Annotated in this window: 54 protein-coding genes and 1 pseudogene; 17 read left to right on the forward strand and 38 right to left on the reverse strand. The window is 39.1% G+C overall.

Annotation, left to right across the window (positions count from 1 at the left end):
• Positions 1 to 301: 301 nt before the first annotated feature.
• Positions 302 to 691 (reverse strand): hypothetical protein, encoded by a 390-nt coding sequence (locus ABXG98_RS11540; RefSeq protein ID WP_353538829.1) that lies wholly within the window; start codon positions 689 to 691, stop codon positions 302 to 304.
• A gap of 235 nt (positions 692 to 926) precedes the next feature.
• On the opposite strand from ABXG98_RS11540, the gene ABXG98_RS11545 reads away from it, so the two are divergent.
• The 3 genes from ABXG98_RS11545 to ABXG98_RS11555 all read left to right on the forward strand — a co-directional run bounded on the left by ABXG98_RS11545 (position 927) and on the right by ABXG98_RS11555 (position 2,843).
• Entirely contained in the window at positions 927 to 1,403 is a 477-nt protein-coding gene (locus ABXG98_RS11545; RefSeq protein ID WP_353538890.1) for an acyl-CoA thioesterase, read from the forward strand.
• Between the two features lie 12 nt (positions 1,404 to 1,415).
• On the forward strand, positions 1,416 to 2,297 hold the full coding sequence (locus tag ABXG98_RS11550; protein WP_353538830.1) for a S1/P1 nuclease: 882 nt from the start codon (positions 1,416 to 1,418) through the stop codon (positions 2,295 to 2,297).
• Positions 2,298 to 2,396: 99 nt separating this feature from the next.
• Positions 2,397 to 2,843: a phosphate-starvation-inducible PsiE family protein gene (locus ABXG98_RS11555; RefSeq protein WP_353538831.1), complete on the forward strand. Its 447-nt coding sequence runs from the start codon at positions 2,397 to 2,399 to the stop codon at positions 2,841 to 2,843.
• 28 nt (positions 2,844 to 2,871) lie between these two features.
• Here ABXG98_RS11555 and ABXG98_RS11560 read toward each other — a convergent pair whose 3' ends face one another.
• Together ABXG98_RS11560 and ABXG98_RS11565 are read right to left on the reverse strand one after the other, a co-directional pair.
• Positions 2,872 to 4,098 (reverse strand): glycosyltransferase family 4 protein, encoded by a 1,227-nt coding sequence (locus ABXG98_RS11560; RefSeq protein WP_353538832.1) that lies wholly within the window; start codon positions 4,096 to 4,098, stop codon positions 2,872 to 2,874.
• 122 nt (positions 4,099 to 4,220) lie between these two features.
• Positions 4,221 to 4,991 carry an FKBP-type peptidyl-prolyl cis-trans isomerase gene (locus ABXG98_RS11565; RefSeq protein ID WP_353538833.1) on the reverse strand — a complete coding sequence of 257 codons (771 nt, stop codon included), beginning with the start codon at positions 4,989 to 4,991 and terminating at the stop codon, positions 4,221 to 4,223.
• 126 nt (positions 4,992 to 5,117) lie between these two features.
• Here ABXG98_RS11565 and ABXG98_RS11570 point away from each other — a divergent pair, with 126 nt between their 5' ends.
• From ABXG98_RS11570 to ABXG98_RS11580, 3 genes are all read left to right on the forward strand, one after another.
• Positions 5,118 to 6,140, forward strand: a complete 1,023-nt coding sequence (locus ABXG98_RS11570; RefSeq protein ID WP_353538834.1) for a WD40 repeat domain-containing protein — start codon at positions 5,118 to 5,120, stop codon at positions 6,138 to 6,140.
• Between the two features lie 31 nt (positions 6,141 to 6,171).
• Positions 6,172 to 6,414 carry a SlyX family protein gene (locus tag ABXG98_RS11575; RefSeq protein ID WP_353538835.1) on the forward strand — a complete coding sequence of 81 codons (243 nt, stop codon included), beginning with the start codon at positions 6,172 to 6,174 and terminating at the stop codon, positions 6,412 to 6,414.
• A 158-nt stretch (positions 6,415 to 6,572) separates the two neighbouring features.
• The gene (locus ABXG98_RS11580; protein WP_353538836.1) at positions 6,573 to 6,731 is read left to right on the forward strand and encodes a DUF3012 domain-containing protein; all 159 of its coding nucleotides are present in this window, start codon (positions 6,573 to 6,575) and stop codon (positions 6,729 to 6,731) included.
• A 117-nt stretch (positions 6,732 to 6,848) separates the two neighbouring features.
• Here the strand turns inward: ABXG98_RS11580 and ABXG98_RS11585 are convergent, their stop codons facing one another.
• On the reverse strand, positions 6,849 to 7,055 hold the full coding sequence (locus tag ABXG98_RS11585) for a YheV family putative zinc ribbon protein (RefSeq protein WP_353538837.1): 207 nt from the start codon (positions 7,053 to 7,055) through the stop codon (positions 6,849 to 6,851).
• A 144-nt stretch (positions 7,056 to 7,199) separates the two neighbouring features.
• On the opposite strand from ABXG98_RS11585, the gene ABXG98_RS11590 reads away from it, so the two are divergent.
• From ABXG98_RS11590 to ABXG98_RS11610, 5 genes are all read left to right on the forward strand, one after another.
• A complete protein-coding gene (locus tag ABXG98_RS11590; protein ID WP_353538838.1) occupies positions 7,200 to 9,125 on the forward strand; it encodes an ATP-binding cassette domain-containing protein in 1,926 nt (641 codons plus the stop codon).
• Between the two features lie 49 nt (positions 9,126 to 9,174).
• Positions 9,175 to 9,909, forward strand: a complete 735-nt coding sequence (locus ABXG98_RS11595) for a tetratricopeptide repeat protein (RefSeq protein WP_353538839.1) — start codon at positions 9,175 to 9,177, stop codon at positions 9,907 to 9,909.
• A 64-nt stretch (positions 9,910 to 9,973) separates the two neighbouring features.
• Positions 9,974 to 10,102: a hypothetical protein gene (locus tag ABXG98_RS11600; RefSeq protein WP_353538840.1), complete on the forward strand. Its 129-nt coding sequence runs from the start codon at positions 9,974 to 9,976 to the stop codon at positions 10,100 to 10,102.
• A gap of 256 nt (positions 10,103 to 10,358) precedes the next feature.
• Positions 10,359 to 10,592, forward strand: a complete 234-nt coding sequence (locus tag ABXG98_RS11605; protein WP_353538841.1) for a YheU family protein — start codon at positions 10,359 to 10,361, stop codon at positions 10,590 to 10,592.
• A gap of 50 nt (positions 10,593 to 10,642) precedes the next feature.
• Positions 10,643 to 11,353, forward strand: coding sequence for a 2OG-Fe(II) oxygenase (locus ABXG98_RS11610; protein ID WP_353538842.1), 711 nt, complete (start codon positions 10,643 to 10,645; stop codon positions 11,351 to 11,353).
• 5 nt (positions 11,354 to 11,358) lie between these two features.
• On the opposite strand, the gene cysQ is transcribed toward ABXG98_RS11610, so the two are convergent.
• Both cysQ and nudE read right to left on the reverse strand, forming a co-directional pair.
• A complete protein-coding gene (gene cysQ, locus ABXG98_RS11615) occupies positions 11,359 to 12,213 on the reverse strand; it encodes a 3'(2'),5'-bisphosphate nucleotidase CysQ (protein ID WP_353538843.1) in 855 nt (284 codons plus the stop codon).
• A 5-nt stretch (positions 12,214 to 12,218) separates the two neighbouring features.
• Positions 12,219 to 12,791 (reverse strand): ADP compounds hydrolase NudE, encoded by a 573-nt coding sequence (gene nudE, locus ABXG98_RS11620; RefSeq protein ID WP_353538844.1) that lies wholly within the window; start codon positions 12,789 to 12,791, stop codon positions 12,219 to 12,221.
• A 67-nt stretch (positions 12,792 to 12,858) separates the two neighbouring features.
• Between nudE and yrfG the strand changes: the two genes are divergently transcribed.
• Positions 12,859 to 13,539 carry a GMP/IMP nucleotidase gene (gene yrfG, locus ABXG98_RS11625; protein ID WP_353538845.1) on the forward strand — a complete coding sequence of 227 codons (681 nt, stop codon included), beginning with the start codon at positions 12,859 to 12,861 and terminating at the stop codon, positions 13,537 to 13,539.
• 24 nt (positions 13,540 to 13,563) lie between these two features.
• Here yrfG and ABXG98_RS11630 read toward each other — a convergent pair whose 3' ends face one another.
• The 12 genes from ABXG98_RS11630 to gspC all read right to left on the reverse strand — a co-directional run bounded on the left by ABXG98_RS11630 (position 13,564) and on the right by gspC (position 25,565).
• Positions 13,564 to 14,316 (reverse strand): type II secretion system protein N, encoded by a 753-nt coding sequence (locus tag ABXG98_RS11630; protein ID WP_353538846.1) that lies wholly within the window; start codon positions 14,314 to 14,316, stop codon positions 13,564 to 13,566.
• A gap of 45 nt (positions 14,317 to 14,361) precedes the next feature.
• On the reverse strand, positions 14,362 to 14,847 hold the full coding sequence (locus tag ABXG98_RS11635) for a type II secretion system protein M (protein WP_353538847.1): 486 nt from the start codon (positions 14,845 to 14,847) through the stop codon (positions 14,362 to 14,364).
• Positions 14,847 to 16,145: a type II secretion system protein GspL gene (gspL, locus tag ABXG98_RS11640; protein ID WP_353538848.1), complete on the reverse strand. Its 1,299-nt coding sequence runs from the start codon at positions 16,143 to 16,145 to the stop codon at positions 14,847 to 14,849. Before gspL ends, ABXG98_RS11635 begins: the two co-directional genes overlap by 1 nt.
• Positions 16,145 to 17,185 (reverse strand): type II secretion system minor pseudopilin GspK, encoded by a 1,041-nt coding sequence (gene gspK / locus ABXG98_RS11645; protein ID WP_353538849.1) that lies wholly within the window; start codon positions 17,183 to 17,185, stop codon positions 16,145 to 16,147. The genes gspL and gspK overlap by 1 nt, the downstream gene beginning before the upstream one ends.
• On the reverse strand, positions 17,182 to 17,853 hold the full coding sequence (gspJ, locus tag ABXG98_RS11650; protein ID WP_353538850.1) for a type II secretion system minor pseudopilin GspJ: 672 nt from the start codon (positions 17,851 to 17,853) through the stop codon (positions 17,182 to 17,184). Before gspJ ends, gspK begins: the two co-directional genes overlap by 4 nt.
• Complete coding sequence (gene gspI, locus ABXG98_RS11655; RefSeq protein ID WP_353538851.1) at positions 17,853 to 18,263, reverse strand: type II secretion system minor pseudopilin GspI; 411 nt, start codon at positions 18,261 to 18,263, stop codon at positions 17,853 to 17,855. Before gspI ends, gspJ begins: the two co-directional genes overlap by 1 nt.
• On the reverse strand, positions 18,256 to 18,888 hold the full coding sequence (gene gspH, locus ABXG98_RS11660) for a type II secretion system minor pseudopilin GspH (protein WP_353538891.1): 633 nt from the start codon (positions 18,886 to 18,888) through the stop codon (positions 18,256 to 18,258). Before gspH ends, gspI begins: the two co-directional genes overlap by 8 nt.
• Positions 18,889 to 19,037: 149 nt before the next feature.
• Positions 19,038 to 19,478, reverse strand: coding sequence for a type II secretion system major pseudopilin GspG (gene gspG / locus ABXG98_RS11665; RefSeq protein WP_353538852.1), 441 nt, complete (start codon positions 19,476 to 19,478; stop codon positions 19,038 to 19,040).
• A gap of 49 nt (positions 19,479 to 19,527) precedes the next feature.
• Positions 19,528 to 20,763 (reverse strand): type II secretion system inner membrane protein GspF, encoded by a 1,236-nt coding sequence (gene gspF / locus ABXG98_RS11670; RefSeq protein ID WP_353538853.1) that lies wholly within the window; start codon positions 20,761 to 20,763, stop codon positions 19,528 to 19,530.
• A 6-nt stretch (positions 20,764 to 20,769) separates the two neighbouring features.
• Complete coding sequence (gspE, locus tag ABXG98_RS11675; protein WP_353538854.1) at positions 20,770 to 22,350, reverse strand: type II secretion system ATPase GspE; 1,581 nt, start codon at positions 22,348 to 22,350, stop codon at positions 20,770 to 20,772.
• Positions 22,350 to 24,503, reverse strand: a complete 2,154-nt coding sequence (gspD, locus tag ABXG98_RS11680; protein WP_353538855.1) for a type II secretion system secretin GspD — start codon at positions 24,501 to 24,503, stop codon at positions 22,350 to 22,352. The genes gspE and gspD overlap by 1 nt, the downstream gene beginning before the upstream one ends.
• A 114-nt stretch (positions 24,504 to 24,617) precedes the next feature.
• Positions 24,618 to 25,565 (reverse strand): type II secretion system protein GspC, encoded by a 948-nt coding sequence (gspC, locus tag ABXG98_RS11685; protein ID WP_353538856.1) that lies wholly within the window; start codon positions 25,563 to 25,565, stop codon positions 24,618 to 24,620.
• A gap of 336 nt (positions 25,566 to 25,901) precedes the next feature.
• On the opposite strand from gspC, the gene ABXG98_RS11690 reads away from it, so the two are divergent.
• From ABXG98_RS11690 to pckA, 3 genes are all read left to right on the forward strand, one after another.
• Positions 25,902 to 26,318, forward strand: coding sequence for an RNA-binding S4 domain-containing protein (locus ABXG98_RS11690; protein WP_353538857.1), 417 nt, complete (start codon positions 25,902 to 25,904; stop codon positions 26,316 to 26,318).
• A gap of 5 nt (positions 26,319 to 26,323) precedes the next feature.
• Positions 26,324 to 27,226 (forward strand): Hsp33 family molecular chaperone HslO, encoded by a 903-nt coding sequence (hslO, locus tag ABXG98_RS11695; RefSeq protein ID WP_353538858.1) that lies wholly within the window; start codon positions 26,324 to 26,326, stop codon positions 27,224 to 27,226.
• A gap of 296 nt (positions 27,227 to 27,522) precedes the next feature.
• Positions 27,523 to 29,133, forward strand: a complete 1,611-nt coding sequence (pckA, locus tag ABXG98_RS11700; protein ID WP_353538859.1) for a phosphoenolpyruvate carboxykinase (ATP) — start codon at positions 27,523 to 27,525, stop codon at positions 29,131 to 29,133.
• Positions 29,134 to 29,401: 268 nt separating this feature from the next.
• Here pckA and ABXG98_RS11705 read toward each other — a convergent pair whose 3' ends face one another.
• The 11 genes and pseudogenes from ABXG98_RS11705 to ABXG98_RS11755 all read right to left on the reverse strand — a co-directional run bounded on the left by ABXG98_RS11705 (position 29,402) and on the right by ABXG98_RS11755 (position 35,751).
• Positions 29,402 to 29,593, reverse strand: a complete 192-nt coding sequence (locus ABXG98_RS11705) for a type II toxin-antitoxin system RelE family toxin (RefSeq protein ID WP_353538892.1) — start codon at positions 29,591 to 29,593, stop codon at positions 29,402 to 29,404.
• Between the two features lie 81 nt (positions 29,594 to 29,674).
• Positions 29,675 to 29,887 (reverse strand): type II toxin-antitoxin system RelB family antitoxin, encoded by a 213-nt coding sequence (gene relB / locus ABXG98_RS11710; protein ID WP_353538860.1) that lies wholly within the window; start codon positions 29,885 to 29,887, stop codon positions 29,675 to 29,677.
• Positions 29,888 to 30,088: 201 nt separating this feature from the next.
• Positions 30,089 to 30,430, reverse strand: coding sequence for a hypothetical protein (locus ABXG98_RS11715; RefSeq protein ID WP_353538861.1), 342 nt, complete (start codon positions 30,428 to 30,430; stop codon positions 30,089 to 30,091).
• Between the two features lie 2 nt (positions 30,431 to 30,432).
• Positions 30,433 to 30,813 (reverse strand): hypothetical protein, encoded by a 381-nt coding sequence (locus ABXG98_RS11720; protein ID WP_353538862.1) that lies wholly within the window; start codon positions 30,811 to 30,813, stop codon positions 30,433 to 30,435.
• Positions 30,814 to 30,858: 45 nt separating this feature from the next.
• Positions 30,859 to 30,963: pseudogene (locus tag ABXG98_RS11725) on the reverse strand (RHS repeat-associated core domain-containing protein); the annotation flags it as partial.
• A gap of 15 nt (positions 30,964 to 30,978) precedes the next feature.
• The gene (locus ABXG98_RS11730; RefSeq protein WP_353538863.1) at positions 30,979 to 31,332 is read right to left on the reverse strand and encodes a hypothetical protein; all 354 of its coding nucleotides are present in this window, start codon (positions 31,330 to 31,332) and stop codon (positions 30,979 to 30,981) included.
• Positions 31,323 to 32,192, reverse strand: a complete 870-nt coding sequence (locus ABXG98_RS11735) for an RHS repeat domain-containing protein (protein ID WP_502901559.1) — start codon at positions 32,190 to 32,192, stop codon at positions 31,323 to 31,325. The genes ABXG98_RS11730 and ABXG98_RS11735 overlap by 10 nt, the downstream gene beginning before the upstream one ends.
• A 215-nt stretch (positions 32,193 to 32,407) precedes the next feature.
• The gene (locus ABXG98_RS11740) at positions 32,408 to 32,800 is read right to left on the reverse strand and encodes a type II secretion system protein GspG (protein ID WP_353538865.1); all 393 of its coding nucleotides are present in this window, start codon (positions 32,798 to 32,800) and stop codon (positions 32,408 to 32,410) included.
• A gap of 272 nt (positions 32,801 to 33,072) precedes the next feature.
• Complete coding sequence (envZ, locus tag ABXG98_RS11745; protein ID WP_353538866.1) at positions 33,073 to 34,368, reverse strand: two-component system sensor histidine kinase EnvZ; 1,296 nt, start codon at positions 34,366 to 34,368, stop codon at positions 33,073 to 33,075.
• A gap of 22 nt (positions 34,369 to 34,390) precedes the next feature.
• A complete protein-coding gene (gene ompR / locus ABXG98_RS11750) occupies positions 34,391 to 35,113 on the reverse strand; it encodes an osmolarity response regulator transcription factor OmpR (protein WP_353538867.1) in 723 nt (240 codons plus the stop codon).
• A 152-nt stretch (positions 35,114 to 35,265) separates the two neighbouring features.
• Positions 35,266 to 35,751 (reverse strand): hypothetical protein, encoded by a 486-nt coding sequence (locus ABXG98_RS11755; RefSeq protein ID WP_353538868.1) that lies wholly within the window; start codon positions 35,749 to 35,751, stop codon positions 35,266 to 35,268.
• 333 nt (positions 35,752 to 36,084) lie between these two features.
• Between ABXG98_RS11755 and ABXG98_RS11760 the strand changes: the two genes are divergently transcribed.
• Positions 36,085 to 36,900: a mechanosensitive ion channel family protein gene (locus tag ABXG98_RS11760; protein ID WP_353538869.1), complete on the forward strand. Its 816-nt coding sequence runs from the start codon at positions 36,085 to 36,087 to the stop codon at positions 36,898 to 36,900.
• Between the two features lie 107 nt (positions 36,901 to 37,007).
• Here ABXG98_RS11760 and ABXG98_RS11765 read toward each other — a convergent pair whose 3' ends face one another.
• The 7 genes from ABXG98_RS11765 to ABXG98_RS11795 all read right to left on the reverse strand — a co-directional run bounded on the left by ABXG98_RS11765 (position 37,008) and on the right by ABXG98_RS11795 (position 45,618).
• On the reverse strand, positions 37,008 to 38,834 hold the full coding sequence (locus tag ABXG98_RS11765; protein WP_353538870.1) for a DUF885 domain-containing protein: 1,827 nt from the start codon (positions 38,832 to 38,834) through the stop codon (positions 37,008 to 37,010).
• A gap of 156 nt (positions 38,835 to 38,990) precedes the next feature.
• Positions 38,991 to 39,833 (reverse strand): PepSY-associated TM helix domain-containing protein, encoded by an 843-nt coding sequence (locus ABXG98_RS11770; protein ID WP_353538871.1) that lies wholly within the window; start codon positions 39,831 to 39,833, stop codon positions 38,991 to 38,993.
• Between the two features lie 109 nt (positions 39,834 to 39,942).
• Entirely contained in the window at positions 39,943 to 40,473 is a 531-nt protein-coding gene (locus ABXG98_RS11775) for an FMN-binding protein (protein ID WP_353538872.1), read from the reverse strand.
• Positions 40,474 to 40,599: 126 nt separating this feature from the next.
• The gene (locus ABXG98_RS11780) at positions 40,600 to 41,781 is read right to left on the reverse strand and encodes a porin (protein ID WP_353538873.1); all 1,182 of its coding nucleotides are present in this window, start codon (positions 41,779 to 41,781) and stop codon (positions 40,600 to 40,602) included.
• A 320-nt stretch (positions 41,782 to 42,101) separates the two neighbouring features.
• Positions 42,102 to 42,767: a glutathione binding-like protein gene (locus ABXG98_RS11785; protein ID WP_353538874.1), complete on the reverse strand. Its 666-nt coding sequence runs from the start codon at positions 42,765 to 42,767 to the stop codon at positions 42,102 to 42,104.
• Between the two features lie 15 nt (positions 42,768 to 42,782).
• A complete protein-coding gene (locus ABXG98_RS11790) occupies positions 42,783 to 43,391 on the reverse strand; it encodes a glutathione S-transferase family protein (RefSeq protein ID WP_353538875.1) in 609 nt (202 codons plus the stop codon).
• A gap of 73 nt (positions 43,392 to 43,464) precedes the next feature.
• Positions 43,465 to 45,618, reverse strand: coding sequence for an EAL domain-containing protein (locus tag ABXG98_RS11795; RefSeq protein WP_353538876.1), 2,154 nt, complete (start codon positions 45,616 to 45,618; stop codon positions 43,465 to 43,467).
• A gap of 198 nt (positions 45,619 to 45,816) precedes the next feature.
• Here ABXG98_RS11795 and ABXG98_RS11800 point away from each other — a divergent pair, with 198 nt between their 5' ends.
• Entirely contained in the window at positions 45,817 to 46,992 is a 1,176-nt protein-coding gene (locus ABXG98_RS11800; protein ID WP_353538877.1) for a response regulator, read from the forward strand.
• Positions 46,993 to 47,087: 95 nt separating this feature from the next.
• On the opposite strand, the gene ABXG98_RS11805 is transcribed toward ABXG98_RS11800, so the two are convergent.
• Positions 47,088 to 47,468, reverse strand: coding sequence for a MerC domain-containing protein (locus tag ABXG98_RS11805; RefSeq protein ID WP_353538878.1), 381 nt, complete (start codon positions 47,466 to 47,468; stop codon positions 47,088 to 47,090).
• Positions 47,469 to 47,577: 109 nt separating this feature from the next.
• The gene (gene epmA, locus ABXG98_RS11810; RefSeq protein WP_353538879.1) at positions 47,578 to 48,558 is read right to left on the reverse strand and encodes an elongation factor P--(R)-beta-lysine ligase; all 981 of its coding nucleotides are present in this window, start codon (positions 48,556 to 48,558) and stop codon (positions 47,578 to 47,580) included.
• Positions 48,559 to 48,768: the final 210 nt, after the last annotated feature.

Genomic DNA, 48,768 nt, shown 5'->3' on the forward strand with positions numbered 1-48,768 from the left:
GAAAGAAATCGTCGAGTTTATGCTCTATTAAAGTTGTTGCAGCAGCGAAAATGCTTTGTTATAAAATACCAGCACAAGCAAAGAAGCACCGATTAATAATAAAAATACTTCTAAATTCCAATAATAAGAATCTTGATTAACAAGACCATAAAGCGAGCATTTCAAGCCTTTCTCTTTGAGAAAGGCTTTTTTATTGCTATTGATTTATTATTCATTAATGGCAAGTAGTTATTTGTGCTTGATTCTAGGATTAACGAGTTTAAAAGATGAGAAGAACTTAATAAAAATAAGGTTTTGGGGATTATTTTTTGTAAACACCAACACTGGCTAACCACTCATATGCTTGCGCTATATCTTCACAGAACTGTGTTTCAACATTGGTAAGCACTTCATGGCTTGATTCCATTAAACTTCTTTGGATAGATAAACTGCAAATCACCACTTCAAATTTTTGGTTGTTTTGATTACCCCATTCATTTAATTCATCTATTTTTTCCCACATATCTGGGGTAGATAATTCCCAGCAAGACATGTCAACCAAACATCCCCAAGGTTTGTCACTAATTTGTTGTGCATGCTCTTTATACTCTTTACACAGTCTAGTCACAGTTTCTGTATTCCAAGCATCAAAACATTTAACAACCAAAGTTTGATGAATAACTTCTAGGGTAAAAGAGCCGTGTTCGTTCATATTATTTCTTCCACCAAATAAAAAAGCCCGACGGGGTAAACACCAATAAACTAAAACCAGACCACTTGCTGACTTCAATGCTAATTGTAGCCCTGTTTGAAGTCTATCGCCTCAAGTAGAACCAAGGAATAGCATATACCACTGCAAGGTGAGTATATACAATAAAGTAAAAGTATTTGCTAATCATGTATTAACCAGATAAATTTCATTTAACAATAAACCTAGAGAATAAATGATGAATAACCCACAGCGGGATGTAACCCTGAGATTTTTAGCTGAACCACAAGACGTTAATTTTGGCGGTAAAGTTCATGGTGGTGCAGTAATGAAATGGATTGATTTAGCCGCTTATGCGTGCGCTGCAGGCTGGAGCGGGCGTTATTGTGTAACCGCTTATGCTGGAGGTATACGTTTTGTTGCACCCATTCATGTTGGCAGCTTAGTTGAAGTAGAAGCAAAGGTGATCTACACAGGAAAATCATCAATGCATATCGCTTTAGAGGTCAATGCCTGTGACCCTAAATCATTGAATCGCAGATTAACAACGCACTGTATTGTGATCATGGTTGCTGTCGATCAAAACGGTCAATCTGAACGAGTACCGCAGTGGGTGCCACAAACCGATATTGATAAACAGCAACACGCCAGCGCGGTAAAATTAATGGATATGCGCAAACAAATTGGCGAAGAAATGCAAATTTTTGTTGAGTAGTGAGGGCTTAAAATGAAATATCTAATCTTTACGCTACTGTTTTTCGCCCTGATGTTAAGCAAGCCTAGCTATGCCTTAGGTAAATTGGGTCATCAAATTATTTGCCAACTCACCTTTGAACACCTATCTGAGAACCAACAGAACAAAATAACCAAGCTGCTCAATACCATGCCTAAAATGCACCGTGAGTTAGTTAATAGTTATAATTATCAAAAGCCTGACGCCGAAGTAACCTTTGCCAATGCTTGTACTTGGGCTGATGCTGTTAAACGTATTGAAAGTTATAAAAAATATAGTGCTTGGCATTATATGAATGTATCGCGTGAACATAGTACGATTAAGAAAGATGACTGTACACAAAACTGTCTTCCCGAGGCGATTTTGCATCATCAATTTATTCTCGCTAAAAACAAGCATAAAAATAAACTCACTTGGCAACACGCACAAGCGCTGCTTTTTTTAGGGCATTGGCTCGGTGATATTCATCAACCGTTACACATCAGTTTTGCTGACGACCTTGGCGGCAACAAGGTCAAGTTTTCTCATCTTGAAACTAAATGCAGCAACTTACATTGGTACTGGGATCAATGTATATTATATCGAGGCAAGCACAGTAAAACCAAATGGCTATCAACATTAAATGCGCAATGGAATCAACAATCTCAACCACCATGGCGTACCGCGCAAGTGTGGCAATGGGCCGACGAGTCATTCCAGTTAGCAAAACAAGCAAGTTTTAACTACTGTCAGTTAAATAAGCAACAGCGCTGTGAACAACCCAAAAGTAAAATAAAACTTCCGCCTGATTATCTAACACACTATCAACCCGTAATGGAGCAAAGGTTACTGCAAGGTGCGCAACGATTAACTCAATTACTAGCAGCAGTATTATAATATCTGAGCAAGGCTTGGCTATATTGCTATGTCAAAAATATCGAAAGCAAATATTATGCATATCAGTATTGTTAACATATAAAAGTAGGAAACTATCTAATGAGTAAACATATAGATAAAGCGGTTTCACTAGTTCATTCATCAAAAAAGTGGATGTCTTTTATTGTGCTTGTTCTAATGACCATAATTGTTGCAATAGCGATAGTTGAGCTTGGTATCATTCTATATTTAGATATATTCGACCCTACTGACGATGTGCTTTTTCTTGAAATTGATGAGCTGTTTAAAGTATTTGGTTTCTTTTTTATCATTTTAATCGGCTTTGAGCTGGTAGAAACAGTAGAAATGTATTTCAAAGACAACGTGATACATGCTGAAGTGGTGTTGTTAGTGGCCGTAATAGCGGTTTCTCGCAAAGTAATTTTGCTCGATTTAGAAAAATATGATCCCTTAGCCATAGTGGGTTTAGGTATTATTATCGTCGCACTAGGCGCTTGTTACTGGCTGATAAAGCACAGTGCTAAGAAAAACCCTAGGAACAGATAGCATCATCACTTACTAAGGCTTGGTTTTGTTACTTATTCTTAGCTTCAATCCATTGTGACATATATTTGGTGCTTTTGTGATGATGGTGATTAAGCATGCTACCGATGAAGTTATTTTGTCGGTGCGTGGTTAAGTCACCTAATAATGTTGTTAACCTTGCCGAAAATTTTAAAAAATGGCTGCGTTTTTCAAATAACAACTGAGCATTTTGCTGACCTAATTCACTCGCTCGTTGCCATAACTGATGATCTTGATAAAGCGTTACTGCGGCATCGGCAAGTGCTTGAGCGTCTTCAGCAATGGCTCCAGACCACCCTAGCTGAGTTTGCATACCTTCAGCACCTACCGCTGTGGTCACCGAAGGGGTCGCACATAACATCGCTTGTGCTAGCTTGCCTTTAATACCAGCACCAAAACGAAGTGGCGCTAAGCAAACACGTGCATTTTGCATCGCACTCGCCGCATCATCAACCCAACCTTTCACTAAAAATCCATTTTGTTGGTCATGCAACGCTGTCGCTTTAGGTGGAGGATATGCACCATAAATGAACAGTTCGGCTTTAGGTAATTGTTTGCGGATCAATGGCCAAACTTGTTGATTCAACCATAATACTGAATCCCAATTAGGGGGATGACGAAAATTACCTATAGAAATAAATCCTGCCCGTTGCTCATAACTAGGATTGCTTTGCGCTAGCTCATGGGAATCAAAAACAAAAGGAAGATAATGCAATAGCCTTGCATCAACGTTAAAAAGTCGAGTTAATAACTCGATTTCTTTAGGTGAAATCATCAAGGTGAGATCACAGCGAAAAATTGCCGCCACTTCTCGTTTCGCCAAATCAGAGCGAAGTAAATCAGTTTCATCCATAACTTGGTTTTTTTTATAAGCATTATGTCTTGCATGACGTAAACAAAATAAGTCTTCTGTATCTAAAATTCTTAATGCCTGCGGACAATGCTCGCTAACCCGCCAACCAAATTGCTCTTCCATCATAAAACGGTCAAACATCACTACATTAGGCTGTAGTGACTGTATAAAGCTATCAAAGCTTGAGCAATTGAGTTTTATGTCAACACAGGCATCAACTAGCTGATTAAGCTCTGCCATGTGATCTGTACGTTGCGCAGGGCTAGCAAAAGTAATTTGATAACCTTGTTGCTGAAAAAACTGCATCAACTGTAACATTCTACTGCCTGCTGCAGAAGAATTTGGCTCAGGCCATACATAACCAATAATGAGCAATGTTTTCATAAATGACCTCAACGGATAGAGCAAAGATATTAAAAAAGCCACCAGCAATATATTACTGATGGCTTTACTCGTATAAGCTATGTTTTATAGCTTAATTGGAAACACTAACAAACAAGCAAAAATTACTTAGCTGCTTGATCACCTACTTGAGGTGCTGCTTCACTTTTTTGAATTTCTAATAATTCAATTTCAAACTCTAATACTGAGTTACCCGGAATACGTGGTGGGTTACCATTAGGTCCATAAGCTAAATCTGATGGAATAGTAAATTTATACTTAGAGCCAACAGACATCAATTGTACGCCTTCCGTCCAACCTTTAATTACTCGATTTAACGGGAATACAGCTGGCTCACCACGATCATATGAACTATCAAAAGTTTCTCCGTTCAAAAAAGTACCTTTATAATGTACTTTAACGGTATCAGTTGCAGCTGGCTTATCACCTTCGCTTGCGGTAAGTACTGAATATTGAATGCCCGATTCAGTAACCATTACACCTTCTTTTTTAGCATTATCGGCTAAGAATTTTTGACCTTCGGCAAGACTTGCTTCAGATGCTTTAGCCGCCATTTCTTGTTGCTTAGCTTTCATGGTTTTATCTAAGTTAGTCAACAATGCTTGAATTTCTTCTTTTTCAATCAATGATTTGTCATTAATGCTATCAACAAAACCACGTACAATTAACTCTTTATCTAAAGCTAAACCTAGTTTGTCATGCTCAGCTAAATTACGTTGCATGTACATGCCAATTGATGCACCTAATCCGTACGCTTGTTTTTGTATTTCAGCTTCTAATACTGGGGCTTTTACTTCTTCTTTTTTAGCGCCTTCTTGACAACCAGCAACAGCAAATAAAGCAACAGCAATTAAAGTGGGTTTAAAAAATTTCATTTATTTCTCCGTTAAAACATCACAATTGGAGAATCCCCCAATCCATCTATCATTTTTGTTTTTTGTTCAACAATTTAAAAAAACGCCTTATACTAACTAGAAATGCGCAAATAAAAAAGACCTAATATGTTGCTTAATTTTACAAGCCTTAAAAAACAACCATTAACTATGTTAAAAACAGCATTAATCATGGCTCTCTGCGCCTTATTTTTACAGGCTTGCACACCTTCTTCAAGTAAACCCCTACAACGTTATCAACATTCTATTGAAGGCAGCTACGCAGGTGACATTTCTGATGATGGTAAATGGAGCGTCATTTCATCTATTCATCATGGCATTAGTGTTTGGGATCTTGAAAAAAACGCACTTGTGTATCAATGGTCTCAACAGCAAAATAGCAGTGACAATTTAGTGTTAGCGATTGATATTAGCCATACTAATAGCCACGCCATGACGGCCAGTCGTGAAAACTTTGCCCTGTGGAATATGAAAACGGGCCAGTCTGAAGGGTACTGGAAGGTGAGAGAATCTAATATTCGTGATATCGCCATCAGTAATAATGGTGATTACTTACTTATTGGCAAAGGCAATGGTACTGTGGTTCATGTTAGTGTTGATACAGGCAGGCGGTTAGAGTTTTTAGGGCATAAAGAAAAAATTAATACGGTTGATATGATGCCTAACGGCAGAGTTGCAATGTCGGGTGGCAATGATTTTATTGCTTATGTGTGGGATACCGAAACTGGTCAAGTCGTGTATCAATTTAATCATACCAGTAGAGTCTCTAAAGTCGCATTAGATAGTCTAGGCCGGTTTGCTTTTTCCGCTGACAGCATGAAATCAGCCCATGTTTGGGATCTTAAAACTGGTAAACTATTGACAACCTTACAAGGCACCAAACGCCATGAAGTATTTAGCACAGTGCGCTTTTCTCCCGATGGCAAAACTTTAGTCACTGGCGCAGCTAGCAGTAAAGTAAGTGTATGGGATATTGCTAATGGCAAACGTATAGCAAGTTGGCATGTTACACCAAAAGAAGCAAATCGCCCCACCGGAGCGGTTGTATATAGTATCGCTTTTAGCGATAATAACACCCTACTAACCGAAAGTTCATCGGGGTATGCTGAGCGTTGGGCTATTCCATTTTAACGGCTAACGCCTTAACGAGTGAAATTACTGAATGACAAGCAATAAGCAAGACGAAACTTACATTAACCTAATTGAAGAACGCATTAATGCGTTAGAGTCACGTAACCTTTTTCAGGATGATGTAATTGAGCAACTTAGTGAAGAGTTGGCCGTTCACCAGACGCTTATTTCTGAGCTGAAAGAGCAAATACAGTTGGTGGCAAACCGACTCAAAGATGCTGGCAGTGTCTCTGCTAGCAAAGATGAAGTTGAACCACCTCCGCCCCATTATTAGCCATCTCATTAATTGGCGTTTTTACGCCAACCTAGTCTTGTTAAAACCGCTCACTTAACTTTAACATCAGTGGCAATAAAATTAATCATAGTTTCAAGATCATAATTGTGTTTATATTGTTTAGTAAAATTTAATTGGGTTAAATCAGAGGAGTTTTTATGAAAAAATTTATTGGGGTTGTTATTGTTGGCATGTTACTCGCTGGCTGTGCACCTAAAATTGGTAGCGAAGAATGGTGTAATGCAATGAAAGAAAAGCCAAAAGGTGATTGGACCGCGACAGAAGCAAAAGATTTTACCAAACACTGTATTTTCTAAAAATAGCAAAGCGCTATCACTGAAATATCCTGCCAATAGTTAATCTGATAACTATTGGCATTTTAAACCATTAACTTCCTATCAAACCGCTTTCAGACTATCTAATAATTCGCTGGTTTATTCTTGTTTAAACACCCCAATCACTTGTTCATGTTGGCGTACTGCTTGTTCTATTTGTGGTTCACTTTGGGTCATTTGCTCACCACAGCTAACGCAGGTCACTTTTTCTACACCATCTTCTTTGGTTAATGCCATAGTATCTTGTGCTTTGCATTTGGGACAAATAGCCCCTGCTATAAATCTTTTTTTCTGCTGTTGTGCCATTTGACGGTGCTCTACTAAGTGAAATAAGTCTCGATATTCGCTATTTTAACTTGAATAGGCCCCCTAAGAAAAGCGACAATAGCGGGGTATTGTTTTCGCCTACCGCTATATTTGATTTACTTACTTGTTTTTAAGGAATAACCATTGATCATCGCCACTGATTTAAGCTTAGACAGAGGGGCAAAAAACCTGATCACCGCCTCAAGTTTTACTATCCACCCAAATCATAAGGTCGGTTTGGTTGGCAGTAATGGCTGTGGTAAATCATCCCTCTTTGCGGCATTACTTGGTGAATTATCACCAGATTCAGGCGATTTAAACTTACCCAGCAGTTGGTCTATCGCCACCGTTAAACAAGAAACACCGTCACTGGAACAGTCAGCGCTTGATTATGTCATGGATGGTGACAAAGAGTTTCGTCAACTTGAACAGCAATTAACCCAAGCACGACTTGACCATGATGGTAACTTAGAAGCGATTCTCATTAATAAAATTGACACTATTCAGGGTTATAGTCTCCCCGCTCGCGCAGGTGAGTTACTCCATGGTTTAGGCTTTTTACAACATCAATTAACCAACCCAGTGAAAGACTTTTCTGGTGGTTGGCGAATGCGTTTAAACTTAGCGCAAGCCTTGATAAGCCGAGCAGAGTTATTATTACTTGATGAACCCACTAACCATTTAGACCTAGACGCTGTTATTTGGCTACAACGCTGGCTTAAACGCTTTACCGGTACCTTAGTACTTATTTCTCATGACCGTGATTTTCTAGATACGGTGATTGGACAAATTTTACATATTGAACACCAACGCGCCAAATTATATAGCGGCAATTACACCGCCTTCGAACGGCAACGCGCCGAGCACTTAGCCCAACAAGAAGTTCAATATCAAAAGCAACAAAAAGAAGCGGCACACTTAACCGCATTTGTTGACAGGTTTCGCGCAAAAGCGAGTAAAGCTAAACAAGCACAAAGCCGATTAAAACGCTTAGAGAAGTTACCCAATTTAGCGCCGGCGCATGTCGACAGTCAATTTACCTTTAGCTTTGAACCGCCAGAAAGCCTACCTTATCCGTTATTATCGCTCACCGAGAGTCAATGTGGCTATAACAATGACACCATCATATTAAATGAGGTTGGTTTAACCTTAGTACCCGGAAGTCGCATCGGTTTACTAGGACGCAATGGTGCAGGTAAATCAACCCTGATCAAATCTCTGGCCGGAGAAATCGCCTTGCTTAATGGCGAGCGTTATTGCGCCCAAGAATTAACCATTGGTTACTTTTCACAACACCAATTAGAGCAATTACATAGTGGCTCTAGTCCTGTTGATCATATTCTTCGCACTAAGCCACAACTAGGCGAGCCTCAAGCAAGAAGCTTTTTAGGTAAGTTCGGTTTTAGTGGCGATCAAGCATTAGAAGCAGTCAACAATATGTCAGGTGGAGAGAAAGCCCGATTAGTGCTAGCCTTAATTGTTTTAGAAAAACCTCAACTGCTGCTACTAGATGAGCCAACCAACCATTTAGATTTAGAAATGCGCCAAGCCTTAGTTATGGCGTTACAAGATTTTGGTGGCGCCATTATATTGATTGCTCATGATCGGTTTCTATTAGAATCATGTGTTGATGAATTCTATTTGGTAGCAAATGGCTGTGTTAGTGATTTTAGTGGTGATATAGATGATTACCAGCAGTGGCTTAATGATGACAAAAAACAGAGCCAGTCAAACTCTAAAAGTGCAAATAACCCAAGCGATAGCAATCTTGTAGAAAAAGGCCTAGACAAAAAACAATTACGTCAACAGCAAGCTGAACTGCGCAAACAATCAGCACCACTTCGTAAAGAGGCTGATAAGCTAGAGAAAAAGATCCAACAATGGCAAGCACAATTAGCACAAGTTGAAACCTTACTAAGTGATAGTGATATTTATCAAGGTGAACGTAAAGCGGAATTAACCACTCAGTTAAAGCTGCAAGCAACCTTAAAAGACGCTATTGAAGAAAATGAAATGCTCTGGTTAGAGTTAGCCGAACAAATTGAAGACATCATGGCATCAAGCAATTAATTTTTGGTCTACACTGTAATAAGTATCATGATAAAGAAAAGAGAACATTATGCGAACTAAACTAATATCACTCATTTTTTTACTACTGAGTAGCTTTCCTGTGCTTAGTAGCGATCTTGAACTGGGTATTTACCAGCTAAATCGTGGTGAATTTCATGCTGCTATTGAACAGTTTCGTCCTTTAGTAGCTGAAGGTTATGCACCTGCCCAGTATCAAATGGCTGTTGTTTATCAAAAAGGTTATGGTGTTGCTAAAGACGGCATGAAAGCATTAGCACTTTTTGAGTTAGCCGCTAATCAAAACTATTCTGATGCTCAATTTGAACTGGCACTCATTTATAGCGAAGGTAAGCTCGTTAAACAGGATCTAAAAAAAGCCTATGAGCTAACCCATAAGGCGGCAAAAAAAGGCTTAGCGAGTGCACAGTTTAATCTAGCCGTTATGCTTGCTAATGGCACCGGCGTTGCTCAAGATGACTTCAAAGCATCGCGGTGGTATCAAAATGCTGCCGATCAAAATTACGCGTTAGCGCAATATAATCTGGCCTTACTTTACAGTGAAGGAAAAGGCGTAGCAAAAAGCCATGAAATGTCACTAGTTTGGAATACCATCGCCAGTTGGAATGGTTATCCTGATGCCGATAAAAGCCGGTTAATTGATGAGCAAGCCCTCTCTAAAGCTAAAATAGAAGTCGCCTTAGAGAAAGCCAATCGTATTTATAGTAAAATTTTAGAACAAGAAAAAATTAAAGCAGAAATGGCTAAAAAGAATGGCTTGTATTGATCTAAATCATTCTCGTAAATATTCTGACTTCTTATACTGGTTATATTAAAAAAAGGAGTCTGTCATGAACTTATTTTCTATGTTGATTAATGATCCAGTTGTTATGTTTTCTTTTGGTGGATTAGCCATTATGTTAGGGATATGTACTTACTATGTTTATTATTTTATTAAGCATATCAAAGAAGGCGCTTAACCTTAACATTTTAGCCTTTTTAAAGACCAACATACTTAACCTTGCTTAGTGGCTAACTCTTAGCCACTTGCAGCCCCTTACTTCAAAAAAATCACTAAATGTTTCATCGTTTAGGCGTCAAACGATCCCAGAAAACTTGTATTGAACCACCACGATAGATTGACTTTTCAGTCATAAATATATCTACTTGACTTAATACCAACAAAGAAAGCGAGCCCCCTATTTTTAAGGCTCATTTAATCCCAAATAAGAAACTATGATTATTCCAATAGACCAATTAAGCCAAGATACCTTAACCGCCATAATAAAAGAATTTATTTTAAGAGAAGGCACAGACTATGGTGCTGTTGACGTTTCTGAAGCAGAAAAAATCACCCAAATACAACAACAATTACAACTTGGTAGCGCTGTTTTAGTTTATTCTGAGCTACATGAAAGCGTAAATATCTTACCTAAAGACCAATTTACTCAAAACGGTTTGCCAGAGTAAGTGCACACTTAAAACAAATACCCATAACTAAAAAAATAAGGTATACCCCAATGGACAACTTCATTATTGAATTTAAAAATGCGTTCAAGCCAGAATATTGCCAGCAATTAATCAAGAAATTTGAGCACAGTCAAAATAAAAAAATAGGACGCACCGGCTCGGGTGTTGATAAAACCAAAAAAGACAGCCTAGACTTATACCTTGCTAATGAACCTGACTGGCAAACAGAACGTAATACCATCGCTCAAACAGTACTCAAAGCGACAGTTGAATACGCTAAAATGTATCCTTTCATTTTAACAGGGGCAGTTTCTCCTTCTATTCAAGATCCTAGCTCTGGAAAGTTAAAGCCATTGAGTTTTGAAGATACCCGTCAAATGAATGATGCCCAAATAGAGCAACTGGTTTCTTATATTTATACTATTGACGATATTAACATGCAACGTTACACCAAAGGTCAAGGCGGTTATCACCATTGGCATTCAGAACACTTTCCCCACCCTACTGATCCCAGCCAACGTTCATTGCACCGAGTATTGTTATTCTTAGTTTACTTAAATGATATAGAAGAAGGTGGTGAGACTGAGTTTTTTTACCAGCAAGCCAAAATCAAACCCACTCAAGGGAGTATCGTACTCGCACCGTGTACCTTTACTCATACTCACCGAGGAAGCATACCCAAATCATCGGATAAATACGTACTCGCCTCTTGGATAATGTTCAATAACGCTGACAAATTATATGCTCAAGCGACACAGTAGTTAACTCAATTATCGTAAACTTTCCGGTGAGCTTTAATGACTTGTTGCCAAGGAATATCTTGATTGCCTAAACTAAGAAAATCAGGGTTTAATAGGCTCTCTCTTTTATTGTAACTTAAGGGGTTAAATTCACTGTTGATAATGGTGCCTCCTGCTTGTTCTAAAATGCACTGGCTAGCGCCCGTGTCCCACTCACCAGTTACGCCAACTCGCAAATAACAATCTGCGCCCCCTTCGGCAATCAAGCAGTTTTTTAATGAGCAGCTTCCTAACGCTACATAATCGAAATCATAAGCTTTATTTAAATATTGTCCCATTAGATCTAGCTGTTGACGTCGACTTATGGCGACTTTTATAGCACGGTTTTGTTGGTATTGTGCCACTTGAATTTGACGGCTGGATTGACTTGGGATGTACGGTTCGTTGGCATTGGCATGACATTCTTTGAAAGCGCCTAAGTTATTTTGTGCGTAGTAGGTTAAATGGTGATCTGGGGCATGTATAACCCCAATACTTGGCCAACCATTATCAATTAGCGCTATGTTAACCGCGAAATCACCACTGCCTATGATAAACTCTCCCGTGCCATCAATTGGGTCAAGTAGCCAATATTTTTGCCAATGTGCCCGCTTTTCTAAAGGGACAGTACCGACTTCTTCAGAAATAATTGGGATATCAGGCGTTAACGTTTTCAATTGATCCATCAAGATGTCATTCGCAGCTATATCGGCACTCGTTACCGGACTATCATCGGCTTTTAGTTCAGAAGAAAAGTTTTGATTTTGGTAATACTTCATTACCTCAACACCGGCTTTTCTTGCACTTTCAACGGCTATGTTTAATAACTTTTCATCAGACATGCTACTCATTCCTGATTGGCTAACTGGCTTGGGGATAAATGGTCAATCAATAACATCAGCGCCGCGATACTACGCGCTTCTTGGAAGTCAGGCTGTTGCAATAACGCTTGGTATTCTTTAATAGGCCATGGTACTACTTCTAGTGGCTCAGGCTCATCGCCTTCAAGCTTAGATGAATACAAATCACTGGCAATAAATATATCCATTTTGGCGTTAAAAAAGGCGGGTGCCATCATCACTTGAGAAAGGTGATGAAACTGATTAGCCCCGTAAAAAATCTCTTCTTGTAACTCTCTATTGGCTGCTTGTTCAGGTAATTCACCTGAATCTATAAGCCCTTTTGGAAAACCTAATTCATAACTGTGGGTGCCTGCACAATATTCACGCACTAGCAAAAGGGTGTGCTCATCAAGCATTGGTACAATCATGACAGCGCCGTTGCCAGCACCGACCATACGTTCATATTGCCGCTCTACACCATTACTAAAGGTTAATGCGAGTTGCTCAATAGTAAACAATCGGCTGTTAGCCACTTGTTTTTGACCATTAATTTTAGGTAATTGATTTTTCCCTGTCATAAGCTTGCATATTTCATTCTACATAACGTTATAATGACACGATAATCATCATTTATGGAACCTCTAAATGCTCAATTGGTCAGAAATTTCTACCGTGTTACTCGATATGGACGGTACTATTTTAGATTTACACTTCGACACCCATTTTTGGCTGGAACATTTTCCGGTGCGCTATAGTCAACAACATAACATAAGCGTTGCAGAAGCCAGAGCAAAGCTTGTAGGCCACTATCATGAGATTGCAGGCAGTATTGAGTGGTATTGTTTAGATTATTGGAGTGAATTTACTGCTATGCCAATTGCTGAAATCAAGCGTGAAGTGCAACATTTGATTCAGTTACGCGAAGATGCTGACGAGTTTTTAACAGCACTCAAGCAAAGCGGTAGAGCAGTCATTTTAGTGACTAACGCGCACCCTGATGCATTATCATTAAAAATAGAACGCACCCAATTAGACAAGTATTTTGATGAGCTTTATTCAACCCATGAATTTGGCGCAGTAAAAGAATCACAAATATTGTGGCAGAAGTTACAAGCCAAACAAGGATTTGAGTTAGACAAGACATTATTTGTTGATGACAGTTTACCCGTGCTTCGCTCTGCACAAAAATATGGCATTAAACATATATTAGCGGTAGAAAACCCTGATAGTCAAAAGCCAGCAAATTCGTTTACTGACTTCCAGTCAATTTCAGATTATCGACTATTGACCCAGGATATTTTAGCTAACCCGATAAGCAATGAGTAGAAGAAAGCGCCTAAAGCATAACCATTAGAAATATAAACGGTAGCGCCCTTGACTATCTTTTTTCCCTAAAAAAGGTAATACATCGTTAAGGGCTCGAGGAAATTTAGCCCCTGGTTTTAAATAGCCATTACCTGACATTTTGCCATTTGGTCGCATCAAGGCGTTAAATGTCAAACCGAGATCATTATTGGGTAATATATTCAGTGACAAAGCCCCTTTTTCACAAGCAATATCTGCCTGTAAATTTCCTAGTTTAACCTTTTGCTCTAGGGCTTCAACTCCAGCTTTTGTCCATTGTGCTGTACCATTCACCGCACTACACCGAGACCCTTTACTCAAATCAAATTCGGCATTAGCCAAGTTCAGCTCAACGTCGCCTTGCGCTGTTATAGGTAAAGGTAACGGCAGTTTTTGCGCTATGTTATTGGCCTTAACCACAGCGTTCAACTGGCTAATTTTGGCTTTTTGCTGCGACAGGGTCAAGGTAAATTCCCCCTCAGGCCCAGCAACAAATGAATCACCAAAAGTAATTGCCAACTGAGGCTTCAGGGTAAATAACGACCAAAAACTCAACTGAGCATTAAGGCTTTTAATAGCGATGTTATCAACAATAAGCTGCTCGACATCTGTTTGCCAAATCGTACCCGTCACCCCATAAACACCGATATTTTTCGGGAGCTTAACTTGCTTTAACAACACGGTTGTTGGTAAGGTTGCGATTAAAAAAACGATATAACTTAGTATAAAAATGCCACCAATGTAGAACTGTTTTTTCATTTATTATCTCTGCTGAAATGCTTAATTATTTTAAAAATAGCGGGTTTATAGCTTAGTGAACTGCAATCGACGAACACGAACTTCGCCCGGGTTATCACCTTGGGTTAAGTCTATCGCTTGAACTTCTATGCCATCATTGTTGGCTAAACCTTCTAACCACACCAATAACTGGTTAAACGGCGCACTATCAATCCATACTTGTAGACTATCACCTTGTGGCTGTAAACGGGTAATCGTCAATTGTTGTTGTTCTGCAGTACGATTGACAATACTTGATAAACTACCTCGGCTTTTACTGCCACCGGTGCTTGTTTTCAACCCTTGATAACGTGCAGTATTTTCACTCACCCATGTCAGTAATGCTTGACGATTAGCCAAGGTTTTCTCGGTTTTCGCTAAATTGTCATTGAGCGGCACCCATATCAGACTATAGAGAAAAAACACCGACACACAGACACCCGAGATAAGCACTAAACGCTGTTCTCGTATATTCAGACCATGCCACCATGCTTTTATTGATGCTAAGTTCATTATGAGCCTTTCCTGTTAGTTTGCTTGTTACTGATACTAAAAGAGCCGGTAACTTTTTCACCTTGGTTATTTTGTGCCCCTTGTTTTACGGCAAAATTAGCGGAGTTAAGCGCACCTTTAAAGCGTTCAAAATGCTGATAATCGTCGGCAATAGCCTGTAAACGTAACTCTTGTCTATTACCATCAAACTTTAACGATTCAGGTTTTAATGCAGGTACTTTGGCAAAAGCGGGCTGAATTTTTTCCATCATGGTTAAAAAGCCTACGTGTTCGCTAGTGCCGCCAAGCTGTGATATTTTTCGGCTCAACTGCGATTTAATTGTCCCAATCCGTACTCTTTTCGCTTGCGGAAACACCTGCTGATAACGCTTGATAATTTGCGCTTCAACTTGTGCTTGTTGCGAAGATAGTTGCCATAACTTTGCACTTTTATACCCAACATTTAATAGCAAAGCACATGCTGCAAAGCCAGCCACCCACAACCAATTACTGACATTTTTTGAGCGGCGTTCAGTAATTTTAAACTCACCTTGTAGCAAGTTAAACTTAGTGTGCTGCCTTTGTTGTGCAAGTAACGCTAGTGGCAACTCTTCTTGTTCCATAACCACAGTAAAACCTTCAGGCGACGAAGCTTGGTCACAAAAAGGTAATGCTGAATAGGCGTTAATAACAATGTCATCTGCTGACGCTGTTTTACTGTCTTTATCTGACGTTGATAACCCTTGAGTTAACACAAACTGCCAAGCACTGCTATCAAGTGTGCCACCCTGCCACTCACCTTGGCGGACAATTATTTGAGTCTCATGAGTTTGAACATTGTCTGGTTCAAGCGCAATAGCACTCCATTGCCCTGCTACATAAGGCATTGCTAGGGTATCAGGTAACATGGTTTTTGTATCAATGCTCGCTGCCGAGAGCCACGCTTGCCATAATTGCATTTGTGCCCGCTCAATCACAGCAACAAAACAGTTTTTATCGTCAATCTGAGCAATATCAGCATAAGCAAAAAACAACTCATCAACATCTTGTGCTAGTTCATCTTCAAGCATGTAAGGCACAGCAGAGCGCATAGCGCGCTGTGATTTTGTTGGAACCGTTAACCGCTTCAACAGTACATCTGCGCCAGGCACAAACACTTTCACTTCACGTTGTTGGGCTTTTTCTGTTAAGTCATTTAACTGCTCTGCATGGCCTAATTTACCACTAGCAATGATTTCTTGCTCAACTGAGCTAAATATCAACCAAGAGATTTCATCTTGAGCTTGACTACCTAGGCGTATGTATAAAATTTCGGCCATTAATTGCGTCCTACGGTGCGACTGATCACATCAATTTTGTTGTTGTTGGTTACTTTCATTATCGAGTTCATCGCAAAAAAACTGTTATTAAAGTTTGCGCTAGCTTTTAGTGTAAAGTATTCGCTATCAACTACAAACTGATCTTTTTTGTCATTAAAGTTTTTAAGCTGTACTACCTCGGGTAAATTATAAAAGTCTTCAATAGTTGCAAAACCTTTTTCTCCCCTGGCATTTAATATATCTTGTGCAACATCGAGTGTTGAACCTAATAACGCTTGTAATAATTCCGGCTGCTCTTCATCAAGCGTGTTAATGTTTACTTGGTGCATATCCGTCGCTGGAATAACACAGACATATGGCGTTATTGCCTCAATAATTTTCGGGGTAAAATGTTCAACCACTCTTAACTCATTAACACTCGCTAGATAATAATTTGCCGCTAGATAAGGAAATTCTCGCGATGCGTAATCATTGTCTTCTGCACCACCAGCACTGCTGATTGTGCTATCACCATCAAGAAAATCAGTGAGGGCATCAGCCATAGATTCGGCTTCAAATTGACTGACATTATCGAGTTGTAAATTCATCAACAATGCTTCAAAGGCAAGCCGCGCTGGTACTTTTTTGGCGTCCTCTCGGTTACGTCTGTTACCGCCATCACTCCCTTGTTTACTTTTCAGCGGAGCGCGCAATGCATTAAGGTTTAAACAGCTTTGCAAATCTGTTATCTCCCCCGATATTTCACCAAAATCAACAGGGAAGGTGGTTTCACCTTGTGCCCAAACCTGTCCTAAATGAGTGGTTTTAGCATCCTTTTGAAATGCCGAAATCAGTACTCTCTTGGTAAACGCTTCAGCGCCCATTGCATACCAATATGCTTGCTGATTAAAAATAATGTTGGCACTACGTTGCATTTGTATTTGTAATCGTGCAGTCATTTGACTGGCAATAACCGCACATAAGGCAACAATTAACATTACCGTGATTAAGGCAACACCTTTTTGCTTCATGGCTATGTGTTTGGCTTTAAAAAAAATCACCTGCTTGCACCTGCGCCCTTACTTAGTGATTCTCCACTTCCAGCCACTAGAAACTGACGACGAATAACGCCATAATCTTTGGTATTTACTTCAATGGCAATGGCGCTAGGTAGCGTATTACTCGGCCATATCTCTTGCCATTTTTTACCATCATAATATTCAAAGTTTAATTCGGTAACGTCACTGATCAATGGTCGTACTTTTGGCTCTTCGCCCACCACAGAATCAACAAAATTATAATGTAAACGTTGCAAGGTTTCGTCGGTTAAACGATAAGCCACTGCTTGCATATCACTACGCGGAAGCAACAAACCGGGGTTAGTCCAACCGTGGCGCACAAAAGCAATCGCTTGCTCTTGTGATGAAAAACTATCACTGGCACTTTGTATTAAGCGCTCGCTTGGCGCTTCACCATTAAGGCGCATACTTCGACGTGCAATTTGAGTAAGATCTCTTTCAATAAGAATAAAAGCTCGTTGTAGTTCATTTTGTCTTTCGCTCTGTTTTTTTGCGCTGGCATCACCTTTTAAAACAGAATCAAATATAGTGAAACTGGCAAGGCTAATCAGTGAGAAAATAGCAATGGCAATCAGTACCTCTAACAAGGTAAAACCTTTATTGCATGGCTTGCAAAATGCCTGTCTGTTGCTTTCGTTAGCGCTCAACATTATTTTTCCGTCTTAGAAACATAAGTAGTTAAACTGGCCACCGCTAATTCGTCATCTAGATTAAGTCTTACTTCCATTACGATAGCACGCATATCATTATTGGTAGTTTTCATCACTTTTTGTTGCCAAAACCAAGGTCTGCCTGCTAACTCTACTTCGCCTTTGGCATTGTTTTTTGGCGGCCATGTGTCGACTAAACTCGCCGATACCAGCTGGTTAGAGGCTACCCAGTTGGCAAACATTTTTGTCTCAAGATGCCCCATATTACGCGCATTGTTACTAGATGCCCCCAATAATGCCAAACCAGCAATTGAAAACACCGCCATAGCTAGCATGACCTCAATCAAAGTAAAACCACGCAAGTTGGCTACGCTAGTATTGCGTTTTTTAAAGGTTAAACCACTAATCATCGAGTGTGGGTCCTTCAACGGTTAACGGTATGCTGTATATCCCGGTAACACGATACGCAAGTAACGATAATTCTTCGTACCTTAGTGAATTTTCATCAAATTTAAAGGTTAGGCTAAAAGGAGTAATATCACCTCCAGAAAGAATATAGACTTGTGGGATTAGCAGCTTCTCTTGCTCGCTTTGTTTCTCTCTTTCTATGGCATCAAATGAAAGGTACTCTTCGTCTTGCTCTTTAAATGTTGAGGAGTCGAACAGCAGAGGCTCTTCAATGGGCAAATCATCTAAGCGCAGTTTTAACACCATGTTTTCTGGTAATTCTTTTCCTGCTAGCCAATCTTGCTCTGATAATTCACTCCACTTAACACCATCATAACCTAAAAAACGGTAACTGTTTTCATCAACATATAAGCCCAATTCAATGTTGTTGAGCAAGCCATAACTGGCTGCGCTTTCAAATAACTGCGCAAATTGGTAACTTTCTTTTTGCAAGCTGTCTTCAGGACGCTTGCCTGAAAAGTTAAACTGCACACTTGAAATAATTAAACCAATGAGTGCAATCACCACTAACACTTCAAGTAAAGTGAAGCCGTTAATTTTGCTTGTTGATTGGTACTGGCTTTGCATGCTGTTCACTATACTCTCTGATCTTAAGCTAACGTAAGATTCCCCTTTAAGCTGTAGCGTTCAATTGACAGAAAAAGCACGAAGTTGACGTCAGTCAATGCGTACTTTTGCCACCTAAATTGGGTTTTACAGCAACAAGGTGAACTTTACTATTGGTAGTCGCCTAAATTCCAATTACCAATATCATCTTCAGTGCCAACTTCACCATCAGGACCTGAACTAAACACATCCATTTTACCATTTTCACCTGGATTCAATAAAATATAATCATTTCCCCAAGGGTCTTGAGGTAAACGCTTTACATAACCTTCATCAGGAAAACGACGCGGTAACGGCTCAATATCAGTTTGAGTCGTTAAGGCTTCTAAGCCTTGCTCAGTAGTTGGATAGTCGTTATTGTCTAACCGATACATGCTAAGAGAATTTTCTAAAGCGGTAACATCTTGCACCGCTTTTTGTAATTTAGCGGTATCTTGGCTGCCCATTAAGTTAGGCACAACCACACTCAACATCATACCTATGATAACGATAACCACCATCACTTCGAGTAGAGTAAAACCTTGCATACTTTTGTGTGTATTTTTAACCATAATACTTCCTAACAACTAATTAACTTAAATTTGATTTTGTAGAGCGGCATTAGCCGCCTACAAAGGTGTTTAATTTCAATATTGGCTCAAGTATCGCCATAACAATAAATAATACGACTCCCGCCATCACTACCATTAATGCTGGCTCAAATGCCTTTAACGATATATTCACTAAGGCTTCAAATTCCTTGTCTTGGTTGTCTGCCGCTCGGCCTAGCATTTGTTCTAATTGACCACTTTTCTCGCCACTTGCAATCATGTGCAACATCATTGGCGGAAATAGTTTTGTTTGCTCCAAAGACAAACGTAAGCTAGAACCTTCTCGCACTTTATCAGCCGCAAGTCGCACTTGTTGTTTAATGTATAAATTGTCCAGTACTTCACCTGAAATCTTCATACTTTCCAATAAAGGCACCGCACTCGCTGATAAAATACTTAATGTTCTTGCAAAGCGAGCGGTATTAAGACCTTTAGCAACTTTGCCAATACCGGGTAATTCAATAACCCTCTGATGAAAAGCCATCTCAAATTTTGGTTTTTTCAATAATTCAGTAAACAACAACATGATTGCCGCAATGACTAACACAATATGCAAGCCATAGTTTTGCAAAAATTCGCTACTAGCGATAAGTAATTTAGTAGAGCCGGGTAAGTTTGCCCCCATATGCTCAAACTGGCCGACAATTTGTGGTACTACCTTAGTAAGCAAAATAGCGATAACGCCAATCGCTACAACTGTCATAATCACCGGATATACGAGGGCTTGAATCAATTGTGACCGCATTTGTTCACGTTGTTCGGTATAATCTGCTAGCCTGTTTAATACTTTATCTAAGTGGCCTGATTTTTCACCCGCAGCTACCATGGCGCGATATAAACGGTTAAATACTTTAGGGAATTCCGCCATACTTTCGGCCAATCCGTAACCTTCAGTAACCTTGGTGCGCACTCCCATAATCATACTTTTAATACGATTTTTTTCACCTTGCTCAGCGACCGCCATTAAAGATTCTTCCAAGGGCAAACCTGACTCAACCAATGTCGCTAGTTGACGGGTAATCAAAGCTAATTCTGCCGGTGTTACTTTACCCTTATCTTTGCGGTTTCCCGGTTTCCCTGCTTTACCTGAAGCTGATTTTTTGTTGCCAAGGGTGGGCGCGACTTCAATTGGCATTAAACCTTGCTCGCGCAATAACGCCCGTGCTTGTCTTGGCGTATCGCCTTCAATAACGCCTTTTTTTGTTTTGCCTTTACTATCTACGGCTTGGTAATCAAATGCTGCCATGGGTTATTAATCTTCTCGCGTTACACGCAATACTTCTTCTAAGGTTGTGACTCCTGCCATGACCTTGTCAAAGCCATCTCGACGAATGGAGGCGGAGTGTTGGCGAATGTACTTCTCGATAGCTTGTTCACCATGACCATTGTGAATAAGTTCGCGTATTGCATCATCAACGATAAGCAATTCGTGAATACCCGTACGACCACGATAGCCTTTAAAGTTACACTCACTGCAACCTTTAGCGCGATATATTTTTTGTTGGTTGTCAAATAGATCATTGGTGGATAAACCCAGTAATGCGCATTCTTCTTCATCAGGCAAGTGACTTTCACGACAATGAGGACAAAGAGTTCGCACTAATCGTTGGGCAAGCACACCAAGCAAACTTGATGACAGTAAAAATGGCTCAACGCCCATATCTTCCATACGAGTAATAGCGCCCGCAGCGGTATTAGTATGCAAGGTTGATAAAACCAAGTGCCCGGTTAAACTGGCTTGCACGGCGATTTGCGCCGTTTCTAGATCTCGAATCTCACCGACCATAACCACATCTGGATCTTGACGTAAAATCGCGCGTAAACCACGAGCAAAGGTCATATCAACTTTGGTGTTGACTTGTGTTTGACCTATGCCTTCGATGGCAAATTCAATGGGATCTTCAACCGTTAAAATATTACGTTCTTTTTCATCAATCTGGGTTAAGCCAGCATACAAGGTTGTACTTTTACCTGAACCAGTAGGCCCAGTAACTAATATAATACCATGAGGTTTTTCAATGACTTGGCTAAAAGCATGACGATTGCTATCAGTCATCCCTAATTCTTCAAGATCGAGCTGCGCTGCATTTTTATCAAGTAAACGTAACACCACGCGTTCACCATGCCCTGTTGGCATAGTTGAAACCCGAACATCCACCGCACGGCCACCAATACGTAATGAAATTCGGCCATCTTGTGGGATGCGTTTTTCGGCAATATCGAGTTTAGCCATGACTTTAATACGTGACACTAATAATGAGGCAAGTTTACGATTGGGTTTAAGCACCTCGCGTAAAACACCATCGACACGAAAGCGTATTTGCAGTGCATTTTCAAAGGTTTCAATATGAATATCACTGGCATTTTCTTTAATGGCCTCGCTCAGCATTGCATTGATAAGCTTGATAATAGGCGCATCGTCTTCGTTTTCTAATAAGTCTTCACTTTCTGTCATTTCATCAGCAAGCGAGTACAAGTCAACTTCGTTACCAATATCTTCCATCATTTGCTGCGCTTCTGATGAGTCACGTTGATACGCTTCAGTGAGCAACAATTCAAATGAAGCAACATCTTGCACGTCAAATCTAAACGGTGCTTTGATGATGCGACGTACTTCTAATACGCTTTCTAGGTTAATATCAGCTAAACAATGCAAGACATAACCAGACTCATCTTTACTTAGCAATACACTGTAGCGTTTGGCAAAGGCAAATGGTAACCGCCAAGCGACAGCAGCATCTTCGCTGTCATCAAGGGCGTCTAACCCTTCTGTTTCTAGGGCGTCAACTTGTTCTTCAGCTAATTCAGTCGCTTCTTTAATTTCCTCAAGCATTAGTCAATCTTCTCTTGTAAAGACGTTTGGTCAATTAGAGTTTGCGTAGCAGCGCCTGCTTTCTTGGCTTTTATTGACTCTTGATAATCATCAAACGTAGGAGGCAATACTAATTTATCATTCCACTGAGGTAAAATAGGCAAGTTCTCATCACTCATTAGCGATAAGCCTTCCTCTTGCTTTCGCAACTGTTCCGCACGTATAAAATTGTATTTCTCTTTGGCCATATTATCCATGGTCGAAGCATCGGTGATAATGGTTGGGCGAAGGAAAACCATTAAATTACGCTTGCGGGTACTAGTTGCCGTTGATTTAAATAAATGTCCAAGCAGTGGAATATCGCCAAGTAGCGGTACTTTTTGCACACTTTCTTGTACGTCTTCGTCAATCAAGCCACCTAAAATAACAGTTTGACCGCTTTCAATCATCACGGTAGTTTTAATTTCACGCTTATTAATAGAAATATCAACGCCGGTAGCGCCACTCACTGAAGACACTTCCTGTTCAATGGTTAATTGCACACCGTCACCTTCATTGATTTGTGGTTTAACTAACAGCTTAATACCCACCTCTTGACGCTCGACAGTTTGAAAAGGATTAGCGTTATTACTGCCGGTTTGCGAGCCAGTAATAATAGGCACTTCTGCACCAACTAAAAAGTAAGCCTCTTCGTTATCTAAGGTAGTAATGCTAGGCGTTGCTAAAATATTAGAATCGGTATCACTACTGACCGCTTGTACAATCGCGCCCCAATCATTTTTCATGATACCAAACATGCCGCCACTGACGCTGCCTAACACTTGCGCTAATAAGGTATAGTCACCTTCGGTATCGTTCTGGTAAAAGCCTTCTTTAATCAGTACGTTATCACTATTATATTCGGCGGGTACATAATCACCCTTCTTTGATTGAGCTGCTTCTGCCGCGCCAGCAATTGATGATATCGGCGCAGTACCATTATTAAACTGGGTAAAGCCACCTTGCTCGCTGTACCACTGTACACCAAGCTGCGCACCATCGGTTTCAAATACTTCAACAATAATAGCTTCTATATGCACCTGTGCCCGAGGCACATCAAGTTGACGAATAACCTCTTCTAACGAGCGCATCATATCTGGCTGACCGGTAATAACTAGAGTATTGGTCGACTCATGTGCCTCAATGCTGGTGTCGGTTTTTGATTTAGTCTTAGCTCTTGTATTGGCCGTTCCTTCTGAGGCAATGGTTTTACTTACCCCTTGAAGTACTTTAACCAGATCTTGGGCTTTTGAATATTTAAGATAATAAACCCGAGTATTACCGCTGGTTTCTAACTCACTGTCTAAACGTTTAATTAAGTGTACAACCCGTTCACGTGCTTGTGATTCACCACTAACAATAACGCTATTACTGCGATCATCTGCCACAAGTTTTGGAATTAGAAATTCTGCTTCTCTTGCTTTGCCACTAGTAGGCTTGTTCATTGATTCAATGATACGAACCATCTCACCGGCTGATGCGTATTTCAATTTTATAATTTCTACCGCTTGGTCGCCCGCGCGATCAACACGTTCAATAATTTTAACTAAACGATTTACCGTGGCAGCTGTACCAGTAAGCATAATGACGTTAGCCGGATCATAGTTAGTCACATTGCCGCCACCAGCTTGATCTGACAATTGACGTAACAAGGGTACTAATTCACGCACCGTTACATTTTTTACTTCAACAATACGGGTGACCATCTCGTCGCCAACAATGTTGCCATCACTGTCGATAACCGGGATAGAGGAAGTTTTAGCATCTTTATTACGGATAATTTTAATAATATTATTATCCATTGGTACAGCAGAGAATCCATAGACGTCTAATACATTTAAGAAAAATTGATAATACTGCTCTTCTGACAATAAATCATAACTACGGACATTAACTTTACCACGTACATTCGGGTCAACAATCATGGTTTTTTTCAGGTTTTTACCCACAATAGTCACAAACTCAACAATTTCTGTATCTTTGAAACTAGGCGAGTATTGTGCAGCACTGGCTTGTCCAACGGCAAAAATACCACCAAAGGTAAAAGCTGTTATCAAAACTATGCTCAATTGCTTGAGTTGCTTAAACTTGCGGATAAAGTGCTTAACCACAAATGCGTTTAAGATGGTGCTCATGAAAAATTCCTTATTGCTGTTTTACTGATGCGTTGAATTCTCATTCAAAGCATAATGTCTATAATAGGGTTAACGTTTAGTTGCTTGTTTTGCGTCAATGGTTTAATTACTTTGCTAATTAATACTAAAAAGTATTTCAATTAAGTCACCTTGGCGATTTACCAACAATGAAATATCAGTGTCTGTTTTCAATGCAGACATAGCTTGTGCTAGTTCAAGAGGTAACAGTAAATCATAACCATTCATTTGCACCGCGATATCTCCTGATTTTAAGCCTGATAATTTGAAAAATTCAGGGCTTTTACCTGGTGATAAGCGGTAACCAACAATCGCACCATTTTTATTTGCCGGAGAAATCCGTAAATAATCGGTTATTTTACCCGGATTGTTTTTTAAATCTGTTCTAAGGCGTTGCGCATTTTTGCTTAATTCTTTATTGGAACGTTGATCAACAACATTTTGCTTAGACTGAGTATTGCTGGCACTATTACTTGCTGATGTATTTGCTTTTATATGCGCAACACTTTGTGCAGGTTGGTTAAAGTCAGCGCCATCAAGCATTAGCGTTTCTAATCGCCCTGAATGCTTAATAAACACGCGATCAACTAAAACTCGCTCTAAACTTGCACGCGTACCTTGAATAAGATCGCCTACCCCGTAAGTGGCTTGTTTACCTTTATTTTCAATAATGGCAGCTGCAGTTTCTTCTTGATCACTTGCCACTATGCCAGACAAGGTTAATTGCAAACGTGTTTGAGGGGCATCAGTAACCTGCATAACTACATTTTCTTCTACCACAGGTTTATTGTATTGCCCAAACAAGTTAAGCGATTGCAATTCTGTAATATTAAAGCTTTGCGTGCCATTAGCATTCGATACAACTTGTCTTGTTATCGGGTTATTGGTTGCTAATGGTGCCTGGGGAACCACTAACCAGGTTATTTTTGCCGCCATAAACGCAATATAAATCAATAACAGCAAGCTGAACGCTTGCGCTATACGTTGTTGGGGTAATTTTATCAGAACAGCTGAGATTGATGTTAGGTTATCTGTAAATGCCATTAGTTCATTTTATCTTCTTTAATTCTTCTCTTTAAAAGCTAACCATTAGATATTTTCTGCGAAAAGCTAGCGGTTAAAAGCCACTCTGTAATGTAAAATATCTGTTAATATAGCAACACAAACGCAAGCATCCGATGATACTTGACCATTAGCTTTGCAGCAAGCGATGTCCCATGTTTTTAACGAATATTTACAAAAGAGTGCGCACTATATGCGGGAGTATGGTATTTTTCTGCCAAATTTAGGACAATGGCAAACAAAAACAGTTCAATTTTTTTAGCTGTCATTAAAGAAACATTAACTGACACTGTTAAACCTTAAACCTTAGCGCATTAAATGAGTAAAATAATGAGCCAAAAACCACAGCAAGACCTAACCTCAACCCGCTTAGATAAATGGCTTTGGGCCGCCCGATTTTATAAAACCCGTGCCATTGCTAAAACTATGATAGATGGTGGTAAAGTGTTCTATAATGGACAACGCACCAAATCGGGCAAAGCCGTTGTGATTGGCGATAGTATTAAAGTACGCCAAGGTTATGAAGAAAAAGAAGTGATAGTTATTGCATTAGCAGACAAACGCCGTGATGCTGATTTTGCCCAAACGCTATACCAAGAAACACCCCAAAGTATTGAAACTCGAACGAAAAATACTATTGCCCGCAAACAAGGCATTTTACTTAGCCCTGCCAGTGAGTCCAAACCCGATAAAAAACAACGTCGAAAATTACGAGAATTTAAAGAAAGGATGTAAGCCCCATGTCTAATAAAGACCTTAGCACCACAGATACACTTAATCGCTACTTATTTGACGACATGCATGCGCGTGGCGAATTAGTACAATTAAGTAAGAGTTATCAAAGCATCATTAAAAACCATAATTATCCGCTAGGCATTCGCTTGCTGTTAGGGGAATTATTAGCTGCAACCTGTTTACTTACCGCAACATTAAAGTTTGATGGTGAAATAACCGTGCAATTGCAAGGCGATGGACCGGTTGGTTACATGGCTGTGAATGGCGATAATGCTCAGAAAATGCGCGGTATTGCCAAACTCAAAAACCCGCAAACACCACCAGATAATAACACTACCTCATTACACGATTTACTAGGTAAAGGTACTATGGTTATCACTATTCGCCCTAGCCAAGGTGAAGCTTATCAGGGCATTGTTGCGCTAGAGCATGAGACACTGGCAGACTGTCTAGCACATTATTTTGCAACTTCAGAGCAAATACCCACAAAAATATGGCTGTTTAGCGATGACGACAAACAACAGGTTGCGGGTAGTCTATTGCAACTATTGCCCGATGGTGATGGTAGTCATGAAAATTTAGCTAAGCAACAAAGTGATTTCGAGCATTTAGCGCAATTAACCAATACCATCAAAGCCGATGAAATTTTTAACCTTGAAGCGCAAGCTTTATTGTATCGTTTATACCACCAAGAGCAGGTCAGTATATTTGAACCGCAAACGGTTAGTTATCAATGTGGATGCTCTAACAGCAAATGTTTGGCGGCCATTGCTCAAGTTGAACCCAGTGAAATAGAACAGATTTTAGCCGAGCAAGGGAAAATATCAATGACCTGTGATTATTGCTTAACCACTTACGATTTTTTTGCTGAACAACTAAAAAGTTTCACTTCGAAAGATAGCCATTAATCATAAACTTTCACTTTGTGATGTAAACCACTAATCGGCACTCTTTTGGATAATTATTACCTAAAAGAGTGCCAAAGCTTCACTTTGCCACAGCCCTTACCATTGTTATTGTTGTAATATTACCAATAATCAATCCCTCGCTATTTTCACTATTTCTGTTGCTTATACTGAAAACTTTCATCTTAGGTTATTTTTTACTTTCGTTTTGTGCGTTTATCCAATAGAATGTCGAGCTATTAACACAATGAAGACTTAACCACACTTAATATTCGTCATACCTTAGGAGTGCACTTGCTATGACCGCCCCAGAAAACTCAATTGATTTGTCTCAATACAACATTCATGATGTTGCAGAAATTGTTTACAATCCATCTTATGAGTTGCTTTTTAGTGAAGAAACCAAAGCCGGCCTTGAAGGTTTTGATAAAGGTGTTGTCACGGAGCTTGGCGCAGTCAATGTCGATACGGGTATTTTTACTGGGCGTTCCCCTAAAGACAAATACATAGTTCGCGATGATGTAACTCGCGATACCGTGTGGTGGTCTGATCAAGGTAAAAACGACAACAAAGCGATGAGTCAAGAAACTTGGTCTGAACTAAAAGCACTAGTGACGACTCAATTATCTGGCAAGCGATTATTTGTGGTAGATACTTATTGTGGTGCAGACGAAGACACACGATTAAAAGTTCGCTTTATTACTGAAGTGGCATGGCAAGCACATTTTGTTAAAAACATGTTCATTCGCCCAAGTGAAGAAGAGCTTAAAACTTACCAACCTGATTTTGTGGTAATGAATGGTGCAAAAACCACTAACCCTAACTGGCAGGCGCAAGGCTTAAACTCAGAAAACTTTGTGGCTTTCAACTTAACTGAAAAAATTCAGTTAATTGGTGGTACTTGGTATGGCGGTGAAATGAAAAAAGGTATGTTCTCAATGATGAACTACTTATTACCGCTTAAAGGCATAGCATCAATGCACTGTAGTGCTAATGTTGGCGCTGATGGCGATACGGCTATTTTCTTCGGCTTATCTGGCACAGGTAAAACGACACTTTCAACCGATCCTAAACGCCAACTAATTGGTGATGATGAGCATGGTTGGGATGAAAATGGTGTATTTAACTTTGAAGGTGGTTGTTATGCTAAAACTATCAAGTTAAGTAAAGAAAATGAACCTGACATCTATAATGCTATTCGTCGTGATGCTTTGTTAGAAAACGTTACGGTAGCAGAAGACGGCACTATTGATTTTGACGATAATTCAAAAACAGAAAACACTCGTGTTTCTTACCCTATTCACCATATCGAAAATATTGTTAAGCCAGTATCTCGTGCCGGTCATGCAAAAAAGGTGATCTTCTTAACTGCTGATGCCTTTGGTGTTTTACCTCCGGTCGCTAAATTAACACCTGAGCAAACAGAATATTACTTCTTGTCTGGTTTTACCGCTAAATTAGCCGGTACTGAACGTGGTATCACTGAGCCAACGCCTACCTTCTCAAGTTGTTTTGGTGCTGCATTCTTAAGCTTGCACCCAACCCAATATGCTGAAGTGTTACATAAGCGTATGGAAGCTGCTGGTGCAGAAGCCTATTTAGTGAATACTGGTTGGAATGGTACAGGCAACCGTATCTCTATTAAAGCAACGCGTGCGATTATTGATGCCATTTTAGACGGTTCAATTGATGAAACAGAAACCACTGTTATCCCAATGTTTAACCTAGCAGTACCAAACACGGTTGCCGGTGTTGAAGGCGATATTCTTGACCCTAGAAATACTTATCAGGACGCTGGCGAATGGCACAGCAAAGCTGTTGATTTAGCAAACCGCTTTGTTAATAATTTTGAAAAGTTCACTGATACTGATAACGGTAAAGCGTTAGTTGCTGCTGGGCCGCAATTATAATTAACGATTAAGCTTCAACAATTGAGTTTAAAAAATTGAAAAGCCTGTAAGTTTTGCTTACAGGCTTTTTTGATCTAACAAACCTTTGAATGTATAGATAATTTCTGATTTAAGTTTATTGCTTCCGCTAATATTCGATGTTTAAACCTTTAACTTTAGGGCGTTGCACACAGATGAAAAAACTTCATTCACATTGCAGCACCCAAACATAGTACTACTAATAAGGCTTTAAAATTTGAATTACCGCATACGAATATTCTAATAAATATTACTCGTAAACATTTTTACGGTGACTTGCACGCAATACCAATACAACCAAGTTACCATCTTCAATATTACAGATAAGACGATAATTTTTTATGCGATAACGCCATAAGCCTGCTTTGTTACCAACTAAAGCCTTACCAAATCGTCTTGGTGATTCTTCTGTTGCGATACGGTTTTTTAGATATCCAATAATGTCTTTTTACGCTTGTTTATCAATTTTCTTTAATTCTTTTAGGGCACGTTCATCCCACGCTACTTGCCACTTCTCTGACATCTAATCATCCAAAGATAACTCGTTTTCTACATCCTCTAATGAAATACGCTTGCTAGGTGTTTCAAGACGATTAATAGCTATATAGGTATCTTCCATATCATCAAGATATCTTAAGATAGCCTCTTTAGCATAAAAAGTTTTCGTACGGCCCGTTGTTTCAGCCAATTGATTTAAACGACTTTCTACATCGCTTGGTAGTCTAAGTGATAGCATTGTACTTTCCCGTATTACACGTCATACATGTAAAGCATAGCCTAATGTCAAACTATTTGCCATAATAGCAAAAAGCAAGGCTGGTAATTATAGCCCTTTTTTTAATAACATTTGAGAATAACTCTCAAGTGTCACCGACCCCTTTTATTTTCTGACCACATTTATTTTGACCCCATTTATTTTGGACAAGGTGACTTATTGTTACCTTAGCCATCCATCTTTAATAGCTTGTTTAAACTTACGTATTCGGAATTTTTTATATTTTATTTTTATAAAATCTTTTCTTCTCCTAATAAATGGAAGAAAGGTATAAATACAACTAGATATAAATGATCCCCGATAAAATTCAACAGGAAAATAATCTTCAAAGATAAACTCATCACAATTAACACCATAATTAGAGGCTAACAGCTCTATATAGCCTTCAGAAATATCTCCGTATATATTCAAATCATGGTATAGGCATAAATCTAAATCTTCATCTTTTTTTATATATTGGCTTAAACCACTTTCCTTTAAATATTCGCCAAAGCTAGGTTTCATTGCTACCCCCCACAGTTAGAATTTAGCTCTTTATCTACAGCCTCTTTTCCATACCTTTCATATAAAGCATTAACTAATTCGCTAAAACTTAGACCTAAACCAAGGTAAGGAAAGCGTCTAAGCAGTTTAGATATTAGATGCCACTGCTTAAGAGAGATACGTTTATTTTGATACGCAGAATGATTATATTTACTTGCTACTGATGTTTTGTCTTTAGAAGGTCCACCACCCGCGGCCCCTGTACGAGGCTTTTTCTGTGTAGGTAAAGTTGCCGCCACAGCCTCTCCTCCGGCAGCATTTGCGACTGTAGTTAAAGATGAATTATCAGTGCCGCTGATGTATGATGTCACGGCATCAAATGCAAGTCCAACACCAATGCCCACTACAACTAAACATACCCCGCCACATGCTATTTCCCCACTCGGATCTATAAAATTAACAGGATCACTAAACACATACCCATAGATGTTTGAATCACCACCCGCAAAGCGAATGGGGTCTTTACTTGTCCACCGTCCAGTGACGGCATCATAGTCTCTCGCATTTTTTCAATTAATGTTAAAGATTTCAATCAATGACAACTTAGATAATATGTAATGAAAGAAAAAAGGTAAGACAACTAATAAAAAGTAATCAATAAATTTAACACCAAAGAATTCATTAGTTTCGCTAGATAAAACAGCCCCATGCGGTATGAATACAACAAAATAAGCTAGTATATATGTTTCAAAATTATTGAAACCACCGTAATCAACAGAGTTTACTAGCAATAAATTAACCCCAAATAAAACCAACACCAAAGTATTAAAAATATACCAACCAAAAGAAAGAAGTATGGTTTTACTTCTATTTATTCCTGATACATAGATAAATAATTTTTTAAAATCTCTATTTAAGGACATGCTTTATTAGTATCTTTTTCAGAGTCTAGACTACTAGCAACAATATCAGCAGCCGTAATCATTTGAGCATTTAAATAAGCCATTAAGGCAGCCCATACACTTGCCGATTTCGACACACCATCTCGCATTACAAGAGAGAGCTTAGCTGCATTCATACCTGTACCTACACCGCCAATTACCCCAGTAAGGAAGCCTATAAAAGCTGATTTAGCAACATCCCCTATAGAGCCACCGTTCAAGGCAGTACCAACCCCACTTATAACTCCATTAAAGAAGCCAAGTGCAACCCATACAGCAACCTCACCACTAGGATCAATAAAGTTAACAGGATCACTAAACACATAACCGTAGATGTTCGAATCACCACCGGCAAACCTAATCGGGTCTTTACTTGTCCATCGTCCGGTATGCGCATCGTAATCTCTCGCACCAAACCTTGTTAAGCCTGTTTGATTATCAACTAAACCTCCCGCAAAACCAAACGGTTGAAAGTTAGGGTTAGTATCGCTGGTAATAACGCCAAACTCATCATAGCCCATTTGCTGAGCAATGATACCCGTATCAGCATTCACCACTAACCTTGGGCTACCTAAATGGTCAGTGATGATTTTATAGGTAACACCACCTTTAATCATATAATCTGGCACGTTTACTTTAGTACCATAGATAAATTGGCTAACGATGTTGTTACTGCTATCTAGCTCTGCTACAGGGTTAAGTTGGTCACCGTATAAGAAGCCTTGCTGTACTGAGCCATTAACTTTTTTGCCTATTCTGCAATTTAGCCCATCAATTATATAATCAACTGCATCACCATTTGGCAGGGTCACTTGCATTAAGTTACCTAATACATCATACACATAACAAATTTGAGCGACCAAATCTAAGCGACTGTCCCCGTTAATTTTTTGTGATTAAGTTATCAAGGTCGTTTAAATAGACAATTCAGTTATCGTTATTGATGCACTACTGATTAACGATAAAATCAGTGTTATTATCATATTCTGCACGGACTAAAATCAAGTCCCCCTTTGATTGGACCATCTACCCGTATGTGCATCATAGTCTCTCGCTATTATTCCTTTTCGTTAATTTTCTTGATTAGCATAAAGATATCTTTATTGTTACTTTTACCGCCTTTAATTGCATCTTGTCCGTAACTTCCTATGTATACTTTATTTCCCGATAATTTTACGATATATGGCTTTAACCATGGATCTAGCGGTATTTCACGAAAATCATCAAATTCATTTTGCAAAATTAAATTTATCTTTTCAACATAACTCAAATCGGACTCAATTTCCCTGAGCCTCCGAACAACTACCGTATTAATACTTTTTAATTCAGTATTGATTAACGTATGTTTGAGCTGCACCTTGTTAACTTTAATTGATGGTAAATAAATTAAAGTTAAAATGACCAATAACACACTAACCAATTTAAAAACATTGATAGTTGGAATATTCATCTATATCTACTTCCTTAATCAATTTTTTATGGGGATCTATCAATAAAAATATGAATTTGGCCAAATGCTTATAGATCATTAATTCTTCACGGTGCAAAGCTTAAATATTGAAAGATAAGAAAGTACTTGATTAACAAAATCAAAATTACTAACAATACTGTTTATAATTTACCGTAAGTATAAAAATGATAAGAATAGTAAAGGTGACTAATATGAGCTTAATGGGTAGACTTTTGTCACTAGAAGCCTCTATGAAGGTATTAACACTCCAGTTAAAACTTCAGTGGCAAATACACTTTAGCTTGTAAGCCGCCTTGGGCTTTATTCGACAGTTCAACCCGGCCACCATGAGTATCAACAATACGTTTTATAATCGCCAAGCCTAAACCACTGCCTTCGGTGCCACGCGCTGTGTCACCTTGGGTAAAGGGTTGAAATAAACGTTCTATCTCAGCCTCTGGAATACCTTCGCCCTGATCGCTAACAATAAAATATGCAAAGCCTTGGTCTAACTCATGACCAGTCACTACTTCAATATCTCCTTGAGTATAACGAAGTGCATTTTGAATTAAATTGGCCAAGGCACGTTTTACAGCCACATGACGTAAAGGCAGCTCGGGGCAAGGCTTTGCAATAAAGTGAATATGTCTATCAGCTGGTGTTTCCACATTGAGCACTTCTTCTACTAACGCATTTAAATCGCCTAACTCTGCTTTATCTTTAGAATCATGTCGTATGTAATCAATAAATTGATCGATAATATTGTTCATATCATCTATATCGTTTTCAATGCCTTCTTTTAAAAAATCATCCACCTCTAACATCATTTCAGTAGCTAGGCGGATGCGAGTTAATGGCGTACGTAAATCATGAGAAATTCCTGCCATTAACAGGTTTCGGTCTTGTTCTAATTGCTTGATACCTTTAGACATGTGATTAAAGGCTTGAGTTACTGCCATAATTTCAGAAGTACCATGCTCGGTCAACGGCTCAGGAAAGTCTCCTCTGCCCACATCTTCTGCCGCCCGCTGTAATGATTTTAATGGCCTGTTGAGTTGACGAACAAACACCCAGCCACCAGCAACACTGAGCACACCTATAATGCCTAAAAAGAAGATCAAAGGAGAAAAATTGGCTTCTTCTAAACCAAGTAAGGGAATTTTAACCCATAGGTTAGGGGCTTGTGGTGGGCGAATCCAAAATAGATATTCGTCACCTTGAGAAATTCTAACTTCTGCTGGGCCGCCTAATAATGCTGACATTTGTTCGCTGCGATAAGGGTAATATCCCGCAGTCGCTAATCCTAACTTTAATGCATCTTGCTCGCGGTATACCCCAATACCAGTTTCACGATGGAATACTTCTGCCATTTTTGGCCGTAATCCCGCATCTTTAATATCAATAAATACCACGCGTATTTGCTTTGCGAGCAGCTGATTGATTTGCTGCTGATTTGGTTCAATCACATATAAAGCAAAAGATATATATGAGACTACCTGGTTTACAAATAGCAAGAATCCTATTAATAAAACCGTTTGACCAAAGGCGCTGCGGGGGATTACTTTCATTAAAATACTTCTATATTAGCGACTAAACGGTTGAGCCATCAGGCACAAAAACATAACCTAAACCCCAAACTGTTTGTAAATATCTCGGTTTCGCTGGATCTTTTTCTAGCATACGGCGCAAACGAGATACCTGTACATCGATGCTGCGCTCAAGCGCAGAGTAATCACGCCCGCGTGCTAAATTCATCAGCTTGTCACGAGACAACGGCTCTCTTGGGTGGGTAACCAAGGCTTTTAATACCGCAAATTCACCGCTGGTTAACGGCATACTCACATCGCCTTTTATCATTTCTCGGGTGGCTAAGTTAAGCTCGTATTCACCAAAAATAATATTATTTTCTTCCATTGACGGTGCGCCAGGTGCTTCTTGGATACGACGTCGCAACACCGCTTTGATGCGCGCTAATAATTCACGTGGATTAAAAGGTTTTGGCATATAGTCATCAGCGCCAATTTCTAAACCAATAATTCGGTCAACCTCATCACCCTTTGCCGTTAACATTACAATAGGAATACTATTACTTTGCTGGCGTAAGCGACGGCAAATTGATAGGCCATCTTCACCAGGTAACATCAGATCAAGCACTAACAAATGGAAATTTTCACGTTCGAGTAATCGGTCCATTTGTTCCGAATTTGCAGCGCTTCGCACTACAAAACCTTGTTCAACTAAATAACGCTCTAACAAAGAGCGTAAACGCATATCATCATCTACTACTAAAATTTTTTGAGTTTCTTGAGTCATTTTATTCTCACAATCAGCAATAACGGCAAAGCGCCCATGCAAAAGGCTGGATTTAAAGTCACTATAAGCGATATATCACCCTATATAAAAGCATGAACAGTAAATGTTTTCAGGTATTTGTTACAATTTATGAATTTAACGGGCCGATAAAATTATTGTAGGTAATGTATGGCTTGTTGGCTAACACATTGCGTTAAGCTTTTTTGTCGTTCTGCTCGCGATAACGAGAGAACGGCTTTTTTCACTAACGCCATTTTTTGCTGCTGCTCAACTTCAGGTAAGTGGCCTAATTGCTCTTCAAAACAGCCTAACAAGCCAAAATTTATCGCTACATCAGACTGCAACGTGTCCTCGCCAAGGCATAAAACAAGCTTTTCTGCTAAACGAGTTTTGTCCATGTTGATAACAAGATCTTTGAGCTGATAATTAACTGGCTCAATTTGTCGGGCTTTATTGCATGCATATAGCATATCTGCCACGGCAACTTTTGGGATGAGGGTTTGATGTTGTTTACCAAATTTCTGTTTCAACCAAGCATGATGTTGAGCTGCTTCATCGGTTGAATTGGTCTGTTTTGCTTGAGCATAAAACAGAGGAAATTGACAAAATATAAACATTAACAAGATGATTTTTTTCATTTGGTAAGCTTACTGAGTGCGCCGATTAAATTCAAGCAATAACACAGATAACCAGGTATTAACAAAAACCATTAAAGCCTTCAATGATAGAACATTATTAGATATTAACGAGCCTGCGTGACAAATATCACTTACCTTTCTTGGGTGTTCTATACTGATTGACGATAATTAACCGTTATTTTTCATGTGTAGTTATTATTTTTATCGCATATTCGCTTGAGTAACTATAGACTTAGTGTCAGCAACGACAGTTTTTTATGCAAATAAGCGTCTGTGCTGCGTACTGGTGTTAAAATGCTTTTTTTTTGACAATAAACAAATCAGGGAATAATTATGAATACAGAAGATATTATTAATCAAGCCACCGAAATGACCTTGCACTATGGTCCAAAACTAGTGGGCGCTATTGCGGTATGGATCATTGGTGGTTGGATAGTTAAAGCTATTGGTAAAGGTGCTGAAAAAGCTTTAAGCAAAGGCGGTACTGATCCTTCATTGATGCCTTTCTTAACGGGTATTATAAATGGCCTATTAAAAGTTATGCTGGTAATTACCGTACTTGGCATGCTGGGCATTGAAATGACTTCGTTTATTGCCATCTTGGGTGCTGCTGGTTTAGCCGTAGGTATGGCTTTGTCAGGTACATTACAAAATTTTGCCGGCGGGGTAATGATTTTGATATTCAAGCCTTTCAAAATCGGTGATGTTATTGACGCACAAGGCTACACAGGTAAAGTCTCAGAGATTCAGATTTTCAATACCATTATGAAAACACCTGATAATAAAACTATCATCATTCCTAATGGTGGTTTGTCTACCTCGTCGATGATTAATTATTCCACAGAAGCAACTCGTCGTGTTGATTGGACTATTGGTATTGGCTATGGCGATGATGCCGACAAAGCCCGCGCAGTTATTCAACGATTATGTGATGAAGATGCCCGTATTTTAAAAGATCCTGAGTTATTTATTGCGGTGTCTGAATTAGCTGATAGTTCAGTTAACTTTGCCGTTAGAGCTTGGGTCAATGCCGCTGATTACTGGGGTGTTTACTTCGATTTAAATGAAAAGGTATACAAAACCTTTGAAAGTGAAGGCTTGAATATCCCCTTCCCACAAATGGATGTTCATGTACATAAAGATGCTTAAGCTTTTCTAGAGTGACACTTTAGGGAAAAAAAGAGCTAACCATTCACTTGGTTAGCTCTTTTTTATGTTATCTGTTTTATTATAAGCGTTAGGCTATTAAGCAAAAGTTACTTTGCTGATGTTTGCGCTATATATTTATCGATAAAGCGCTCTAGTATATCTAATGGTACTGCACCATTTTTCAATACCACATCATGAAAATCTCGAAGATCGAACTTATCTCCTAGCGCGCGTTGTGCTTTTTCGCGCAGTGATAGTATTTTCATCATACCAACTTTATACGAGGTTGCTTGTCCTGGCATAACGATATAACGCTCTATTTCCGAGACAACATCTGACTGTGCCATACCAGTATTTGCTTTCATATAATCAATGGCTTGCTCACGAGGCCACTTTTTATAATGAATGCCGGTATCAACCACTAAACGAACTGCTCTGAAAAGCTCGGCTTGCAAGCGGCCAATATTATCAAAAGGGTCATCTTGAAATCCCATCTCCCAAGCAAGATACTCACTATATAACGCCCACCCTTCAACATAAGCAGTAAAAGGAGAAAACATTCTAAACAGTGGCAAACCTTCTAGCTCCATCGCTACGGCAATTTGAAAATGATGCCCCGGAATGCCTTCATGATAAGCAAGTGTGCGCATTGAGTATTTTGGTGTCGCTTTAATGTCATAAAGATTAGCGAAAAAACGACCTGGTCGACTACCATCTATGGCAGGTTGTTGATAATAAGCCCCTGGCGCTGTTTTTTCTTTAAATTCTGGAATTCTGGCGACTTCCATTCCAGCCTTTGGTCGAATTCTAAAGGCGCTATCTAATCCTTTATCAATTTCATCAAGAATTTTTTGATAATCGGCCAGAATTTGCGCACGGCCTGCGTCACTGTCTTCATAATAAAAGCTTTCTTGTGCAGCTAAATGTTCTATTGCAGCACTAAAGCCTTGTGAAACATCATAGTTTTGCTGAGCAAGAATAGCCATGATTTCAGACTGAATACGATCAACTTCACTTAAACCTAATTGATGAATATACTGTGGTGTGTAATCTGTGGTAGTAAAGAATTTTAATGAGCTGGCATAAGCTTGTTCACCATTAGGTAGACGCCAAAAACCATCGTCGGTAGTGGCTTTTGATTGAAGCCCGGTAAAGTAATTAATCAATAACCGGTAGGCTGGGTGCACATACTCATCAATATTGTGTTTTGCTTTTGCTAGCAACTCAACTTGCTCTGCTGCATTGATTTGCTCAGTGTCAGCCATTTTCTTTGCTAATGAACTATAAAGAATATTCTCTTCAATCGGTTTATTCACAAAAGTGTTCATTTCTTCAAGCACACGTTCAATAACAAACAAGGGTGGAATAATACCCTTCTCTTCTCTGAGTTTTATGCCTTCAAGCTCTTGGGTAAATTTCTGTTTCACTAGCACTAAGCGTGACAAGTAGTTTTCAACATCGTCAATACTCTTGATTTGGTGTTGCGCTTCCATAAAGCTTGGGTAACCATTTTGAATACCAAACAATTGGTTAACCGGATAGTTATGATATCGAAATTGCTCTGACTCTTTGGCAAAATCTAGTAAATACAGCGCTATTTCTTTAGACAATCGATCAGATTCAGTTAAGCTGTCATTTTCGTAAGATTTAAGGGTTTTATGTACTTGCTTTAGTTTAACAAAAAGCTCATCGGCTTTAGCAAGGCTGGCGTCATCAAGCTCACCATTGTGACCTGTTATCCCCAACGACTCTAAGAACCCTAGCGAGGTTAACGTTTCTGGGCTTTCAAATGCCATTTTCAAGACTTCTCTATCAACAAATGATCGAAATCTTAACGGCTTTTCAGCATTCCATTCATAGGCTGCAAAACTACCTGCAATCACAATCACTGTCAGTAACAGCACCCCAATCCATTTCATTATTTTCTTAACCATAATCCCCCCTAGAGTGATTTCTTATTAAGCCTTTAAAAACATAAGCTTAATGGTCCTGTTCGTTATTAACTGCTATGACGTTAACAAACTAGTAACAACAAGTAAAAGAAAATCACACGAGAGTAATATATGGTTACAGAAATTATACGCCCAAGACTAGCGCCTTGCTCTGGAATGACGAATCCACATATACACACCAGAAACTGAAAGCAATATCAGTAAAATCGCGACCGCATCCATCAATAAGACCCCAAACAAACCCAGTATACGGCCACTGTGGGCATCTAATATGATGCGTTCTAACGAAAGAAATTGTGCGCGATAGGCTAATGACGCCTTTGCTATTGCAGCTGTTGATACTTGCGAGGGTGCTATCCAGCTAGGCTCAGCTACAAAGGAAACAGGCTGCCATTCAAAAAAATCCGTTGTTGTTTGGTAGTTGCCCGTAGGTGTTCTGATAATAACCTGTTGCCCTTGCACACTCAGCGCATTAATTGACTGCGGTAACCCCAGCGTATCATCTATCTGATCTATTAATTCACCTTTAAGATTAAATAGATAAAGATAATCACGGCTTGCCACTAGAATGAGCCGAGAGGAAGGTGCGTCAGTTAACGTAATATAGCTGGCGGCAATAATCACATCACTCGTTTCAAGTAATAGCTTCTCGTTCAACCAAAGATGATTATTGGTGATTTGAATCGTATTCTCGTTGAGCGGATAAAATCGAATATCTTCTGGGGCTGCAATACCATAATGATCTAGCAGCCAAGTACTCTTAATACCTAGGTGGGCTAAAGAAAGTGTTGTTGTATGATTAAGTGCAACACCGCTAATTGATAAAAAAATAATAAAAAAAGCTGCGATAATGCCAAGCTTTCGATGCCACTCACGTAAATGACGTATCAGGCGGGAATGTAAAGATTTAGATTTTTTTTTCATTACAGGTACACATAGCTGATAAGCTTTTTTGAGAGCTACTAAGATAGTTACAGCCATTAACTTTGAGAAATTATGATGGCTTATAGCTTTGATTTATCAAGTAAGTTAGCTTAGCACTTATTTTGCCGTATCCCAATACTATTCGCTAGCACTGTCACTCGTGTTATTAATCTTGGTTGTTAACTTTAGCATCTAACCATAATGCTAAACGTGCTATTTTGGTGGTTGCTCTCACCGATAGGGTTGCTCCGGTAATCCCATCAATATGTTGATTTAATTGATTGTTATCTTGCAGCTGGGCATTGATAAACTGCTGGGTGTAAAAGTCATGTCGGACTTCATCTCCACGGCTTTCTCTATAGGTTAACACTTTTAATTGGCTAATTTTTTGTGCTTTAATATGCACGCCAATTGTAATGGGCTTTTCTTTTCCTACTTCATTTAACACCCACACGGTTTCATTACCTAACTGCCAGTAATTAACCCGCATTCGACTGTAATTGTGTTGTAATATGTCAGCAATTTTCCCTTTGTCTTCTTTAGTTAACCACACTCTTTTTACTTGTGGCACAGCGCCAGCATACACCTGACTAATAAAAGCCTTTGGCGTTTGATACACCCCTTTGGCTGCATAACCGCAAGTGCTATAAAACATCACACCACTTAACAATAGCAACAGAGAAAATATTTTTTTCATGCTTTCACATCACCCTTAACCAATAAAGTGAATAGTACTAGTGCACTATTCACTTCATCCAAAAGTTAAATTAAGTCAAAGAGCAAGACCATACTATATTTAGCCTTGATTGAACTTTCAGCAACCTTAAAATTGGTAGCCAAAACCTAAATTAAAACCTTTATCATCTTTTGCACCACCTAAATCTTCATAGTCAGCTTTTAGCACAACATTTTCATGAAGGTAGTAATTAACACCCACGCTAGTTGACTCTACTGCTGTAGTATCACTATTACCTGCATTGTTGTCATATTCTGCATAACGGGCAAACACCCCTACTTTATCGTTAAACGCATACGAAGGTTCAATGTACCAACCTGTTTGCTCGTCACGACCTAAATCAGCAGCTTCTGCGCCATCAATATCCCAACGGGCATACAAAGCACGTACGCTGAAGTTATTCACTTGATAAATAGCATGAGCTTCTAACAATGTTGCGCCTGCAGTTTCGACACCGTCTTTACCTTGGGTAACATCGGTTTGATATTGTGCGGTTGCAGCAAGTTCTAAGCCGTTAATTGCCGTATATTTTACTCGAGCGGTATAGGCTAAGTTTTCTGCACTGGCATTCGCCACTTTTTGTCGACCACCACGAATTTTATAATCATCACCTACAGATAAGCCACTTGTTACTGCACCATCAATACTCACACCGCCTGCTGGCTTGTAGTTAAAGGCAGCACCCGCTTCCCACCAAGTCGCTGGAATAATATTTTTTTCAACACCATTACGTTCAACCCCATAAAATGTAGGAGGCTCATGGGTTTCGTTAATAATACCAACCGGAATTAAAAACAAACCTACTTTTGTGCTGGTTGATTCATTAATGTCTACTTCAACATAGGCTTGCTCAAGTTCTACTTCTCCCGGCTTGCCATCACCAGCAAGTGAATGCTCTAATTCAAATTCAGAGAAAAACCGGACGTTGTCGCTAAATTCATGACCAAAAAATAATACAAAACGATGAAAATCTACTTTGGCATCTTTACTATCATAGTTGTTATAGTGCAATTCACCGTAACCACCGATTGACGTTTTTGAAAAAATGCTCTCTTGTGCTTTTTCTTCAACTTGATCAGCTGTAGCAATAAGTTTTTGATCAGTTTCATCTAAACGTTTTTCTAATGAGGCTAGCACTTTCTGTTGCTGTGCAATAATGTCACGTAATTGTTCAGTTTCTGTTTTTGCACTCTGTTCATTAGCATTAGCTATAGTGTTTGTGGCAAAAATCCCGAATAATGCAGACGCAATTAATGTTTTCTTTAACATGTTTCATATCCCAAAGGTTTTAAGTTTTAGTGCTATTTTGCTAGCGAAAATTGGTGATTGTAGGGCTATAAGCTTCAGAAATAGCTCAGCCATCTAAAAGTGGCGTTATTAAATCACAACACTAAATGATAATCAATATCATTTGCATTGTTTTTCACAAGAATTGACCTTTGTTTGATGCACATCATATTTTTTTCAGTTGATTTTTGCTGGGGATGCTACTTTGGGAAATACGTTAAAAGGCGTGAATAGATATTCATACCACCTCAAGATTAGAGTTGTCAGCACCTTGAGGTGGCTTGGGTATGTACTAATTATCGCTATTTGGTCATAATTGTACGCGCACCTTTAATAAAGGTGTCTTTATTAACCTTGATGGGCTCAGGTATTAAAATCCCTTTTTGCACCGCTGGTCGTAACGCAATTTGTTCAACCCAGCGGTGAAGATTAGGGTAGCTGTCTAAACTTACACCTGACCACTCATGTGTGTGAACCCAACACCAGTTTGCCATGTCCGCAATAGAATAATTCGCGGTTAAATATTCACTCCCTTGCAACTGCCTATCTAACACAGAGAAGAGTCTGTTAACTTCATTTTGATAGCGATCAATGGCTGGTTGAATTTTTTCAGGAAAATAGCGATAAAAAACATTAGCCTGCCCCATCATTGGGCCAATACCACTCATTTGAAACATTAACCATTGCAGCACTTGTGAACGTGATTTGACATCCTTTGCCAGGAACAAGCCAGTTTTCTCTGCAAGATAAATCATGATTGCTCCCGTTTCAAAAACAGAAAAGTTATCATTATCGCGATCAACAATGGCAGGGATACGACCATTAGGACAAAGCGCTAAAAAATCGGACGATTTTTGTTCGCCTTTCATCAAATCAATGGAATGTACTTGGTATTCCATGGCCATTTCTTCTAACGCAACAGAAGCCTTCCAGCCGTTAGGCGTGGCTGCAGTGTATAAATCAATCATAGGCACACCTCTCTACTAAGCTGAATAGCTTGGACGTGATGAAACGTTTTTATACCAACGAAGTAAGTGTTGGTGCTCGTCGCTAAGGCGTATTTTGACTACACGTGCAAAGTCTATTGCGCACAATAAAACAATATCGGCAATACTAAAATACTCTCCAACAAGAAAGGTAGAGTGCTTTAGATGTTCGTTGAGTTCATCGAAATACTTCAGGGCATTTTCTCCTGATATTTTCCCCCACTCATGTACAGGCTTCATTCGGTCTTTAAAGTATCCTGTGGTATGTTGAAAGCACATGCCAACGGGCATCATTAGGTGAAACTCTATGCGTCGTTGCCACATTTCAACTTGCGCTTTTTCTAAGGGCGTTCTCCCCATGAGTGGATGTTGTGGATGTGTTTCTTCAAAATAACGGCAAATTGCAATCGTTTCGCCAATACAGGTACCATCGTCTAACTCTAAAAACGGTATTTTAGTGGTAGGGTTTTTAGCTCGCATATCGTTAGTTAAGTTTTCACCTGCGGCAATATCAACTTCAACATAATCCATATCAATGCCCTTCTCTGCGAGAAATATTCTTACTCGACGCGGATTAGGTGCGGTACGTGTTTGGTATATCTTCATATATGCTCCTGTACTTTTATGTCATGACTGGGCTGTTGAATAACCTTATCAGCAATTATTATATGAAGATAGACTAGCTTTCTGTATCACTGGCAAGGCGATGAGTAAATACCGCAGGCGTTGTAGCAAGTGCTGAGGTTAACCGCTCTAAGGTCAGGGGTTTTGATAATAAGTAGCCCTGACCTACTTCACAACCCATTTGTGTTAAAAAGTCAAACTGCTCGCGGGTTTCAATGCCTTCAGCGATAGTGGTTAACCCTAATGATTTTGATAGTTCAAGAATAAGCTTAATGATTTCTTGAGTTTTACTATCTTTGCCGATCATTTTCACAAAAGACAAATCAATTTTTAATCGGTCTATGGGCAGCTTTTGTACATAGGTCAATGATGAGTAACCGGTACCAAAATCATCTAATGCGATGCCAAAGCCTTTATCTCTCAGTTTATCTAGCTGCGCCAAAGTATCATCGGTATTAGATAACAAACTGTGCTCGGTTATTTCTAGCTCCAACATATCATTATCAAAATCAAAGGCACTCATGGTTTGTTCTATCAATTGAACTAGGTTAGACAAGTTACTTGGTTTAAGTTGCTTGGTAGACAGGTTAATAGCTATTCTTATTTTGTTTGAAAGTAAGTGTTTCAAACTGGCGATATCTGACAGTACGCGTTCAATTATCCAATTACCAATTGGAATAATATAATTTGACTCTTCTGCAATAGGAATAAACACAGCCGGTGATATTTGTCCTTGCTCAGGGCTGTGCCAACGCAATAATGCCTCCACACTAACTAGCTCACCTGTAGTTAAATTATATTGAGGTTGATAATTCATAGTGAATTCATCATTGGCTAATGCACTATCAAATAACTCAACAATTCGCAGGTAAAACCGGCTAATTTGATCAATTTCATCATTATAAAAATAATACGCCTTTACGGGATCTTCTTTAGCACTTTCTAGGGCAATTTTGGCACTTTGATATAACAAACTAAAACTTGCACCACATTGCGGGAACATGGCGATTCCAATGTTAATACTAACGTGTACAGCTACATCATCAAAAACAAGTGGCTCGGTAAATAAATTTTCAATAATTGATATTTGTTTACTCACCCCCCAGCGCAGTTTATTGTCGAGTAAAATAGTAAATTCATCATTGCCAAAACGTGAGATCACATCAAATGCGCTCAGCACTAATTTCAAACGAACGGCGACTCGCTTTAAAATGCGATCTCCTACACTATGACCAAAACGATCATTGATAGCGCTAAATCGTGCAATATTAACGACAATCAGCGCAAGTGAGTATTGGCCTCCTTCATTTTGTTTGAGCATGCTCTCACAAGATTTAATAAAGCAATTATGATTTACCAACCCAGTAATGGGATCAATATTTTCTGAATTATAGAAATAGTCTGACTGGCTACCTTTAGGGGTTATATCGGCAATCTGTATATAAAAGTGCTTTTTAGATTGTTCGGTAATCAGCAGTTGCAACGATAACAACCGTTTTTGTCCATCCGCAGAACGATGCCAAAATTGAACTTGTTTGTTAAATGACTGATCACAGTTTTTACAAGCAATTTTTAGCTCTTGCCAGTCAATATTAATGAGCTCTTCATAACAAATCAGCTCTTTTAAGCTTAGCCCTTGGTAGCTAATAGGCGCTAAGTCTAGCATTTTAGTTGCAGCAGGATTTACAAATATAATTTCAAGCTGTTCATTAACTTCAAGTAAGCCATCATTACAAGATAAAATGACATGCTGTAGTTTATTAAATAGGTGCTGATATTTACTACTTTCTGCCCTAAACTCTTCATTAGCTAGAATATTTTGGGTGAGTGATTTAATTTTTGCACGGAACAACTCGGCATGAACTGGTTTGGTGATATAGTCAAGTGCGCCAATATCATAGCTCTTTATAATTTGCTCATGATCAGTGAGTTGTGAAAGAAAAACAATAGGAATGTTTTTCAATTGTTGATGTTGTTTTAGGTAACTAGCAAATTCAATCCCTGACATCTTTGGCAGCATGATATCTAATAAGATGAGTTGAAAATCAGCATCTTCTGCCAGTTTATCTATGGCATCTTCTGCAGACAAACTTAGTTCTGATGGTATATCCATCCCTCTTAAGATGCATCGGATATAATCGGCGAAAATAGGATCATCTTCTACAATGAAAACCCTACAAGAAGCCGCTGATAATACTTGATTAGCCATATATAATCGTTAATATCGTCCTTTGATAACCGCTACCCATAGTGTAGTTTAGCTAGTAGTATTTGACCAGTATTTGCGCTAAATTAAATAAAAATTAAAGAGCTTTGTTGCAACCCATGCTAGCATGACAATGAGATTTATTTAAACTAATACCAACAGTTTATGGGGACTGTAACCCCCACTTTTAGGTTGATTCACATGGATAATGATAAACTACAGCAACAGCTCGATGCGATACGCGCACAATACACTGACATATTACCTGAGCGCTTAGCGAATATTAAAAATAAATGGCACCAATTGCTTACTGCTTGGACGCCCAGTGCAGCACAAGAGCTAACAAACATGTGTCATAGCCTTGCTGGAAGTGCAACAACCTTTGGCTTTCCTGAAATAACCAGACTCTCGCGTCAAGCCGAGCAATTACTGTCTGATACAACCGAGTATTGTCAGCCAGAGCCATTAAAAACTTCGCAGTTGAAACAGCTAATGGTTCAATTAACATCACAGCCGGTGAATGCAGTACAGTCTTTGTCTCACAATCCAAGAGTTGAACTCACCCAACGGCCAATTTACCTTGTTGATAGCGATCAGGCATTCTGCCAAAAACTTAAAAAGCTACTGGCACCCCACGTCATCGAAATCCAATATTTTTCTGATGAGGAGGCATTTAACACAGCATTATCTAAACAAGACCCCTGCCTTATTTTATTGGATTTTGATACCAGTAGAGCTACCCCTTCTTTAACTGACATGATAGCTGATTTAAAAGCAAAACAGCTGCTTGATTCACCGCTATTTTTTATTTCGCAACAAGAGAGTTTAGCGTTACGATTAGAAGGTTTCCGCGCAGGTGGCAATGGCTTTTTTAAAAAAACCACCGATATTGAATTGTTAATTGAAAAAATCAATTTTTTACTACACAAGGCCAGCAGTGATCCGTATCGTATTTTGTTGCTTGATGATGATGAGCTTTTGGTACAACATTACGCCACTCTCTTTGAAGGTGTCGGCTGTGTTGTAAAAGCTATCAGCGAGCCCATGACTATTATGACGCACCTAGAAACGCTTAATCCAGATATTTTGCTAATGGATCTTCATATGCCAGATTGTAATGGCATAGAATTAGCAGGCACACTTAGACAACAGGATAATTATGCCCATTTACCAATAGTTTTTCTTTCAAAGGAAATCAATGTTCACCATCAATTTAGCGCCCGTGAAATTGGTGTTGATGATTTTTTAGTCAAACCCATTGATGAAAAGTATTTGCTTTCATCAGTCATCAATCGTGCACAGCGCGCAAGGCACATGCAGGAAGTGATACATAGGAACGCATTGTTATCACTGAATGACAATGCAGTCACTGATTAATGAAGTAAATTGTTAATTTGGTGTAATAATTGAAAGTTGGCGGTTGGCGGTAGTTTACTGGATACGATGCGAACCAACTATTTTACTAACTATTGTTATAGTTGACAAACTTCTTCATCGCACTGCTTACAGCTCTCACATAACTTAATGTTAATGTAATGCGCAGCAATGATAAGGCTAGCGCCACCTATAATAAATAAAGCTTCAACATCTTCTGAAAAGTCGTGTTTAATCCAATACAACGCTACCCCTAGGTAGAGCAAATAAAATGGATATAAGCGTTTATGATAGCGTTTAAAACCTGAAAAAAGTGCAACTGTACCTAAAGCTGCAGTCATTAACAAAAACACATGTTCCCAAGTGTGATCGGCTAAAAAACTTAAGCCAACTAAGGGGAGAAGGGGCAATAAAATAGGTAGCATTATACAATGTAATGCACATAAAGAGGTTGCTGTGATTCCTATTTTGTCTAACATACTATGCCTGAAAAATTTAAAAGATACTTGTTTGCCAACGATTTATGCAAACCTTATATGTAATAATATCACAATTGATATAATATAACATTAGTAAACAAGATTAAATTTATGCTGATTCGATAGGAAAACTGATAACATTTTTTATATGTACAGACTGCAAGGCTAGCATAACCAAGCGATCAATACCTAAAGCAACACCTGAACATTGTGGTAACCCGTTAGATAAAGCCAACATGAATTGTTGATCTATTGCCCTTTCCTGTAGGCCTAATTTTGTTCTTTTGGCATTATCTTCCTGAAAACGTTGTAGTTGTATTTCAGGATCCGTTAATTCATGAAAACCATTAACTAACTCCACCCCTTTGTAATAACATTCAAAACGTTGCGCAACTCTTTTATCATCTGGGCATATTTTAGCAAGTGACGCTTGCGACTTTGGAAATAAATGGATAAAACAAGGAGCATGAATTCCAATATGAGGTTCAATTATTTCACTGAAAATAAACTGTAATAAGGTATCATTATCTACCGTATCCTCCATTAGCCAGTCACTGAGCTTACCGTGACGTTCAATAAGGCTCAACAAAGTATGTACGGAGGCTGTTAATGGATCTATGCCAACATGCTCAATAAATACTTCTTGGTAGGTCAGAATTATTGGCGGTTCACAATGTAAAATCTGTTGTAATAATTCAGCGACTTCGTTTATTAAGGTGAAATGATCAAACCCAATTCGATACCATTCAAGCAGAGTAAATTCTGGGTTATGGTGTCGACCGGCATCTTCATGGCGAAATGCTTTTGCTATTTGATATATACAGCCATAGCCTGATGCTAGCAAACGCTTCATGTGAAACTCAGGTGAAGTTTGTAGATATAAATTATGCGATTGCTGTGCTGCACTGTCATTTAAGAAATTATATCGACACGACATTGCATCCAAGTGCACATCAGTTACGGTCGCTAACGATAGTGCCGGCGTTTCTACTTCAACAACATTTCTGTCAGCAAAAAACTGTCTTATTTGTTGTAATATTTTCGCACGTTTTTGTGCATTTTCCCAAGTCAGTGTTGGCTGCCAAGACATGATATTACCTATCTTCCTACAGAAACAAAAAAGTCGTTCCCACATAGATAGGGAACGACTTTTTCAATTTAACATATTTGCATTTTATTTGCTTGATAACCGATGGGTTAACAAGGCGTGGACACGGAGTTGACGCTAGTCAATGAGTATCCACAACGCAGTTAACACAAGGTTAGCTGCAAATAAATCAAATATTAATCGATAATTGAT

This window comes from Colwellia sp. KU-HH00111 (assembly GCF_040362745.1).
In the GTDB taxonomy this organism is placed as follows: domain Bacteria; phylum Pseudomonadota; class Gammaproteobacteria; order Enterobacterales; family Alteromonadaceae; genus Colwellia.

Bases quoted from the DNA above. Each gene is read 5' to 3' on its own strand.
- ABXG98_RS11585 (WP_353538837.1), bottom strand. From the start codon at position 7,055: ATGGCACAACAGCAGAAAAAAAGATTTATAGCAGGGGCTATTTGTCCC.
- gspC (WP_353538856.1), bottom strand. From the start codon at position 25,565: ATGGCATTTACAGATAACCTAACATCAATCTCAGCTGTTCTGATAAAA.
- ABXG98_RS11630 (WP_353538846.1), bottom strand. From the start codon at position 14,316: ATGAAAAAACAGTTCTACATTGGTGGCATTTTTATACTAAGTTATATC.
- ABXG98_RS11605 (WP_353538841.1), top strand. From the start codon at position 10,359: ATGATTATTCCAATAGACCAATTAAGCCAAGATACCTTAACCGCCATA.
- ABXG98_RS11545 (WP_353538890.1), top strand. From the start codon at position 927: ATGAATAACCCACAGCGGGATGTAACCCTGAGATTTTTAGCTGAACCA.
- ABXG98_RS11780 (WP_353538873.1), bottom strand. From the start codon at position 41,781: ATGTTAAAGAAAACATTAATTGCGTCTGCATTATTCGGGATTTTTGCC.
- gspJ (WP_353538850.1), bottom strand. From the start codon at position 17,853: ATGTTGAGCGCTAACGAAAGCAACAGACAGGCATTTTGCAAGCCATGC.
- ABXG98_RS11805 (WP_353538878.1), bottom strand. From the start codon at position 47,468: ATGTTAGACAAAATAGGAATCACAGCAACCTCTTTATGTGCATTACAT.
- yrfG (WP_353538845.1), top strand. From the start codon at position 12,859: ATGCTCAATTGGTCAGAAATTTCTACCGTGTTACTCGATATGGACGGT.
- ABXG98_RS11600 (WP_353538840.1), top strand. From the start codon at position 9,974: ATGAACTTATTTTCTATGTTGATTAATGATCCAGTTGTTATGTTTTCT.
- ABXG98_RS11790 (WP_353538875.1), bottom strand. From the start codon at position 43,391: ATGAAGATATACCAAACACGTACCGCACCTAATCCGCGTCGAGTAAGA.
- hslO (WP_353538858.1), top strand. From the start codon at position 26,324: ATGTCTAATAAAGACCTTAGCACCACAGATACACTTAATCGCTACTTA.
- ABXG98_RS11770 (WP_353538871.1), bottom strand. From the start codon at position 39,833: ATGGCTGTAACTATCTTAGTAGCTCTCAAAAAAGCTTATCAGCTATGT.
- gspH (WP_353538891.1), bottom strand. From the start codon at position 18,888: ATGCAAAGCCAGTACCAATCAACAAGCAAAATTAACGGCTTCACTTTA.
- ABXG98_RS11690 (WP_353538857.1), top strand. From the start codon at position 25,902: ATGAGTAAAATAATGAGCCAAAAACCACAGCAAGACCTAACCTCAACC.
- gspI (WP_353538851.1), bottom strand. From the start codon at position 18,263: ATGATTAGTGGTTTAACCTTTAAAAAACGCAATACTAGCGTAGCCAAC.
- ABXG98_RS11610 (WP_353538842.1), top strand. From the start codon at position 10,643: ATGGACAACTTCATTATTGAATTTAAAAATGCGTTCAAGCCAGAATAT.
- gspL (WP_353538848.1), bottom strand. From the start codon at position 16,145: ATGGCCGAAATTTTATACATACGCCTAGGTAGTCAAGCTCAAGATGAA.
- ompR (WP_353538867.1), bottom strand. From the start codon at position 35,113: ATGACTCAAGAAACTCAAAAAATTTTAGTAGTAGATGATGATATGCGT.
- ABXG98_RS11775 (WP_353538872.1), bottom strand. From the start codon at position 40,473: ATGAAAAAAATATTTTCTCTGTTGCTATTGTTAAGTGGTGTGATGTTT.
- gspE (WP_353538854.1), bottom strand. From the start codon at position 22,350: ATGCTTGAGGAAATTAAAGAAGCGACTGAATTAGCTGAAGAACAAGTT.
- ABXG98_RS11740 (WP_353538865.1), bottom strand. From the start codon at position 32,800: ATGAATATTCCAACTATCAATGTTTTTAAATTGGTTAGTGTGTTATTG.
- ABXG98_RS11565 (WP_353538833.1), bottom strand. From the start codon at position 4,991: ATGAAATTTTTTAAACCCACTTTAATTGCTGTTGCTTTATTTGCTGTT.
- cysQ (WP_353538843.1), bottom strand. From the start codon at position 12,213: ATGTCTGATGAAAAGTTATTAAACATAGCCGTTGAAAGTGCAAGAAAA.
- ABXG98_RS11715 (WP_353538861.1), bottom strand. From the start codon at position 30,430: ATGAAACCTAGCTTTGGCGAATATTTAAAGGAAAGTGGTTTAAGCCAA.
- ABXG98_RS11595 (WP_353538839.1), top strand. From the start codon at position 9,175: ATGCGAACTAAACTAATATCACTCATTTTTTTACTACTGAGTAGCTTT.
- ABXG98_RS11560 (WP_353538832.1), bottom strand. From the start codon at position 4,098: ATGAAAACATTGCTCATTATTGGTTATGTATGGCCTGAGCCAAATTCT.
- ABXG98_RS11730 (WP_353538863.1), bottom strand. From the start codon at position 31,332: ATGTCCTTAAATAGAGATTTTAAAAAATTATTTATCTATGTATCAGGA.
- gspG (WP_353538852.1), bottom strand. From the start codon at position 19,478: ATGGTTAAAAATACACACAAAAGTATGCAAGGTTTTACTCTACTCGAA.
- ABXG98_RS11570 (WP_353538834.1), top strand. From the start codon at position 5,118: ATGTTGCTTAATTTTACAAGCCTTAAAAAACAACCATTAACTATGTTA.
- ABXG98_RS11765 (WP_353538870.1), bottom strand. From the start codon at position 38,834: ATGGTTAAGAAAATAATGAAATGGATTGGGGTGCTGTTACTGACAGTG.
- envZ (WP_353538866.1), bottom strand. From the start codon at position 34,368: ATGAAAGTAATCCCCCGCAGCGCCTTTGGTCAAACGGTTTTATTAATA.
- ABXG98_RS11580 (WP_353538836.1), top strand. From the start codon at position 6,573: ATGAAAAAATTTATTGGGGTTGTTATTGTTGGCATGTTACTCGCTGGC.
- gspD (WP_353538855.1), bottom strand. From the start codon at position 24,503: ATGAGCACCATCTTAAACGCATTTGTGGTTAAGCACTTTATCCGCAAG.
- ABXG98_RS11550 (WP_353538830.1), top strand. From the start codon at position 1,416: ATGAAATATCTAATCTTTACGCTACTGTTTTTCGCCCTGATGTTAAGC.
- pckA (WP_353538859.1), top strand. From the start codon at position 27,523: ATGACCGCCCCAGAAAACTCAATTGATTTGTCTCAATACAACATTCAT.
- epmA (WP_353538879.1), bottom strand. From the start codon at position 48,558: ATGTCTTGGCAGCCAACACTGACTTGGGAAAATGCACAAAAACGTGCG.
- ABXG98_RS11755 (WP_353538868.1), bottom strand. From the start codon at position 35,751: ATGAAAAAAATCATCTTGTTAATGTTTATATTTTGTCAATTTCCTCTG.
- ABXG98_RS11785 (WP_353538874.1), bottom strand. From the start codon at position 42,767: ATGATTGATTTATACACTGCAGCCACGCCTAACGGCTGGAAGGCTTCT.
- relB (WP_353538860.1), bottom strand. From the start codon at position 29,887: ATGCTATCACTTAGACTACCAAGCGATGTAGAAAGTCGTTTAAATCAA.
- ABXG98_RS11540 (WP_353538829.1), bottom strand. From the start codon at position 691: ATGAACGAACACGGCTCTTTTACCCTAGAAGTTATTCATCAAACTTTG.
- ABXG98_RS11575 (WP_353538835.1), top strand. From the start codon at position 6,172: ATGACAAGCAATAAGCAAGACGAAACTTACATTAACCTAATTGAAGAA.
- gspF (WP_353538853.1), bottom strand. From the start codon at position 20,763: ATGGCAGCATTTGATTACCAAGCCGTAGATAGTAAAGGCAAAACAAAA.
- ABXG98_RS11555 (WP_353538831.1), top strand. From the start codon at position 2,397: ATGAGTAAACATATAGATAAAGCGGTTTCACTAGTTCATTCATCAAAA.
- ABXG98_RS11800 (WP_353538877.1), top strand. From the start codon at position 45,817: ATGGATAATGATAAACTACAGCAACAGCTCGATGCGATACGCGCACAA.
- ABXG98_RS11795 (WP_353538876.1), bottom strand. From the start codon at position 45,618: ATGGCTAATCAAGTATTATCAGCGGCTTCTTGTAGGGTTTTCATTGTA.
- ABXG98_RS11760 (WP_353538869.1), top strand. From the start codon at position 36,085: ATGAATACAGAAGATATTATTAATCAAGCCACCGAAATGACCTTGCAC.
- ABXG98_RS11635 (WP_353538847.1), bottom strand. From the start codon at position 14,847: ATGAACTTAGCATCAATAAAAGCATGGTGGCATGGTCTGAATATACGA.
- nudE (WP_353538844.1), bottom strand. From the start codon at position 12,791: ATGACAGGGAAAAATCAATTACCTAAAATTAATGGTCAAAAACAAGTG.